General features: G+C 61.0%; 46 protein-coding genes and 1 pseudogene. 29 read left to right on the forward strand and 18 right to left on the reverse strand.

From position 1 onward, the window contains the following. From ACK4TM_RS05110 to ACK4TM_RS05130, 5 genes and pseudogenes are all read left to right on the forward strand, one after another. Nucleotides 1-99 (forward strand): annotated as a pseudogene (locus ACK4TM_RS05110) (carbohydrate ABC transporter permease); the annotation flags it as partial. A gap of 3 nt (nucleotides 100-102) precedes the next feature. Then, a complete protein-coding gene (locus ACK4TM_RS05115; RefSeq protein ID WP_409697735.1) occupies nucleotides 103-1,182 on the forward strand; it encodes an ABC transporter ATP-binding protein in 1,080 nt (359 codons plus the stop codon). Beyond that, entirely contained in the window at nucleotides 1,182-3,554 is a 2,373-nt protein-coding gene (locus tag ACK4TM_RS05120; protein WP_409697738.1) for a beta-mannosidase, read from the forward strand. Before ACK4TM_RS05115 ends, ACK4TM_RS05120 begins: the two co-directional genes overlap by 1 nt. A gap of 18 nt (nucleotides 3,555-3,572) precedes the next feature. Continuing rightward, nucleotides 3,573-4,319 carry a sugar phosphate isomerase/epimerase family protein gene (locus tag ACK4TM_RS05125; protein ID WP_409697741.1) on the forward strand — a complete coding sequence of 249 codons (747 nt, stop codon included), beginning with the start codon at nucleotides 3,573-3,575 and terminating at the stop codon, nucleotides 4,317-4,319. A gap of 10 nt (nucleotides 4,320-4,329) precedes the next feature. Beyond that, nucleotides 4,330-5,448, forward strand: coding sequence for a Gfo/Idh/MocA family protein (locus ACK4TM_RS05130; protein WP_409697744.1), 1,119 nt, complete (start codon nucleotides 4,330-4,332; stop codon nucleotides 5,446-5,448). Here the strand turns inward: ACK4TM_RS05130 and ACK4TM_RS05135 are convergent. The 3 genes from ACK4TM_RS05135 to ACK4TM_RS05145 all read right to left on the reverse strand — a co-directional run bounded on the left by ACK4TM_RS05135 (nucleotide 5,445) and on the right by ACK4TM_RS05145 (nucleotide 7,532). Then, the gene (locus ACK4TM_RS05135; RefSeq protein ID WP_409697746.1) at nucleotides 5,445-5,648 is read right to left on the reverse strand and encodes a hypothetical protein; all 204 of its coding nucleotides are present in this window, start codon (nucleotides 5,646-5,648) and stop codon (nucleotides 5,445-5,447) included. The two genes, ACK4TM_RS05130 and ACK4TM_RS05135, sit on opposite strands and share 4 nt — an antisense overlap. A 52-nt stretch (nucleotides 5,649-5,700) precedes the next feature. Next, a complete protein-coding gene (gene rlmN, locus ACK4TM_RS05140) occupies nucleotides 5,701-6,876 on the reverse strand; it encodes a 23S rRNA (adenine(2503)-C(2))-methyltransferase RlmN (protein ID WP_409697749.1) in 1,176 nt (391 codons plus the stop codon). 125 nt (nucleotides 6,877-7,001) lie between these two features. Further along, the gene (locus ACK4TM_RS05145; protein ID WP_409697752.1) at nucleotides 7,002-7,532 is read right to left on the reverse strand and encodes an invasion associated locus B family protein; all 531 of its coding nucleotides are present in this window, start codon (nucleotides 7,530-7,532) and stop codon (nucleotides 7,002-7,004) included. Between the two features lie 197 nt (nucleotides 7,533-7,729). On the opposite strand from ACK4TM_RS05145, the gene ACK4TM_RS05150 reads away from it, so the two are divergent. The 9 genes from ACK4TM_RS05150 (at nucleotide 7,730) to ACK4TM_RS05190 (ending at nucleotide 16,899) form a co-directional block, all read left to right on the forward strand. Then, nucleotides 7,730-8,719 (forward strand): asparaginase, encoded by a 990-nt coding sequence (locus tag ACK4TM_RS05150; protein WP_409697755.1) that lies wholly within the window; start codon nucleotides 7,730-7,732, stop codon nucleotides 8,717-8,719. Between the two features lie 21 nt (nucleotides 8,720-8,740). Next, entirely contained in the window at nucleotides 8,741-9,529 is a 789-nt protein-coding gene (locus tag ACK4TM_RS05155; protein WP_409697757.1) for an exodeoxyribonuclease III, read from the forward strand. 14 nt (nucleotides 9,530-9,543) lie between these two features. Continuing rightward, nucleotides 9,544-10,551, forward strand: a complete 1,008-nt coding sequence (locus ACK4TM_RS05160) for an alcohol dehydrogenase catalytic domain-containing protein (RefSeq protein WP_409697760.1) — start codon at nucleotides 9,544-9,546, stop codon at nucleotides 10,549-10,551. A gap of 89 nt (nucleotides 10,552-10,640) precedes the next feature. Next, nucleotides 10,641-11,099: a ribosome silencing factor gene (gene rsfS, locus ACK4TM_RS05165; RefSeq protein WP_409697868.1), complete on the forward strand. Its 459-nt coding sequence runs from the start codon at nucleotides 10,641-10,643 to the stop codon at nucleotides 11,097-11,099. Beyond that, the gene (gene rlmH / locus ACK4TM_RS05170; protein ID WP_409697763.1) at nucleotides 11,099-11,569 is read left to right on the forward strand and encodes a 23S rRNA (pseudouridine(1915)-N(3))-methyltransferase RlmH; all 471 of its coding nucleotides are present in this window, start codon (nucleotides 11,099-11,101) and stop codon (nucleotides 11,567-11,569) included. The genes rsfS and rlmH overlap by 1 nt, the downstream gene beginning before the upstream one ends. Before the next feature lie 101 nt (nucleotides 11,570-11,670). Next, complete coding sequence (gpmI, locus tag ACK4TM_RS05175) at nucleotides 11,671-13,185, forward strand: 2,3-bisphosphoglycerate-independent phosphoglycerate mutase (protein ID WP_409697766.1); 1,515 nt, start codon at nucleotides 11,671-11,673, stop codon at nucleotides 13,183-13,185. After that, on the forward strand, nucleotides 13,182-14,249 hold the full coding sequence (locus ACK4TM_RS05180; protein ID WP_409697769.1) for a murein hydrolase activator EnvC family protein: 1,068 nt from the start codon (nucleotides 13,182-13,184) through the stop codon (nucleotides 14,247-14,249). The genes gpmI and ACK4TM_RS05180 overlap by 4 nt, the downstream gene beginning before the upstream one ends. A 14-nt stretch (nucleotides 14,250-14,263) precedes the next feature. Then, nucleotides 14,264-15,607 (forward strand): S41 family peptidase, encoded by a 1,344-nt coding sequence (locus ACK4TM_RS05185; protein ID WP_409697772.1) that lies wholly within the window; start codon nucleotides 14,264-14,266, stop codon nucleotides 15,605-15,607. A 74-nt stretch (nucleotides 15,608-15,681) separates the two neighbouring features. Beyond that, nucleotides 15,682-16,899 carry a PLP-dependent aminotransferase family protein gene (locus tag ACK4TM_RS05190; protein ID WP_409697776.1) on the forward strand — a complete coding sequence of 406 codons (1,218 nt, stop codon included), beginning with the start codon at nucleotides 15,682-15,684 and terminating at the stop codon, nucleotides 16,897-16,899. On the opposite strand, the gene ACK4TM_RS05195 is transcribed toward ACK4TM_RS05190, so the two are convergent. Further along, a complete protein-coding gene (locus tag ACK4TM_RS05195; protein ID WP_409697778.1) occupies nucleotides 16,884-18,530 on the reverse strand; it encodes an electron transfer flavoprotein-ubiquinone oxidoreductase in 1,647 nt (548 codons plus the stop codon). The two genes, ACK4TM_RS05190 and ACK4TM_RS05195, sit on opposite strands and share 16 nt — an antisense overlap. 201 nt (nucleotides 18,531-18,731) lie before the next feature. On the opposite strand from ACK4TM_RS05195, the gene greA reads away from it, so the two are divergent. From greA to zapE, 9 genes are read left to right on the forward strand one after another with little or no spacing between them, the layout of a single operon-like run. Beyond that, the gene (greA, locus tag ACK4TM_RS05200; protein ID WP_409697781.1) at nucleotides 18,732-19,202 is read left to right on the forward strand and encodes a transcription elongation factor GreA; all 471 of its coding nucleotides are present in this window, start codon (nucleotides 18,732-18,734) and stop codon (nucleotides 19,200-19,202) included. A 14-nt stretch (nucleotides 19,203-19,216) separates the two neighbouring features. Continuing rightward, nucleotides 19,217-20,122, forward strand: coding sequence for a hypothetical protein (locus ACK4TM_RS05205; protein WP_409697784.1), 906 nt, complete (start codon nucleotides 19,217-19,219; stop codon nucleotides 20,120-20,122). Between the two features lie 4 nt (nucleotides 20,123-20,126). Continuing rightward, nucleotides 20,127-21,062, forward strand: a complete 936-nt coding sequence (locus ACK4TM_RS05210) for an AEC family transporter (protein WP_409697787.1) — start codon at nucleotides 20,127-20,129, stop codon at nucleotides 21,060-21,062. Nucleotides 21,063-21,071: 9 nt separating this feature from the next. Continuing rightward, the gene (fghA, locus tag ACK4TM_RS05215) at nucleotides 21,072-21,902 is read left to right on the forward strand and encodes an S-formylglutathione hydrolase (protein WP_409697790.1); all 831 of its coding nucleotides are present in this window, start codon (nucleotides 21,072-21,074) and stop codon (nucleotides 21,900-21,902) included. Beyond that, complete coding sequence (locus ACK4TM_RS05220) at nucleotides 21,899-22,345, forward strand: YaiI/YqxD family protein (RefSeq protein ID WP_409697793.1); 447 nt, start codon at nucleotides 21,899-21,901, stop codon at nucleotides 22,343-22,345. The genes fghA and ACK4TM_RS05220 overlap by 4 nt, the downstream gene beginning before the upstream one ends. Continuing rightward, complete coding sequence (locus ACK4TM_RS05225; RefSeq protein ID WP_409697796.1) at nucleotides 22,342-23,295, forward strand: DMT family transporter; 954 nt, start codon at nucleotides 22,342-22,344, stop codon at nucleotides 23,293-23,295. The genes ACK4TM_RS05220 and ACK4TM_RS05225 overlap by 4 nt, the downstream gene beginning before the upstream one ends. Before the next feature lie 14 nt (nucleotides 23,296-23,309). Next, the gene (locus ACK4TM_RS05230) at nucleotides 23,310-23,933 is read left to right on the forward strand and encodes an HAD family hydrolase (RefSeq protein ID WP_409697799.1); all 624 of its coding nucleotides are present in this window, start codon (nucleotides 23,310-23,312) and stop codon (nucleotides 23,931-23,933) included. Continuing rightward, the gene (locus tag ACK4TM_RS05235; RefSeq protein ID WP_409697801.1) at nucleotides 23,930-24,841 is read left to right on the forward strand and encodes an ornithine cyclodeaminase family protein; all 912 of its coding nucleotides are present in this window, start codon (nucleotides 23,930-23,932) and stop codon (nucleotides 24,839-24,841) included. Before ACK4TM_RS05230 ends, ACK4TM_RS05235 begins: the two co-directional genes overlap by 4 nt. Continuing rightward, nucleotides 24,841-25,893, forward strand: a complete 1,053-nt coding sequence (zapE, locus tag ACK4TM_RS05240; protein WP_409697804.1) for a cell division protein ZapE — start codon at nucleotides 24,841-24,843, stop codon at nucleotides 25,891-25,893. Before ACK4TM_RS05235 ends, zapE begins: the two co-directional genes overlap by 1 nt. 25 nt (nucleotides 25,894-25,918) lie before the next feature. Here zapE and ACK4TM_RS05245 read toward each other — a convergent pair whose 3' ends face one another. Genes ACK4TM_RS05245 through ACK4TM_RS05255 form a run of 3 tightly spaced genes read right to left on the reverse strand, consistent with a single transcriptional unit; the run spans nucleotide 25,919 to nucleotide 27,863 of the window. Next, a complete protein-coding gene (locus tag ACK4TM_RS05245; protein WP_409697807.1) occupies nucleotides 25,919-26,227 on the reverse strand; it encodes a P-II family nitrogen regulator in 309 nt (102 codons plus the stop codon). 1 nt (nucleotide 26,228) lies between these two features. After that, nucleotides 26,229-27,206, reverse strand: a complete 978-nt coding sequence (locus tag ACK4TM_RS05250; RefSeq protein WP_409697810.1) for a sodium-dependent bicarbonate transport family permease — start codon at nucleotides 27,204-27,206, stop codon at nucleotides 26,229-26,231. A gap of 9 nt (nucleotides 27,207-27,215) precedes the next feature. After that, the gene (locus ACK4TM_RS05255; protein ID WP_409697813.1) at nucleotides 27,216-27,863 is read right to left on the reverse strand and encodes a carbonic anhydrase; all 648 of its coding nucleotides are present in this window, start codon (nucleotides 27,861-27,863) and stop codon (nucleotides 27,216-27,218) included. Nucleotides 27,864-27,999: 136 nt separating this feature from the next. On the opposite strand from ACK4TM_RS05255, the gene ACK4TM_RS05260 reads away from it, so the two are divergent. From ACK4TM_RS05260 to ACK4TM_RS05270, 3 genes are all read left to right on the forward strand, one after another. Then, nucleotides 28,000-28,386: a hypothetical protein gene (locus tag ACK4TM_RS05260; protein ID WP_409697816.1), complete on the forward strand. Its 387-nt coding sequence runs from the start codon at nucleotides 28,000-28,002 to the stop codon at nucleotides 28,384-28,386. 75 nt (nucleotides 28,387-28,461) lie between these two features. Next, nucleotides 28,462-29,841: a leucyl aminopeptidase family protein gene (locus tag ACK4TM_RS05265; RefSeq protein WP_409697819.1), complete on the forward strand. Its 1,380-nt coding sequence runs from the start codon at nucleotides 28,462-28,464 to the stop codon at nucleotides 29,839-29,841. After that, complete coding sequence (locus tag ACK4TM_RS05270) at nucleotides 29,838-30,653, forward strand: C40 family peptidase (protein WP_409697823.1); 816 nt, start codon at nucleotides 29,838-29,840, stop codon at nucleotides 30,651-30,653. Before ACK4TM_RS05265 ends, ACK4TM_RS05270 begins: the two co-directional genes overlap by 4 nt. On the opposite strand, the gene ACK4TM_RS05275 is transcribed toward ACK4TM_RS05270, so the two are convergent. From ACK4TM_RS05275 to ACK4TM_RS05290, 4 genes are all read right to left on the reverse strand, one after another. Then, nucleotides 30,650-31,102, reverse strand: a complete 453-nt coding sequence (locus ACK4TM_RS05275) for a hypothetical protein (protein WP_409697826.1) — start codon at nucleotides 31,100-31,102, stop codon at nucleotides 30,650-30,652. The genes ACK4TM_RS05270 and ACK4TM_RS05275 overlap by 4 nt on opposite strands. After that, nucleotides 31,099-31,254 carry a hemin uptake protein HemP gene (hemP, locus tag ACK4TM_RS05280; protein WP_409697829.1) on the reverse strand — a complete coding sequence of 52 codons (156 nt, stop codon included), beginning with the start codon at nucleotides 31,252-31,254 and terminating at the stop codon, nucleotides 31,099-31,101. Before hemP ends, ACK4TM_RS05275 begins: the two co-directional genes overlap by 4 nt. Nucleotides 31,255-31,374: 120 nt before the next feature. Beyond that, entirely contained in the window at nucleotides 31,375-31,710 is a 336-nt protein-coding gene (locus tag ACK4TM_RS05285; RefSeq protein ID WP_409697832.1) for a DUF2794 domain-containing protein, read from the reverse strand. Between the two features lie 38 nt (nucleotides 31,711-31,748). Beyond that, on the reverse strand, nucleotides 31,749-32,012 hold the full coding sequence (locus tag ACK4TM_RS05290; RefSeq protein ID WP_409697835.1) for an I78 family peptidase inhibitor: 264 nt from the start codon (nucleotides 32,010-32,012) through the stop codon (nucleotides 31,749-31,751). Between the two features lie 99 nt (nucleotides 32,013-32,111). Here ACK4TM_RS05290 and ACK4TM_RS05295 point away from each other — a divergent pair, with 99 nt between their 5' ends. Both ACK4TM_RS05295 and ACK4TM_RS05300 read left to right on the forward strand, forming a co-directional pair. Beyond that, on the forward strand, nucleotides 32,112-33,224 hold the full coding sequence (locus ACK4TM_RS05295; protein WP_409697838.1) for an S-(hydroxymethyl)glutathione dehydrogenase/class III alcohol dehydrogenase: 1,113 nt from the start codon (nucleotides 32,112-32,114) through the stop codon (nucleotides 33,222-33,224). Nucleotides 33,225-33,251: 27 nt separating this feature from the next. After that, on the forward strand, nucleotides 33,252-33,989 hold the full coding sequence (locus tag ACK4TM_RS05300; protein WP_409697841.1) for an NYN domain-containing protein: 738 nt from the start codon (nucleotides 33,252-33,254) through the stop codon (nucleotides 33,987-33,989). Here the strand turns inward: ACK4TM_RS05300 and ACK4TM_RS05305 are convergent. Both ACK4TM_RS05305 and ACK4TM_RS05310 read right to left on the reverse strand, forming a co-directional pair. Then, nucleotides 33,986-34,609 carry a TetR/AcrR family transcriptional regulator gene (locus tag ACK4TM_RS05305; RefSeq protein WP_409697844.1) on the reverse strand — a complete coding sequence of 208 codons (624 nt, stop codon included), beginning with the start codon at nucleotides 34,607-34,609 and terminating at the stop codon, nucleotides 33,986-33,988. The genes ACK4TM_RS05300 and ACK4TM_RS05305 overlap by 4 nt on opposite strands. 93 nt (nucleotides 34,610-34,702) lie before the next feature. Beyond that, nucleotides 34,703-34,882 (reverse strand): hypothetical protein, encoded by a 180-nt coding sequence (locus ACK4TM_RS05310; RefSeq protein ID WP_409697847.1) that lies wholly within the window; start codon nucleotides 34,880-34,882, stop codon nucleotides 34,703-34,705. A 146-nt stretch (nucleotides 34,883-35,028) separates the two neighbouring features. On the opposite strand from ACK4TM_RS05310, the gene mbfA reads away from it, so the two are divergent. Continuing rightward, entirely contained in the window at nucleotides 35,029-36,006 is a 978-nt protein-coding gene (mbfA, locus tag ACK4TM_RS05315) for an iron exporter MbfA (protein WP_409697850.1), read from the forward strand. Here mbfA and ACK4TM_RS05320 read toward each other — a convergent pair. The 5 genes from ACK4TM_RS05320 to ACK4TM_RS05340 all read right to left on the reverse strand — a co-directional run. Further along, complete coding sequence (locus ACK4TM_RS05320) at nucleotides 36,003-36,581, reverse strand: GNAT family N-acetyltransferase (RefSeq protein WP_409697853.1); 579 nt, start codon at nucleotides 36,579-36,581, stop codon at nucleotides 36,003-36,005. The two genes, mbfA and ACK4TM_RS05320, sit on opposite strands and share 4 nt — an antisense overlap. Continuing rightward, nucleotides 36,578-38,668 (reverse strand): molybdopterin-binding protein, encoded by a 2,091-nt coding sequence (locus ACK4TM_RS05325; protein WP_409697856.1) that lies wholly within the window; start codon nucleotides 38,666-38,668, stop codon nucleotides 36,578-36,580. The genes ACK4TM_RS05320 and ACK4TM_RS05325 overlap by 4 nt, the downstream gene beginning before the upstream one ends. Continuing rightward, on the reverse strand, nucleotides 38,668-39,159 hold the full coding sequence (gene mobB / locus ACK4TM_RS05330; protein WP_409697859.1) for a molybdopterin-guanine dinucleotide biosynthesis protein B: 492 nt from the start codon (nucleotides 39,157-39,159) through the stop codon (nucleotides 38,668-38,670). Before mobB ends, ACK4TM_RS05325 begins: the two co-directional genes overlap by 1 nt. Then, nucleotides 39,156-39,737 (reverse strand): molybdenum cofactor guanylyltransferase MobA, encoded by a 582-nt coding sequence (mobA, locus tag ACK4TM_RS05335; RefSeq protein ID WP_409697862.1) that lies wholly within the window; start codon nucleotides 39,735-39,737, stop codon nucleotides 39,156-39,158. Before mobA ends, mobB begins: the two co-directional genes overlap by 4 nt. A 73-nt stretch (nucleotides 39,738-39,810) precedes the next feature. Continuing rightward, nucleotides 39,811-40,636, reverse strand: an 826-nt coding sequence (locus ACK4TM_RS05340; protein ID WP_409697865.1) for a formate dehydrogenase accessory sulfurtransferase FdhD, incomplete at its 5' end; no start/stop codon positions are given.

Raw genomic sequence — 40,636 nt, forward strand, 5'->3', positions numbered from 1 at the left:
GCGGCGACCCTGCTTACCGGGCTGGTGCCACTCATCATCTACTTTGCCTCTGGCAAACTTTTTGTCCGCGGCATCGCCGCCGGCGCAGTCAAAGGCTGATCCATGACCTATTCTGTTCAAATCAAACAACTCGACCTTGCTTTCGGGGCGGTCAAAGTCCTGCAAAACCTTGACCTTGATGTGCATGAAGGCGAATTTCTGGTCCTTCTCGGCTCGTCCGGCTGCGGCAAATCCACCTTGCTGAACTGTATCGCGGGGCTGCTGGAGGTCACCGATGGCCAGATCTTCATCAAGGGCCGCAATGTGACATGGGCCGAACCGTCGGAACGCGGGATCGGGATGGTGTTTCAATCCTACGCGCTTTATCCGCAGATGACGGTGCGGGGGAACCTGTCGTTCGGGTTGAAAAACGCCCGCCTTCCCAAGGCGGAGATCGAAAAGCGGGTGAACCGCGCCGCCGATATCCTGCAGATCCAGCCATTGTTGGACCGCAAACCGGGGGCCTTGTCGGGTGGTCAGCGCCAGCGTGTCGCGATTGGCCGGGCGCTGGTGCGCGATGTCGATGTGTTCTTGTTCGATGAACCGCTGTCCAACCTTGACGCCAAGCTGCGTGTCGACCTGCGGGTCGAGCTAAAGCGTCTGCACAACCAGTTGCAGAACACGATGATCTACGTCACCCACGACCAGATCGAGGCGATGACCCTGGCCGACCGGATCGCCGTCATGAAAGGCGGCAAGATCATGCAACTGGGCAGCCCGGACGAGATTTATAACCGTCCGCGCAACCTTTATGTTGCGGATTTCATCGGCAGCCCGTCGATGAATTTCCTTGAAGGACGATTTGAATCGGGCCAGTTCAAGGTCGATGACATGGTCATGCCGATGGTGGGCTATGACTTCCTGACCGCTACGGTCGCTGATTGCGACGCGGTGATCGGGATCAGGCCGGAACATGTCGTGACCGGCGAGCTGGCACAGAACGCGCCGTTGCAATTCACCGCCGATGTCGACTTGGTCGAACCGATGGGGTCCGACACATTGGTCTATGCCAAGCTGAACGGCCATGCTTTCCGCATCCGCATGGATGGGCAGGCGCGCGTCAATCCGGGCGATCTGCTGCCCATCGGGATTGATCCGTCGCGCGCATCCATCTTCGACAAAAAGACCGAGGATCGTTTGTAATGTCCATCGATCTTGCCGGTGCATGGTCGCTGTCCGATGACAGCGGCACCTATCGCTGCACCATGCAGATGCCCACGGACGGGATCAGCGCGTTGTACGCGGCAGGGCTGATTGCTGATCCCTATTGGGGGCGCAACGAATATGATCTGCGCTGGATTTGTGAGCGTGACTGGCATGCTGTGCGTGAATTTGATCTGGATAGCGCGGATGTCGATCTGGTCCTGTCGGAACTGGATTGCGTCGCGACGGTGCGTGTGAATGATCAGCTGGTGTTGGAGGCTGAAAACGCATTCCGCACCTATCGTGTGGCTTTGGCGGGGGTGGCGCAGGTCGGGCGCAACAGGATCAGCGTGACCTTTCATTCCCCTGTCGTGGCAGGTGCGGCAAAACAGGCTGCTTTGCCGTTCGAGGTCCCGCACCACCCCGACAATTGTCCGATCCCCAATGGCAACATGCTGCGCAAACCTGCCTGTGACTTCGGTTGGGACTGGAACATTGCACTGGCCCCGTTCGGGATTTACGGCACGATGCAGGTGGAGCAAGCGCAAGCTGCGCGGGTCGATAGCATCATGGTGGCGCAGGACCATCAGGACGGCGCGGTGTCGCTGGATGTGACGGTCATAACCAGCCGCCACAACGGCGATGTCACCGCCATGATCGCCGGGCAAAGCGTGACTGCGCCCAGCACCGACAGTATTGCCCGCCTGCGTGTCACGATCCAGAACCCTGATCTGTGGTGGCCCGCAGGGCAGGGGGATCAGCCGCTTTATGACCTGACGATCACGGCTGGCTCGGCGACGGCGCAGCGCCGGATCGGTCTGCGTCAGATGGAGCTGGTGACAACGCCGGACGATGCGGGCCTTGGGTTCAAGTTCCGCGTCAACGGGCGGGATATCTTTTGCAAAGGCGCGAACTGGATTCCCGCCGATGCGCTGCCGGGCCAGATCAGCGACGCCAAAACCCGCGACCTGCTGCAATCCGCCGTGGACGCCAATATGAACATGATCCGCGTCTGGGGCGGGGGCCGGTACGAGCGGGACAGTTTCTATGATGCCTGCGACGAGCTGGGGCTGCTGGTCTGGCAGGATTTCATGTTTGCCTGCAATCTCTACCCCTCGACCCCCGCATTTCTGGCAGAGGTCACTGCGGAAGTGGCCGAAAACGTCACCCGCATCCAGCATCACGCCTGTCTGGCGCTGTGGTGTGGCGATAATGAATTGATCGGCGCGCTGAACTGGTACGAGGTTAGCCGCAAGGACCGTGACCGTTATCTGGTGAATTACGACCGGCTGAACCGTGCGATAGAAACCGCGCTGAAAGCCACCGACCCGGACGCGATCTGGTGGCCGTCGTCGCCCTCGCCGGGGCCGATGAATTTCGGCGATGCCTGGCATGATGACGGATCGGGCGACATGCATTTCTGGTCGGTCTGGCACGAAGGGCGCGACTTTGACCACTACCGCGATATCGCCCCACGTTTCTGTTCGGAATTCGGATTTCAAAGCTATCCGTCGATGAATGCGATCAACCGCTTTGCTGGGCCGCAGGACCAGAACATCGCCGCGCCGGTGCTGGAAAGCCATCAAAAGAACGCAGGCGGCAATGCGCGGATTGCGGAAACCATGTTTCGATATTTCCGCTGGCCCAAACATTTCGATGATTTCGTCTATCTGTCGCAGATCCAGCAAGGCTTGGCGATCAAGACCGCTGTCACCCATTGGCGCAGCCTGAAACCGCATTGCATGGGCACGCTGATCTGGCAGTTGAACGATACCTGGCCGGTCTGTTCCTGGGCCTCGCTGGATCATGGCGGCGACTGGAAATTGCTGCATCATATGGCGCGGGATTTCTATGCGCCGGTGCTGGTAACAGCGGTGCCTGTTGGTGACCGGCTCGTGCTGCGCGGCATCAACGATATGCCGATGCCGCAGGTCGTGCAGGTCACCGCACAGGCGCTGCGCGCTGATGGCAGTCTGCGCGATATCGGGATGGCGGGTGTGACGCTGCATGCGGATGCGGTGGATATGCTGGACATCCCGCTGGCCGATCTTGCCCCTGATGAAATGATCGCCTTTCGCTGGAAGAGCGCGCAAGGCGCGACGGGTGCCGATATTCACGCGCCGAAACCGTTCAAAAGCTATGATCTGCAACCCGCTGGTCTGTCGATCCAGGTTGACGGGCTGTCGGTCACCGTGACGGCGCAAACCCTTGCCCTGTTCGTCGCGGTGGAGGCGGATGTCCCGGGCCGCTGGTCTGCCAACGCCTTTCACCTGTTGCCGGGCGACGCGCGGAACCTGACCTTTACCCCCGCCGATCCCGGCCAAAGCCCCAATTTCACGCTGCGCGATCTGCACAGCGCGACCTATGCCTGACCAAGAAAAGGAAACGACATGCCACGTATCGCCTATCAACTTTATTGCTCGCGCAACTTCCCGCCTTTGGATGACACTTTGCGCAAATTGTCCGAACTGGGCTACCGGGACGTCGAAGGTTTCGGCGGATTGCTGGCCGATGCGGATGGACTGAAATCCGCATTGGAGGCCAACGACCTGGCGATGCCGAGCTGCCATTTCGCCCTTGATATGCTGGAAAAGGATGCCGCTGGCGCCATTGCCACCGCCAAGGCGTTAGGCATCGGCAAGATGATCATCCCGTTTCTGATGCCAGAGCACCGCCCGTCCGACAGCGCGGGCTGGGCGGCCTTCGGCAAGCGCCTGACGGAGGCGGGCAAGCCTGTGCAGGACGCGGGGCTGGTCTTTGGCTGGCACAACCATGCGTTTGAATTTGACGCGACCCCCGAAGGCGACATGCCGCTGGACCTGATTGCAGATGCGTCCCCCGATCTGATGCTGGAACTTGATCTGGGCTGGGTCCGCGTGGCGGGCCATGATCCGCTGGCATGGATCAAGAAATACGCAGGCCGCCTGACGGCTGTGCATGTCAAGGATATCGCCCCCGACGGCACCGCCGTGGAAGAGGACGGCTGGGCCGATGTCGGTCACGGGATTCAGGACTGGGCGGCGATCCACAGCGCGCTGCAGCAGGCCAGCGTCGATCACTATGTCGTCGAACACGACAACCCCAGCGACGACATGCGCTTTGCCCGCCGCAGCCTAGCCGCTGTGCAATCTTTCTAAGGACCGAAACATGACACAACTTGGCGTCGGCATCATCGGATGCGGCAATATTTCCACGGCATATCTTAAACTGGCCCCTTTGTTCAAAGCATTGCGGCTGGTGGCTGTGGCCGACATCAACATGGACGCGGCGCGCGCGCGGGCGGCTGAATTCGCCGTGCGTGCCGAAACGGTGGAGGATCTGCTGCGCGCGCCCGACATCGACGTGGTGGTCAACCTGACCATCCCGGCGGTGCATTTCGCGGTGACAAAGCAGATATTGGAAGCGGGCAAACACGCCTATTCCGAAAAACCGCTGGTCCTGACGCTGGCCGAGGGTGAGGAATTGCGCAATCTCGCGGCGGCAAAGAACCTGCGCATCGGGTCTGCGCCCGACACCTTTCTGGGCGGTGCACACCAACAGGCGCGCGCGGCGATTGACGCGGGCGATGTGGGGCGGATCATCGGCGGCACCTGCCACGTGATGTCGCGCGGGATGGAATCCTGGCATCCCAACCCTGATTTCTTTTTCCAACCCGGCGCTGGCCCGGTGCTGGATATCGGCCCCTATTACGTCACCAACCTGATCCAGTTGATCGGGCCGGTGAAATCGGTCGCCGCCCTTGCCACCGCGACCTATGCGGACAGGATCATCGGCAGTGGCGCGCGACTGGGTGAAACGGTGCCGGTCGCAACACCGACCAATATCCATGCTTTGCTGGAATTCGCCAATGGTGCGACGGTGACATTGGGCGCAAGCTGGGACATCTGCGCGCATCGGCATGCGAATATGGAACTATACGGCGAAACCGGTTCGTTGTTCATCCCCGATCCCAATTTTTTCGGCGGCACGGTCGAGATTGGCGGGCTGGACAAGACGATCACGGCTTTGCCGGAATGGGATCATCCCTTTGGTCTGGCCAATCAGGACGAGCGGGCAAATTACCGCTGCGCGGGTTTGGCAGACATGGCCGCTGCCATCGCCGAAGGCCGCGAACATCGGTGTAACATCGATCTGGCGGTCCATGCGGTCGATGTGATGACCGCGATCCTGCATGCGGGCGAACAGCGGCGGTTCATCGATCTGACCACCACCTGCGAAAGACCCGCGTCGCTGTCACCGGATGAGGCGCGCGCGCTGCTAGTCTAGACCGTCTGCACGATCCCGTCGCTGTCATAGGCTGGCGGCGGGATCGTGGTTTTTCGATGTCGCGCCTTTTGCGCGCGGCGTTGAAAGTCGCTGCGCAGGGCGTCGCAGACGATGCGGTGGATTTCTGCATCATTGCGGCCACCCAGATGCTGCAGGGCGTCCATGATTTCGGGTGGCAGGCCAAGAGTGATGTGTTTCATGCGCCCATTTCACCATACAATGATGAAGAACAGGTTAGCCGGAAACGAAAAACTACAGCCCGGCTTCCTGAGCGATCTGCGCCTTTGATTTGCGCGCGCGTTCCGTCGCGGATTTCAACTGCCCGCAGGCGGCCATGATATCCTCGCCCCGCGGCGTGCGGATCGGCGAGGCATAGCCTGCCTTGTAGATGATATCGGCAAAGGCGCGGATGCGGTTGTTCGACGACCGTTTATAGGGCGCGCCGGGCCATTCGTTGAACGGGATCAGGTTGATCTTGGCCGGAATCCCTTCGATCAGCTTGATCAGGCGGCGTGCGTCCGCGTCGCTGTCATTCACCCCGTCCAGCATCACATATTCAAAGGTAATCCGTTCCGAATTGCTGACCTTGGGATAGCTGCGCAGCACGTCGAGCAATTCTGCCAGAGGCCAGCGTTTGTTGATCGGGACCAGTTTGTCGCGCACCTCATCCGTGGTGGCGTGGAAGGAAATCGCCAGTTGGCAACCGATCTCCTGCGCGGTGCGCGCGATCTCCGGCACAACGCCCGAGGTCGACAGGGTGATCCGGCGGCGCGACAACTGGATACCATCAGGGTCCATCGCGATCTTCATCGCGTCGCGGACGTTTTCGAAATTGTACAAAGGCTCGCCCATGCCCATCAGCACGATATTGGACAAAAGCCGGGTTTCATCCTTGGGCGCACCTTGCACGGGCCATTCGCCCAGATCATCGCGCGCGACCATGACCTGACCGACAATTTCCGATGCGGTCAGGTTGCGGACCAGTTTCTGCGTGCCGGTATGGCAGAACGAACAGGTCAGCGTGCAACCGACCTGGCTAGAAATGCACAGCGTGCCACGGTCGGTTTCGGGGATATAGACCACCTCGACCTCATGACCGCCTGCGATGCGAACCAGATATTTGCGGGTGCCGTCGCCGCTGACCTGACGGGTCACAACCTCTGGCACGGCCACGACGAAGTTTTCGGCCAGCATGGCGCGGTAATCCTTGGCCAGATTGGTCATCAATGCGAAATCGCGCACGCCCCAATGATAGATCCATTGCCAGATCTGGCCGACGCGCATTTTCGCCTGCTTTTCGGGCGTGCCCGCGGCGATCAGCGCATCGCGCATCTGGTCACGGGTCATGCCGACAAGGTTCGGCAACCCGTCCGGCACCTTGCGCGGGATGGTCAGCACGTCTTGCGTGATCGGGGCTTGCACGTCCATGTTGGGTCTTTCTGGCCAGAGTCTTTGTGCCATATAAGCAAAGAGGCCGGTTTCCACAAGAAAACCAGCCCCGTTGTCAGCGTATAAATATCCCGCCCGGAGCGGAGAGCCTTTTCACAAGGGGATCACCCCGCGCAGCGGCTCGCAGCTTCATCCACCGCGGCGGTAAAGCCGATCAGGCTGAATTTATCGCTGGTCTGTGTCCCGCGCGAGGATCGTCCGACGGCAGTGGCATCCGCCCCGCGTTTCATTGCAGCGATGATGCTGGCATCATCCTGCGGCGACGCGGGCCAGGCAAAGTTGCCTTCGGTGAACAATTCATAATTTGTCCCGCCGATTGTCAGTGCCACGGTCGATCCGGGCGCGAATGGATAACCGCCCGCAAACATCACTTGCCCGGCGATATTTTCGGTGGGGCGGTAGAAGATCAGCATCTGGATATCACCACGGTTCACATCGGCGGGGGCACCATCACGGGTGTTGATCGTCTCGACAGGGGCGGACACAGCCCAGCATTCGCGTGGGCTCGCCTCGACATATACGGCCCAGTCGGAATTCGCCGCGACGCGGTTTTCGCTTTGGTTCTGGGCGGATGCGGCCCCGGCAAATATCATTGCGGACAAAAATCCACAGGTCGTCATCGTCTTAAAGATCATCTTACAGCCTCCAAGCTGTCCTTGCCTCTGGACGTTCCGGCATGTCGTGGGCGCATCTTGTGGCACCCTTTGGACTGGCAGGAACAGTTACTACGCGATAAGCGTAACGCTATCAAGAAAATGCATCTGGGGGAAACCCCTGAAAATGCGGCTCGGCAGAGTATCGCAGTGACGGAAACAACCCGGAAAGGCACGAAATGGCAAAACCCGTTGATCTGGTCGAAGTTTGGCGCGGCGACATGTGCGAGAGCCTGCATCAGGGCCATGCGGTTGTCTGCGATCACAATGGCGCGATTGTTCAGGCCTGGGGTGATCCGGGCGCGGTGATCTATCCGCGGTCGTCGTGCAAGATGTTGCAGGCGCTTCCGCTGGTGGAAAGCGGCGCCGCAGCGGGGTTGCGCGCCGAACAGCTTGCGCTTGCCTGTGCTTCGCATGAAGGCGCGCCGCTGCATGTGTCCATGGTGGGTGACTGGCTGGCCGATCTGGGGCTGGGCGATGATGATTTTCGTTGCGGCCCGCAGGCGTCGCGCGACAAGGATCTGTATCTGGCGATGATCCGCGCCCATCAGGAACCTTGCCGCATCCACAACAATTGTTCGGGTAAACATGCGGGTTTTCTGACGCTGACGAAACATCTGCAGGCCGGGCCGGATTACACCGAGATCGACCATCCCGTGCAGATTGCCTGCAAGGAAGCGTTCGAGGATGTCACGCAGGAAACCAGCCCCGGTTTCGGCATCGATGGCTGCACCGCGCCGAACCACGCTTGCACGGTGCATGGTCTGGCGCGCGCGATGGCGTTTTTTGCCTCGGCGCAGGATCGCGGCGACACCCGTAGTGTGGCGGCGCAAAAGCTGACCAGCGCGATGATGGCGTTTCCCGAACTGGTGGCAGGCAAGGGCCGCGCCTGCACCGATCTGATGCGCGCGATGGACGGCAAAGTTGCCGTGAAAACCGGCGCCGAAGGCGTGTTCATCGCGATCATCCCGGAAAAACGGCTGGGCGTGGCGCTGAAGATCACCGATGGTGCCACCCGCGCCAGCGAATGTGCGATGGCGGCGATCCTTGTCAAACTTGGCGTGCTGCATGCGGATCATCCCGCTGCGAAGGCCCGCATGACCCCGCCAGTGCTGAACTGGGATGGCCGGGTTACCGGCCATATCACGCCCACTGCCGCCCTTCTGTGAACCAACAAAAGAAAGCCTGACATGCCCTTTACCCTTGCCACCTGGAACATCAATTCTGTCCGCCTGCGTGAAGAGCTGGTGCTGCAACTCCTTCGTGATGAACAGCCCGATATTCTGTGCCTGCAGGAATGCAAAAGTCCGGTGGATCTGATCCCCGTCGCGCAGTTTCAGGCGATGGGCTATACCCACATGGTCGCGCGCGGGCAAAAGGGGTATAACGGCGTCGCCATCATTTCGAAAATCCCGCTGACGGAAGCGGGGGCAGAGGATTACGCGGGTCTGGGTCATGCCCGCCATGTCGCGGCGAAGCTGAAAAATGGCGTCACGATCCACAACCATTATGTGCCCGCGGGCGGCGATGTCGCGGATCGAGATATCAACGCGAAATTCGGCAACAAGCTGGATTACCTGACCGATATGCGCGACGCCTATCATGCGATGCGGCCGGACAAGGCGATCCTTGTCGGCGACCTGAACATCGCCCCGCGTGAAGATGATGTCTGGAACCACAAGGCGCTGCTGAAGGTCGTCAGCCATACGCCGATCGAGGTCGACCATTTCGGGCAGGTGATGGATGCAGGCGCTTGGGTCGATGTGACAAGGCAGGACATTCCGACAGGCAATCTTTACAGTTGGTGGTCTTACCGTTCACCAGATTGGGATGCGGCGGATAAGGGCCGCAGGCTTGATCACATATGGGCGACACCCGACATCAGTGGGGCAGCCCACGGTTCGCGTGTGTTGCGCCATGTGCGTGGCTGGGAAAAACCCAGCGACCACGCCCCTGTATTCGCGAGCTTTGATTTATGACGATACCCACCCATATGCGTGCCCTTGTCCAATTGCACGACGGCTATGCCGGCACCCAGACCGGCCCCGATATCGATGATTTGACCCCTTTTGTCGCCCTCCGCGACATAGCTGTGCCGACCCCCGGTAAGGGTCAGGCCCTGATCAAGGTCCAACTGGCCGCTGTGAACCCGTCTGACATCCATTTCATCAAGGGCGAATATGGCCAGCCGCGCAAAAGTGGAATTCCCGCGGGGTTCGAGGCTGTGGGCGAAGTCGTCGCCGGGGATACCCCGCTTGTCGGGCAGCGCGTCAGTTTCTTTGCCAGCGCGTCCGGCACCTGGGCTCAATATGCGATGACCGATGTCAGCGGTCTGGTGCCATGCCGCGCAGATCTGTCGCCGGTGGATGCCGCGGGGCAATTGGTGAACCCGCTGACTGCGATTGCGATGTTCGATATTGTGCAGCAAAGCGGGGCCGACAGTTTTGTGCTGAACGCTGCGGGATCGCAGCTGGGCAAGTTTCTGATCGGCCTGGGTCGCGACCACAAGATAGCACCGATTGCCGTCGCGCGGCGCGCCGAACAGGCCGAGGCTTTGCGCGCGCTTGGCGCGGCAGAGGTCATTTTGACGAGCGGGAACAACCCGCTGGATCAGGCGCGTGCCGCGTTCAAAAATTACGCGCCACGCATCCTGCTGGATGCTGTGGCCGATCAGTTCACCGCTGATATGTTTTTCGCCATGCCGGACGGCGCGCGTTGGATCAATTACGGGAAGCTGTCGACCGAGGCCCCAAAGCTGTCGCAGATGGGCCAGATGATCTTTCAGAACAAGCGGATCGAAGGGTTCTGGCTGACCCGCTGGATGAAAGACACCGATCCTGCGCGTATCCCGCAGGCATTTGCGACGATACAGGAACGTTTCGTGACGGGTGACTGGATCACCGATGTGGCGGGCATCGTGCCTTTGACCAAGGCGATAACCACGCTGCCGCAGGTGCTGGGCCAGCGCGATGGCAAGGCATTTATCGACCCGACCGCGTGATCGTCCATTGCAATCCGCGCGCCGATCCGGCACTGGAACTCTTTCGCGTGCAATTTGTTGAAAAATGACCACGCACTTGCTATTTTAGTATCACGCCCCGCACCGAGGCTTTGTCGGTGCCCTTTCAGGAGGACAATGCACTGTCTCTTACCATATCGGCTGAAACGTCAGCCAACACCGGAGCCCATGCCATGCAGGCTCTGAAAACAGCCAATAGCGAATCTATTCTGGCGTCCGTTCTGCAATCCCTAGATGATGACAAAGGCGAAGACATCGTGCAGATCAATCTGCGCGGCAAGTCGGAAATGGGTGACTATATGGTCATCGCATCCGGTCGGTCGACCCGACAGGTCAGCGCCATGGCGGAAAAGCTGCAGGACAGGCTCAAGCAGGAATTCGGCCTGATCTCCAAGACCGAAGGCAAGGACACGGGCGATTGGGTGCTGGTCGATACCGGCGATGTCATCGTCCATATCTTCCGCCCCGAAGTGCGCGAGTTCTATCAGCTTGAGAAAATGTGGCAGCCCGGAAAAGTTTCCGCCGGCTGATGCGTGTCCAGATTTGCGCTGTGGGCCGGCTACGGCAGGGCCCGGAGCGCGACCTGTACGATGATTATCTTACCCGGTTCGACCGCACGGGGCGGGCGCTGGCGCTTGGTCCCGCGCAGATGATCGAGGTCGAGGATAAAAAAGGCGGCGGCATGGCTGCCGAGGCCGTATTGCTGCGCCGCGCGGTGCCGGATGGTGCCTTGATCTGCACATTGGATGAACGCGGGCGGGTGATGTCATCGCCGCAATTCGCCGATCTGCTGGCGGCGTGGCGTGATCAGGGCCGACAGGATGTTGCTTTTGTCATCGGTGGCGCGGATGGGATTGACCCGGCCTTGCGCGCGGATGCTGATGCGTCGCTCAGTTTCGGGGCGATGGTCTGGCCGCATATGCTGGTGCGGGTGATGCTGGCTGAACAGCTGTATCGGGCAGCCTCGATCCTTGGCGGTGGGCCGTATCACAGAGTTTGATGCGCTCCGCGCGGGGAGTATTTTCGGAAATAAGAAGCCGGGGGTTGCTTGGCCTTGGCCCGGTTCCGCGCTAAAAGGCGGCCAGAGCCATAGGAGGTCCCATGTCCGCACCCAAGCCTGTTGTCTTATGTATTCTTGATGGCTGGGGTCTGCGTGATGATCCGGCGGGAAATGCCCCCAAATTGGCCGCGACACCCAATTTCGACGCGATCATGCAAGGCCCGCATGCAAAGCTTTTGACCCATGGCAATGATGCGGGTCTGCCCACCGGTCAGATGGGCAATTCCGAGGTCGGCCATACCAATATCGGTGCGGGCCGCGTGGTAGCGATGGACCTTGGGCAGATCGATCTGGCTATCGAGGACGGGTCGTTTTTCGACAATGCCGCCTTGGCGCGGTTTATCGCGACGCTGCGCGCCTCTGGCGGGGTGGCCCATCTGATGGGCGTCGTATCGGATGGTGGTGTGCACGGGCACTTGGCCCATATCGTTGCTGCGGCGCAGGCTATGGTGGAGGCTGGCGTGCCGGTGATGGTCCATGCGATTACCGACGGGCGCGATGTGGCCCCATCCTCTGCTGCGCATTTCATGGCCGATCTGATGGCGAAGCTGCCGCCAGCAGCGCGGATTGTCACGGTGATCGGACGGTATTACGCGATGGACCGCGACAATCGCTGGGACCGCGTGGAAACCGCCTATCGCGCGATGGCGCAGGGGAAGGGTGTGCCTGCCAGTGATCCTTTGGCCGCTGTGGCTTCGGCGCGGGCTTTGGGGCAGACCGATGAATTCATTCCCGCTCATGTGATCGGTGATTATGCGGGTTTTGCACCAGAGGATGGGGTGTTCTGCCTGAATTTCCGGTCCGACCGTGCGCGCGAGATATTGGCGGCAATCGCGGATCCCGGTTTCGACGGTTTCGTCCGCCGCAAGCCAGAGCTGGCCGCCTTGCTGGGGATGGTGTCCTATTCCGACCGCCATGATGACTGGTTTCAGATCGTTTTCCCCAAGCGCGATATCCAGAACACATTGGGGGCATGGGTTGCCAAACACGGGTTGCGCCAGTTCCGTCTGGCCGAGACCGAGAAATATCCGCATGTCACCTTTTTCCTCAATGGCGGGGTCGAGGTCGCCTATCCGGGCGAGGATCGCCATATGCCGCAATCGCCCAAGGTCGCGACCTATGATCTGCAGCCCGAGATGTCCGCCGCACAGGTGACAGAGGCGTTCGTGAACGCCATCGGCGCGGGCTATGACCTGATCGTTGCCAATTACGCCAATCCCGATATGGTGGGTCATACTGGTGACATCGCCGCCGCGATCAAGGCCTGCGAGGCGGTGGACCGTGGCCTTGGCGCGGTGCTGGCCGCGTTGCAAGCGGCAGGTGGCGTGATGATCGTCACGGCAGATCATGGCAATTGCGAAATGATGATCGACCCTGCCACGGGCGGGCCGCATACGGCGCATACGCTGAACCCTGTGCCCGTGGCGCTGGTGGGTGGGCCGGACGGCATCAGGCTGCGCGATGGCCGGCTGGCGGATCTGGCACCGACGGTGCTGGATCTGATGGGGCTGGATCTGCCGCCCGAAATGACTGGCCGTACGTTGATTGCGCGATGAGGCTGTTCTTCGTTCTGATCTTTCTGGCCTTGCCCGTTGCCGCCCAGCAAGGGCCTGATGACGCCGCCGCCCAGCTTTTGGCGGCCAATGCGCAGCTTGCGGCGGCAGAAGGCGCCTCTGATCAGGTGGCTGCCTTGACCGAAACGGTGAAAGCCTATGAGACCGGCCTTGTCGCCATGCGCCAGAGCCTGCGCCAGATCACCGCGCGCGAGGCAGAGCTGACTGAGGCACTGGCCGCACGCCAGGCAGAGATCGCAGACTTGCTGATGGTTCTGTCCAGCATCGGGCATAGTCCGCAACCGGTTCTGCTGGCCAATCCCGAAGGGCCGGTCGGCGCTGTACGCGCCGGTATGATGATCGCCGATCTGACGCCCGGCCTGCAGCAAGAGGCGATCAGCCTGCAGCAGGAACTGGCCGCGGTCCGGACCAGCCGTGAACAGCGGATCGCTGCCAATGATCTGCTGCGCAATGGTCTGGATCATGCCCAGACGGCGCGGGCCACCCTTGGGCGCGCCATTTCCGAACGTCAGGATGTGCCGCGCCGTTTTGTCGAAGACCCCGCACAGACGGCAGAGCGCGTGGCCGCAGCAGAAACGCTTGCAGAGCTCGCCAATCAACTGGCAGGCACCGGCGCGCCCGAGGATGCCACGCTGGAGGCCGCCGCGAACCTGCCTCTGCCTGTCGATGGGTTCATTTCCACCGGCGGTGTGCGACGGCCCGGCATCACGATTGCCGCAGCACCCCGCGCGCTGGTCACATCGCCTGTGCGGGCGACGATCCTGTATCAGGGACCGTTGCTGGATTACGGCAATGTCATCATTCTGGAACCGGCGGAGGAGGTGCTTTTCGTTCTGGCCGGGATGGCCGAAACCTTTGGCACCGTGGGTGAGATCATCGAGGCGGGTGCGCCACTTGGTCTCATGGGGGGGGATGTCGGCGTTGATGACGCTAATTTGATTGCCAATACGGGGATTGGCGCGGGTCACGACGCGCAACCCCTTTATCTTGAAGTCAGAGGCGGGCAAGGTCCGGTAAATCCGGACGCGTGGTTTGCGCTGGAGTAGGATTGGGAAATGCGATGAAAAAGCTGATGATGGCCGTGACAGGCGGTGCCGTGCTGGGTTTGATGGTGACGAGCCAGGTGGCGGGTCCTCTTCTGGCGCAGGACCAGCGATCCGATGCCAGCGTTTATGAACAGCTTGACCTGTTCGGCGATATCTTTGAACGCATCCGTGCCGGTTACGTCGAAGAGGTCGATGACCGCGCCCTGATCGAGGCGGCGATCAACGGGATGCTGACATCGCTTGATCCGCATTCAAGCTATCTGTCGGCCGAAGCCGCCGCAGCGATGCGCGTGCAGACGTCAGGCGAATTCGGCGGATTGGGTATCGAGGTCACGCAGGAAGACGGCTGGGTCAAGGTCGTTTCACCCATGGATGGCACGCCTGCGGATGCGGCGGGCATCATGACCGGCGATTACATCACGGCTGTCGATGGCGAAAGCGTGATGGGTCTGACGCTGGATGATGCGGTCGGTCTGATGCGCGGGCCGGTCGGGTCCGAGATCGTGATCACCGTGGTCCGCGAAGATGAAGTGGAGCCGTTCGACGTGTCCATCATCCGCGACACGATCCGTCTGACGGCCGTGCGCACGCGCACCGAAGGGAACGCGGTGGTGCTGCGGGTATCGACCTTCAATGAACAGACCTTCCCCAATCTGCGCGACGGCATGGCTGAACAGATCGAGGCGGCGGGCGGGTTGGATAATATCGACGGCATCGTGCTGGATATGCGCAACAACCCCGGCGGTCTGCTCAATCAGGCGATCATGGTCTCTGATGCGTTTCTGGACGCGGGCGAGATTACGTCGACCCGTGGCCGCGACCCTGCCGATGGGGAACGGTTCAACGCGACCCCCGGTGATCTGGCCGAGGGCAAGCCGATTGTCGTGTTGATCAATGGCGGCTCTGCGTCGGCGTCCGAGATTGTCGCAGGCGCATTGCAGGATCATCGACGGGGCATCGTGATCGGGACCAATTCGTTCGGCAAAGGCTCGGTTCAGACGGTGGTGCCGTTGCGTGGGGACGGGGCGATGCGCCTGACGACCTCTCGCTATTACACGCCATCGGGACGGTCGATCCAAGCCTTGGGGATTTCGCCGGATATCATCGTCGAACAGCCACGCCGCCAGCCGGTCGAGGAGGAAGAGGACGATACCCCGCCTTTGGCACGGTCGGAGGCTGATCTGCGTGGAGCTTTGAACAGCGGCTTGTCGGAGGATGAAACCCGCCAGATCGAAGAAGATCGCGCGCGCGCCGAGGCTGCAGCACAACTGCGTGAGGATGATTACCAGCTCGCCTACGCGATCGATATCCTCAAGGGTCTGAACGCGCTGGGCCCGACACGCATCCCCGGTAACTGATTTATGTCAGCATCGTTGACATAGACTGAAATCCCCGCAATCTTCCCCCAGACCAGATGGGGGAGGATTGCATCATGCAGTGGGACCAGGTGTTCGCGACGCGGATCGCGCGGATGAAAGCATCCGAAATCCGTGAATTGCTGAAATTGCTGGATCAGCCTGATATCATTTCCTTTGCGGGCGGTATTCCTGACCCCAAGCTGTTCCCGACACAGGCTTTTCAGCGGGCCTATGCCGATATCTTTACCTCGGACGATCACAAGGACGCGCTGCAATATTCGGTCAGCGAAGGTTACGCGCCGCTGCGCCGCTGGCTGGTGGATCATATGATAGGGCTGGGCGTGCCCTGCGGGATCGACAATATCCTGATCACGTCCGGGTCACAGCAGGGCCTTGATTATCTGGGTAAATTGTTCCTGTCGCCCGGCGATACAGCGCTTGTGGGCTGGCCTACCTATCTGGGTGCCCTGGGGGCGTTCAACGCTTATGAACCGCATTACGACCGCCTGCAGACGCATGGCAATCGTGCGCCCGCCGATTATGCCGAAACGGCGGCGGCCAAGGGTGGCGCGGTGAAATTCGCCTATATGTCGGTGGATTTTGCCAATCCGACCGGCGAAACCATTGACCGTGCAGGGCGCGACAACGTGCTGGCGCTGGCCGATGCGCTGGATATCGCGGTGATCGAAGACGCGGCCTATCAGGCGCTACGGTATGACGGCGACGCGATTCCGCCGATCCTGGCGCTGGAAATCGCGGCCAAGGGCGATATTGATGCCTGCCGGACGATTTATTGCGGCAGTTTTTCCAAGACGCTGGCACCCGGTCTGCGGGTTGGTTGGGTTGTCGCGGCGAAACCTGTGATTAGCCAATTGGTGTTGATGAAACAGGCCGCCGACCTGCATTCATCCACCATTAACCAGATCGCCATCGCGCGGGTGGCAGAAACTGTCTTTGACAGCCATGTCGCGACCCTGCGCCAGACCTATCGCGCGCGGCGCGATCATATGCTGGCGCGGCTGGCCGAGCATATGCCTGCCGGTGTGACCTGGACCAGACCCGAAGGCGGGATGTTCGTCTGGCTGACCCTGCCTGCCCATATCGACGGGGCGGAACTGCTGGCGAAATCGCTGCAAAGCGCGCGTGTCGCCTTTGTTCCGGGCCGTGCATTTCACGCGGACGGATCGGGCGGCAACACGATCCGGCTGAGCTTTTCACTGGCGGATGAGGCGACAATTGACGCCGGCATCAGCCGTCTGGGTGCCTTGTTGCGGACTTACATATTGGGGTAATTCGGTCCGTCACCGCCCTGCGGGACAGTCCAGACAATGTTCTCGCTGGGATCCTTGATATCGCAGGTCTTGCAATGCACGCAGTTCTGGAAATTGATCTGGAACTTTGTGTCTTCGCCGGTGCCGACAAATTCATAGACGCCCGCCGGGCAATAGCGCGCTGACGGCCCCGCGTATGTCGGCAGATTGACCTGCACCGGAATATCGGGGTCTTTCAGGCGCAGATGCGACGGCTGGCTTTCTTCGTGGTTGGTAAAGCTGAAGGCGACGTTGGTCAGCCGGTCGAACGACAATTTGCCATCGGGTTTGGGGTAATCGATTACCTTGTGCTTGTCGGCAGGTTCAGTCGCCAAAGCATCGGATTTGCCATGTTTGAGCGTGCCAAGGATACCGATCCCCAGCGTGTTCATCCACATATCGGCACCGCCGATCCCCAGTGAAGCGAGCAACCCGTATTTCGACCACAAGGGTTTGACATTGCGGACTTTTTTCAGATCTCGGCCAATCTCACCCTTGCGCACGGCGGCGTTGTAATCGGCGAGTTCATCGCCGCTGCGGCCAGCCTTGATCGCCTCGCACGCCGCGTCTGCCGCCGCGATGCCGGACAGCATCGCGTTATGGTTGCCTTTGATGCGTGGCACGTTGACCATGCCCGCGGCACAGCCCAGCAGCGCGCCACCCGGAAAGGCCAGTTGCGGCATTGACTGAAATCCGCCTTCACTGATCGCGCGCGCGCCGTAAGCCACGCGTTTGCCGCCTTTGAGCAGCTCCGCCACCATCGGGTGATGTTTGAAGCGCTGGAATTCCATATAGGGAAAGACATGCGGGTTCTTGTAATTCAGGTGGACCACAAACCCGACATAGACCTGATTGTTATCAAGGTGATAGATGAAGGACCCGCCACCCGCATTGCTGTCCAGGGGCCAGCCCATCGTATGGGTCACGGTGCCGATCCGGTGCTTTTCTGGAACAATCTCCCAGATTTCCTTCATGCCGAGGCCGTATTTCTGCACGTCGGATTTCGCATCCAGCGCATATTTCGCAATCACCTGCTTGGACAGCGATCCGCGCACGCCCTCACCCAGGAACACGTATTTGCCGTGCAATTCCATGCCGGGTTCATAGTTGGGGCCTTGCGTGCCATCGGGGTTCTTGCCGAATTCACCGGCGACGACGCCTTTGACCTCACCATTCTCGCCATAGACGACTTCGGAACAGGACATGCCGGGGAAAATCTCGACCCCCAGTTCTTCGGCCTGTTCGGCCATCCAGCGGCATACGTTGCCCATCGACACAATGTAATTGCCGTGATTGTTCATCAGAGGCGGCATGGCGAAATTCGGGATGCGGATCTGGCCCGCTTCACCCAGCATGTAGAAATTGTCTTCCTTGACCGGCACGTTCACAGGCGCGCCCTTTTCTTTCCAATCGGGGATCAGCTTGTTCAGACCGATAGGGTCCAGCACTGCGCCCGACAGGATATGCGCGCCGACCTCTGACCCTTTTTCAAGGACAACCACGCTCAGATCCGCGTCAAGCTGTTTGAGGCGGATCGCAGCGGACAGACCGGCAGGGCCGGCCCCCACGATCACCACGTCATATTCCATCGCTTCGCGTTCAATCCCGGTCATCGGCATATCCTTTAAACATCGGGGCAGGGTCCCCCTTTTATTCGCTTGCATCAAGAGTTACCTGATAGGAGGGTCAGCAGCAATCAGGACACGGCGTCAAAATGCAGGCCGCGACACGAGATCGCGGTGGGCCTTGACTTTGCCTTGCCCTGATAGGCTATGAACGTCGGACGAATAATTTTGGCCCGGAGGGCTTGCTAGATGGAAAAGATCCCACTGACCCGTGCGGGTTTCGACAAACTGGATGCGGAACTCAAGCATCTCAAAAGCGTGGAACGCCCGGCGATTATCCGTGCGATTTCCGAAGCGCGCGAGCATGGCGACCTGTCGGAAAACGCCGAATACCATTCCGCCAAGGAAAAGCAGTCCTTTATCGAAGGCCGCGTGAAGGAACTCGAAGGTGTGATTTCATTGGCCGAGGTGATTGATCCGTCCAAACTGTCCGGTTCGATAAAATTTGGCGCGACGGTTCTGTTGGTCGATGAAGATACCGACGAGGAAAAGACCTATCAGATCGTCGGCGAATACGAGGCGGATATCGAAAAGGGCAAGCTGAATATGAAATCGCCCCTGTCGCGCGCCTTGATCGGCAAGGACGAAGGCGACAGCGTCGAGGTGGCGACACCCGGCGGTGGGCGCAGCTATGAAATTTTGAAGATCACCTATAAATAGAAAGCGCTGAAGCTATGGCGCAAAGGCCGATCAACGACCAGCCACAAGGGCCGACCCAGACGGAAACAGCCGCTATGGTGCTGTCTGTTCTCTGGGTTATTGTCGTTGCCGTCCTGTTCTGGCTTTTGCCGTCCGGTGACGCGGTGGGCGGGTTGCGCCATGTCGTGATGGTGCTGGTCATGTTCGTGCCTGTGGGCATGGGCGCGATCATACTGGTCGCCGCGCGAAGCGCGCGCGCGCTGGAGGTGGAAATTTATCGTCTGCAGCGTGCTGTGGATGGTTTGCGCCAGCCCCCGCCCACGCCGCAGACACAAGCGGTGGCGCGTCCCGCCGCGCCGCAACAACCCGCTGCCGCACGCCCGGTCCCTGCTTCTGCGCCCAAGGCACGCGCTTTGCCGGTCGAACAGCCTGCGCTGGCGCTTGGTCCTTCGCCCGAGGATGACAGCCCGCCGCTGGACAGCCCCGATCTGATCCGTGCGCTGAATTTCCCTGATAACGAAGACGACACCGAAGGTTTCGCCGCCCTGCGCCGTGCCTTGCGTGACCGGACAGCGCGGCATCTGGTGCAGGCCAGTCAGGACGTGCTGACGCTTTTGTCGCAGGACGGCATTTATATGGATGACCTGCGTCCCGAGGCCCCGGACGCCGATCTGTGGCGGCGTTTTGCCAAGGGCGAACGGGGGCACACGATGGCGCCTGTTGGTGCTGTGCGCGAACAAGAAGCATTGGCGATTGTTTCGGCCCGGATGCGTGAGGACGCAGTGTTCCGCGACGCTGGGCATCATTTCCTGCGCCGCTTCGATCTGGTCCTTGTTGGCTTCGAGCCGGAGGCAAGCGACACAGACCTGCGCGCGCTGGCTGAAACCCGCACGGCGCGCGCCTTCATGTTGCTTGGGCGCGCCAGCCGGATCTTTGACTAGCGGCATGTGGGAAATATTCCTCAAAACCCTGCCCTTTTTCATGCTGATCGCGCTTGGCTACGGGTCCGGCCGGACCAAGTTCTTTTCGGCCGAAGCGACCGCCTATCTGACCAAATTCGTCTTTTACTTTGCGCTGTCCGCGATGTTGTTCCGGTTTTCGGCCAATCTGTCGCTGGATGCGATCCTCGATTGGCAATTCGTCTTTGCCTATCTGGCGGGCACGACTGTCATCTACATCCTTGCCACACTGGTCGCCCTGCGCCGCAACCGCCCGATGACCGAAGCCGCGGTCGAGGCGCAATGCGCCGTGATCGGCAATGTCGGGTTTCTGGGTATACCGATGCTGGTGCTTTTGCTGGGTGAAGCCGCCATCGGCCCGATCATGCTGGTGCTGGCGGTTGATCTGATCGTTTTCGGCAGCCTGATCGTGATCCTGATCACTGGATCGCGCGACGGGCGGATGTCGCCGCTGATCCTGCTGACCGTGGTGAAAGGGTTGATCAAGAACCCGATGATCGTGTCGATCACGCTGGGGCTGCTGGTGTCGGGTCTCGGGCTGACTGTGCCCGTGCCCATCAATGATTTCATGATCCTGCTGGGCGCTGCGGCGACGCCGGGGGCATTGTTTGCCATCGGCGCGTCACTGGCGAATAAATCCGCTGAACGTGTCGGCGTTGCTGGTTGGCTGACCTTCTGCAAACTGATCCTGCATCCGGCGGCGGTGGCCATCGCGGCGCTTATGGTGTTTACAGTGGACCCTTACGCTGCCGGTGTCATGATCGCCGCCGCGGCCCTGCCGGTTGCGGGCAATGTGTTCATTCTGGCGCAGCATTACGGGGTCGCACCGGCGCGCGTTTCCGCTTCGATCCTGCTGTCAACGGCGGGCAGCGTGGTGACATTATCATTGGTCATCGGCTGGGTGACCGGATTTATGGGATAGGACAGACAGATGAAGACAATCGCAGAAAACCGCTGCTTTGGCGGCACACAAGGGGTCTATAGCCACGCGTCTGACGCTTGCGGAGTCGAGATGACATTTGGCCTGTTCCTGCCGGAAGAGGCCGTAGATGGCCCGGTCCCGGTGCTGTGGTTCCTGTCGGGCCTGACCTGCACGCATGAAAACGCGATGATCAAGGCGGGCATGCAGGGCTGGGCCGCCGAACAGGGCATCGCCGTCGTACTCCCTGACACATCGCCCCGCGGGGAAGGTGTCGCCGATGACGATGCCTTCGATCTGGGGCAGGGGGCAGGGTTCTATGTCAACGCCACGCAAGACCCTTGGGCCAAACATTTCCAGATGTGGGATTATGTCAGCCGCGAACTGCCTGACCTGATCGGGGCAAATTTCGCGCTGGATATGGACCGCCAAGCCATCACCGGCCATTCGATGGGTGGGCATGGCGCGCTGACCCTCGCGATGGGCCTGCCGGGGCGGTTCCGGTCCGTGTCGGCCTTTGCGCCGATCTGCCATCCGACGCAGAGCGATTGGGGCCGCAAACAGTTCACCGCCTATCTGGGGACGGATGAAGCGACATGGGCACCACATGACGCGACGTTGCTGATGCAGAACAAGGGGTTCGACGGCCCGGTCCTGATCGACACCGGCACGGCGGATCAGTTTGGCGATCTGCTGGGCACCGAGCATCTGGCCGCTGCGATGGCTGCGCGCCGGCAGGACGGGGTGTTGCGCCTGCAAAAGGGCTATGATCATTCCTATTTCTTCATCGCGACCTTCATGGAAGACCACGTCGATTTCCATGCACAGGCGCTTTACAGATGATCTACGTCGATGCTGACGCGTGTCCTGTCAAAGCCGAGGTGGAACGCGTCGGCACCCGTCACGGGTTGAAGATGTTCGTGGTCTCGAACGGTGGCATCCGGCCCTCGCCCAATCCTTTGGTCGAAACCGTGGTGGTGCCGGACGGCCCAGATATCGCCGATATCTGGATCGCGGACCGCGCGACCAAGGGCGATGTGGTGATCACCGGCGATATCCCCCTGGCCGCGCGCTGCATCGAAAACGGCGCGCTGGTGCTGAAACACAATGGCGAGCCGCTGACGCAGGCCAATATCGGCAATGTGCTGGCGACTCGCGATCTGATGGCTGACATGCGCGCTGCCGACCCGTTCCGGCAAGGCGGCGGCAAACCGTTCGGCAAGGCCGACCGCGCACGGTTTCTCGACGCGTTGGAACGCATGGTGCGCGCGGCGGCAAAGGCATGAAGGCGTTGACGCCTACAGCCCTTGGTGCTGTTTGCGCCGTGCTGGCGGTGGTGTTCTTTTCCGCCAATGATGTTGCAATCAAATGGCTCAGCGATGGCTATGCGCTGCATCAGGTCGTGCTGATCCGGTCCTTTATCGGGCTGGCGATCATTCTGGCGATCATCGCGCCGATGACGGACGGCTTTGCCATCGCCCGCACCAAGCGACTGAAAATGCACCTGTTGCGCGGGTCCTTCGTGGTTTTCGCCAATCTGACTTTCTTTCTGGGTCTCGCCGCCATGCCATTGGCCGAGGCTGTGGCGATCTTTTTCATCAGCCCCTTGGTCATCACCGGCTTTTCGGTGTTATTTCTGGGCGAAACCGTCGGCCCGCGCAGATGGTTAGCCATCGGGCTTGGCTTTGTCGGTGTCCTGATCATGGTGCGTCCGGGAACACAGGCATTTCAACTGGCGTCACTTCTGCCGCTGGTTTCCGCCTTTTGTTACGCAGGTATGCATATCCTGACCCGGCGGATTGGCGGGACGGAATCAGCGGCGACCATGGCCTTTTACATCCAGATCATGTTCATCATCGTCTGCGCCGCGATGGGGCTGACCGTCGGCTGGGGCCAGTTCGGCGACCAGACTGACCCGTCCTTGGCGTTCCTGTTGCGTGCATGGGAATGGCCCTTGCTGTCGGATCTGCCGGTATTTCTGTTGATCGGCGCTGGCACCGCCTTTGCCGGTTACCTGATCAGCCAGGCCTACCGCGTGGCAGAGGCGTCATTTGTTGCCCCTTTTGAATACCTCGCCCTGCCGATGGCGGTGGTCTGGGGCATGGTGGTTTTTGATGAATATCCCGGACTTAGCGATTATCTGGGGATGGCGTTGATCCTGTCGGCAGGATTGTTCATGGTCTGGCGCGAAGGGCAAAGGCCTGCGGCCAAAATCCGCCGTCCGCTGCGGCGATAGAAAAAGGAAGAATGATGTCAGAGGTCAAAGCCGTCGTTTTCGACATCGGCAATGTGCTGATTGAATGGCAACCGGAACGGTTCTTCGACAGCGTGATCGGCGCGGAACGGCGCACAGCGATGTTTTCCGCCATCGACCTTCATGGCATCAATGACGCCGTGGATCGCGGCGGCAATTTCCGTGACACGATCTATGCCGCCGCTGACGCCAACCCTGACTGGCATGCCGAAGTGCTGATGTGGCACGACCGCTGGATCGAGATGGCCGCGCCCGCCATCGACCATTCCGTGCGCCTGTTGCGCGCCTTGCGCAAAAACGGCGTACCGGTCTTCGCCCTGACCAACTTCGGCATCCAGACGTTCGAGATTGCCGAACCGGTCTATCCTTTCCTTGGGGAGTTCGACCGCCGCTATATCTCTGGCCATATGGGGATGATCAAACCTGATGCGCAAATCTACCAGATGGTTGAGGATGATTGCGGCGTTGATCCAACCGCGCTGCTGTTCACCGATGACCGGATCGACAATATCAATGCCGCCAATGCCCGCGGCTGGCAGACCCATCTGTTCGAGGCGCCCCAAGGCTGGGCCGACAGGCTCGTCGCGGCAGGGCTGCTGACACAGGAGCAGGCGCAATGAGTGTGATGATCCCTTTTGCCGAAGCTGACGCTATGTTGGACTGGCTTGATCTGACCGATGCTTTGGCGGCGGGTCATGCGGGGCCAAAGGCCGATGTTGCCGATGTGTTTCTGTATGAAGGGGACAACACCCTGTTGAACCGCTCTGCATGGATCGCGGGGCTGGGGCTGGCGGTGAAATGCGCCACGATCTTTCCGGGCAACAAGGCGGTGGGCAAGCCGGCGGTCAATGGTGCGGTCAATCTGTTTTCACCCACGGATGGCCTGCTGGAGGCAATCGTCGATTTTCATCTGGTCACAAAATGGAAAACTGCCGGTGACAGCCTGCTGGCCGCGCGCAGGCTGGCGCGCCCTGACAGTCGTAATATTCTGATCGTGGGCGCAGGCACCGTGGGGCAATCGTTGCGGCAGGCCTATGCTGCGGCGTTCCCGGATGCGCGGTTCACATTGTGGAATCGGTCCGCTGAAGGGGCGGAACAATTCAAGGCGTATTACCCTGATGTCAACATTGCCGAAGATCTGGAACAGGCTGTGCGTGCTGCGGATATCGTCACCTCGGCCACCATGTCCACCGCACCGCTGATCAAGGGCGACTGGTTGCAACCCGGCACCCATGTCGATCTGATCGGTGCCTATCGCCCCGACATGCGCGAGGTGGATGATGCCGCTTTGCAGAAATCCCGTATTTTCGTCGATAGCCGCGAGACGACAACGCACCATATCGGCGAACTGAAGATTCCGATCAGCACCGGTGCAATCAGCGCGGATGACGTGATCGCGGATTATTATGCGCTGAACGATTTCACCCGCGACAGCGCCGATGACATCACCCTGTTCAAGAATGGCGGCGGCGCGCATCTGGACCTGATGACCTGCCGCTATATTCTGGACGTCTGGCAAGGCAAGTGATGACGCTACAAGACCAATATGCAGCGGCAGTTGCCGCTGGCAAACTGACGGCCGATCCGGTGCAACAGGCAGCCTTGCCCGAACTGGAACGGATCAGGGCGGCGCTGGCGGTGCCGGTCAAGACCGGCTTTTTCCGCAAGGCACCGCCACCGGTGAAAGGGCTTTACCTTTGGGGCGGTGTCGGGCGCGGTAAATCCATGTTGATGGATATGCTTTATGCGGCTGTCGATGCGCCCAAGGAACGCTGGCATTTCCACGCTTTCATGCAATGGGTCCATGCCGAGATCGCGATTGCCCGCAAGCAAGGTGTCGATGACGCCATCGCCCCTGTCGCAGCAAAGCTGGCAGACCGCGTGCGATTTCTGGCCTTTGACGAAATGCAGATCAGCGATATCACCGATGCGATGATCGTGGGGCGGCTGTTTACCGCCCTGATCGGGGCCGGTGTCGTTGTGGTCACGACATCGAACCGCCCGCCGGCTGACCTATATAAGAACGGCCTGAACCGGCAGCATTTCCTGCCCTTCATCGCCTTGCTGCAGGACCGGCTGGTTGTGCATGAACTGGCCAGCGAGATCGACTACCGGCAGGACCGGCTGTCCGGCAGCCCCAGCTATTTCACCCCGATCAATGCAGAATCCCGTGCGGCGATAGATGACATATGGCAGGGGTTCAGCCATGGGCAGTCCGAAGCCTTGGTGCTGCATGTCAAAGGCCGCGAGGTGGTGCTGCCTCGGTTTCACAACGGCGTGGCGCGGGCGAAATTCTATGACCTTTGCGGCAAACCGCTGGGGGCTGCCGATTATCTGGCACTGGCCGAAGCGGTCCGCGTGCTGATCTTGGAAGATATCCCCGCCCTGTCGCGCAGCAATTTCAACGAGGCAAAACGCTTTGTCACGCTGATCGACGCGCTTTACGAGGCCAAAGTCCGCCTGATCTGTTCGGCGGCGGCCAGCCCCGAGATGATCTATCTTGAAGGCGAAGGCACGTTCGAGTTTGAACGCACGGCCAGCCGGTTACGTGAAATGCAATCAGACGGATGGGGGCGTTAGGAAGGATCGCCTGCGCTTGCGCGGATCAGAACCTTTCCGCCCGCAGCACCTGTGCATCGGTGACGCTGACCACGCCGATGTGTTTTTTCACCACCGCAAAGATACCGTCAAGCAGCGGGTCCAGCCGTTCCGGCCTGATCAGGCAGACGACGCTGACCATACCCGCACGGCCCACCTGACCGTCGCGGGTCCATTGGCCCGACCGACCAGAACCGCCCAGAACGGGCAGCACGGTGTATCCCGTCACACCTGCGCTGGTCAGCGCATCGGTCAGGCGGCGTTCCAACGGGGCCTCAATCACGATCTCGACGCGTTTGGCGATATGGGTCTGCATCTCAGCCTCCTGTGACGGTCTGGGCGATGGCCAGATAGATCGGTATCCCCAAGGTCAGGTTGAACGGAAAGGTCACGCCCAGCGACAATGTCAGATAAATCGCCGGGTTCGCCTCTGGCAAGGCGACGCGCATCGCGGCGGGCACGGCGATATAGCTGGCAGAGGCTGACAGCACCATCATCAGCACAATACCGCCCAGCGAAAGCCCGATCAGCAGCCCGACACCCAGCCCGATGATGGCGCTGACAAGCGGCATCGCGATGGCAAAACCAACAGCGCCGAAGCTCAGCACGCCCTTGGACTGCCGCAATCCGCGCCCCGCGATCAGGCCCATATCCAGCAGGAACAGGCACAACACCCCTTTGAACGGAGCCACGATGAAGGCGCTGATTTCTGCCATGCCCTGTTCGCCGGTCAAGGCGCCGATGAAGAACGCGCCGACCAGCAGCACGATGGACCCGTTCAGCAGCAATTCACGGATCAGGTCGGGTTCCATCCGCGCGCCGCCACCACCGCGCGCGACAAGCCAGAGCGCGGACAGGATCGCAGGCGCTTCCATCACGGCGGCGACGGCGACCATATAGCCTTCGGACGGGATCATCCGGCCTTGCAGCACCGATGTTGCCGCTACGAAGGTCACGATACTGATCGACCCGTAATGCGCCGCGACGGCTGCCGCATCGACCCGCGACAGCCCCGTCATCACCCGCAGCAAGCCAAAGGCCAGCAAGGGCAGGGCAAAGGACAACACCAGCCCCGCGATCAGGGCCAGAACCAGCGTCTGGTCGATACCATGCGCGCTGACCGCGACGCCGCCCTTGAAACCGATGGCGAACAGCAGATAGATCGACATGCCCTTGGCCACGGCCTCGGGGATGGTCAGATCGGACCGCGCGAGTGCGGCCAGCAACCCCAGCGCAAAGCTGAGAATGATGGGCGAGATCAGGTTCGATCCGGCGAGGGACAGGATTTCACTCATCTCTGGCCTTTACACACTGACGAATAAATTCGTCGCCGGATCATAATGTTCAAGGCTGCCGTCACCGATATTCTTCCATAATCCATGCAGGCTGATGCTGCCATCTTCTACCGCGCTGCGCACGAAGGGAAAGGTCATCAGGTTGCGAATGGAAATCAGGATCGCCGCCTTTTCCAGCGCGGTCTTGCGGGTGGCGTCATCGCCTTCGGGCAGGGTTTCATAGCCGGGGCGGATGATGTCGAGCCAGCGACCGATAAAGCTTGTCTGTTCTTCAAGCTCGGGTGCATGGCCGGCGCACATGTTGTAGCACCCTTCGATGCCGCCGCAGCCGGAATGACCCAGCACGATCAGATGTTCCACCTTCAGCGCGCGCACCGCATATTCCACCGCTGCCGAGGTCCCGTGGTGCCGCCCGTCGGGTTCATATTCCGGGATCAGATTGGCGATATTGCGATGGATGAACAATTCCCCCACATCTGCCCCAAAGATGGATGAGACATGCAATCGGCTGTCACAGCAGGATACCACCATGATCCGGGGCCTTTGCCCGTTGGTGGCAAGATCGTCGTAGATCGTCCTGTTTTCTTCAAAAACAGTGGATTTCCACGTTCTGTAGCGGTCAATCAGATAGGCCGGAAGCGGGCGGGCATTGTGCATTCGTCAGTCCTTGCGCTGTTGGCACGGGATACGTCGCATTTTTGGAAATTTCGAGCGATTTCTTGCAACGGCATCAACCTTCCTAGAACCTTGCCGGTTTATGAGGTGGGGCATGGATTATTCACGACCCCTTAATATGCCGCACCGCCCTGCCGATTGTGACGTGATCATCCTGCGATGTCACGACAAACTGCTGGTTGACCGCCCTGTGCTGATGCGTGCCTTTGAAGACAGGACACCGGCCGCGGCGGAAGATATGCTTTGCCGCATCCTGGAAAGCATCGCCCATTGGCTGGATGTTCTGCAGGACGGCGCGGAGGACCCCGACCGCGCAGTCAAGGCTGCGCGCCGGATCGTATCGGTCGCGGGGCCTATCGGGCTGACGGGTCTGGCTTTGGCGGCGGACGATGTGGGCCAATGTCTGCAATCGGGGGACCGGGTCGCGCTGGCGGCGACGACCGGGCGGCTGGAACGCGCCTTTGATCTTGCCGTGGCAGAACTTTGGGATTTCCGCGGCCTTTAGCGCGGCCAACTGCCCCTTGCGGCGGTGATCTGGCCGGTTAGTCTGGCCGCGGAATTGATTTGTCAGGATAAAAGAATGTCGCTCGCCTTTGCCGGTCCCAACCCCGCCGCCGTCCCGGTGCATATTGTCGCAAAAGATCAGGCAGAGGCTGCTGTCGCGGAACTGCCCCTGATCGGTCAGCAATGGGCGCGGACGCAGGGTTTCACCGGCGCATTGGGGCAGGTGCTGGTGCTGCCCGATGCGCAAGGCGGTATCGCGCAGGTCTTGGTGGGCTATGGCACCGCGCAGACCCGGGCGCGCGGGCGGTTTCACCTGGGGGCAGTTGCGCGGCAATTGCCCAAGGGGGCTTATCGCATCGCATCCGGCCTGACCGATGCTGACCTTGAAGAGGCGAGCCTTGCGTGGCTGCTGGCCGCCTACAGCTTTGATCGCTATCGCAAACCCGGCGATTCCATTGCTGCCTTGGTCGCCCCCGATGGCATTGACGCCGCGCGCATCCAGATCATCGCACAGGCAGAGGCGCTGACCCGCGATCTGATCAATACGCCCGCGTCGGATATGGGCCCGGACGAGCTGGAACAGGCCGCACGCGATCTGGCAAAGGCGCAGAATGCGACGATCAGTGTGACAATGGGCGATGATCTGACGGATGCCAATTTCCCGCTGATCCATGCGGTGGGCCGCGCCAGCCCGCGCGCGCCGCGCCTGATCGACATGCGCTGGGGTGACAGCGGGCCGCGATTGACGCTTGTCGGCAAGGGGGTCTGTTTCGATACAGGCGGGCTGAACATCAAACCCGGTGCGTCGATGGGTCTGATGAAAAAGGATATGGGCGGTGCTGCCACCGTGCTCGGGCTGGCGCAGATGATCATGGCGCTGGGTCTGCCCCTGCGCCTGCGGGTGCTGATCCCGGCAGTGGAAAACAGCATCGCGGGCAATGCGTTTCGTCCGCAGGATATCCTGCCTTCGCGCAAGGGGCTGACGGTCGAGATCAACAATACCGATGCCGAAGGGCGGCTGGTGCTGGCCGATGCTTTGGCGCTGGCGGATGAGGAAGATCCTGATCTTGTCATCTCTATGGCGACGCTGACCGGGGCTGCGCGGGTCGCGATGGGGCCGGATCTGGCACCGTTTTTCACCGACCACGATGATCACGCAGCGGCGATTTCCGACGCAGCGCAGCAGGTCGCCGACCCGGTCTGGCGCTTGCCCTTTCACGAACCATACGAGGCGATGATCGAACCGGGCATCGCCGATCTGGACAATGCGCCCGGCGGTGGGATGGCGGGCTGTATCACTGCGGCGCTGTTCCTGCGCCGTTTCGTGCAAAGCCCCTATGTCCATTTCGATATCTACGGCTGGCAGCCATCCGCGGCACCGTCGCGCCCCAAAGGTGGCGTCGGCATGGGCGCGCGGGCCGTGCTGGCCGCCTTGCCACGGCTGTTGAAACTGTGACCGACCGCCGCCTGACCCCGGCCAATGGCCGTGTCGCTGCCATGCATCTGGCGGGGCAGGTGACGGCAGAGCGGTATCTGGACGGGTTGTCCATGATGCTGACCCGCCCGGTCAGTGATCTGTGTGCAGCCCCTTCGGGGCCGCGTGACCGCCAATTGCTGCTGGGCGCGGTCGTCACAACGTTCGAGGATCGCGCCGGCTGGTCCTTTGTGCAGGCGGCGGATGGTTACGTCGGTTATGTCGCGTCAGACCGGCTGGGGCCGGTCAGGGAGGCGACCCATATGGTCGGCACCGCCGCGACCCATGCCTATCTGGCAGAGGATTTCAAATCTGCCGATGTCATATGTCTGCCCTTTGGCGCAAGGGTAACGGTGCTGGACGAAAGGGCGAAGTTTTTTGAAACGACGCTGGGGTTTATCTCCAAAAAGCATCTGCGCCCGTTGGACCGGCCTTTCACCGACCCTGCGACTGTCGCGCAATTGCATTTCGGCGTGCCCTATCTGTGGGGCGGCAATTCCACGCGCGGCATCGATTGTTCCGGGTTGGTGGCGGCATCCTTGCAGGCTTGCGGCATCGCTAGCCCTGCCGACAGCGACCTGCAATGCACGGGCCTTGGCACGGATTTCAGCGGGACTGCGCGGCGTGGCGATCTGATCTTCTGGCAGGGCCATGTCGCGATGATGGTGGATGAGGCGACGCTGATCCACGCCAATGCGCATCACATGGCCACCGCCTATGAACAGCTGGAGGCAGCGACCCTGCGCATTGCCGCGCAGGGGGGTGGCCCTGTTACCGCCCGCCGACGGGTTTAGTGCAATACCGGCGGGATGCGCGACGTCAGCATCTGCGCAATCCGCAGGCCAAAGGCGCTGGCCGCCGCCGTCAGATGCATCGCCGTTTCCGGGCGCACAAGGACCATGGCCATCCAAAGCGCGTCTTCCCGCTCGCCGGTGGCGGCGGTGGCGACGAAATGCGCGAAATAGGCCTCATCTGCCCCCAGACAGGGGCAGCTTACAGCGTGCCGCATCAGCTTGCGCCGCTGGTGCTGTGACAACAGGGCGATCAGTGTTTCAAACGCCTCGATCGCGGTGCTGGCGCGGCGCGGACCAAGCGCGTTGTCCAGATCGCGCCGCACTGCGGCGCGCCCGTCGGGGCCGTCGCACCAAAGGCGCAGATAAATCACGCAGCAGGCGTTCAGATCCTCCAACTGGCGCAACCATGCGGTCGGCTCGCCTGCGATCTGGCGGTCATGCATCGTCATTTCGTCAGGATCAGCTTGCCCGCGCGGGTGATGCGCAGGGTGTAAATCTGATCATTCAGGACGATATGCGCCTGGTCGCCGCCACCGGTCAGGCGCTCTGCATCATGGGCGGGCAAGGATTGCTGTGGTTTTGGGTGCGTCTGGATGTTCATCTGCCAAGGACCTTTCATGCGGGCGATCGGGCTTGCCTGCACGGGGCGGGCTGGCTGGACGTAAGGCAATCATCAGGTTTCCGGCAGAAATTGTCAATCCGACTTTTTTAGTCAGGTATATTATTTATCGACCAGCCGGATCAACTTACGTTCCAGCACCTGCAACACGGTTTTCAGGTCGTTGCCACGTTTGAGCACCTGCCCATCCATGCCGATCACGGCATATTGCCCCTGACGCAGGCGCAGGCGGGGGTGTTTCTCGATCCGGTAAAGTGGATTTTCAGCCGTGCGCCGGAAGATCGAAAAAACCGCCGAGTCGCGCAGCGTTGAAATGCCATAATCGCGCCATTCGCCGGCGGCGACCATGCGCCCGTAAAGCCCGAGGATCAGGCCGAGTTCGTTGCGGTGAAAGGCGACCTGTGGCGGCGCGTGAAACGGCGGGGGTTGCATGGTCATGTGCAAGGTTCGCGCGATCAGGCGCGAAAATCAACCCGTCAGCCGCAGCGGATATCGCTGATCTTTTCGTCTGCGCTGATATAGAAATTGATCCGTTCTTCCCGGAAATCCATGGTGACCATGTCGTCAGGGCGGATGACGCGGACCATATCCATGATCAACACCCGTTCCAGCGCCGTCGCCGGTTGCCCGATCAGGTTAATATGACGGGCCACACCGCAGGTGTCCGGCATGGTCGGTGCCGGCTCGGCATCGGGCACAGCGCAGGCGGCAAGCAGCAGGAAGGGGATAAAATGTCGCATGCCTTTATTTGCGTTAATGCGCGTGCCTTTGGCAAGAGCAAGGTTGAAATCCCTGCGCATTTCGTCGATCAAAGATGCAAATGCACAGGAGACATCGGGATGCGCACACGGGCAGCAGTGGCAATGGCAGCGGGCAAGCCGCTGGAAGTGATGGAAGTCAATCTTGACGGGCCCCGCGCCGGTGAGGTGCTGGTCGAAATCAAGGCGACGGGCCTGTGCCACACCGATGAATTCACCCGGTCCGGCGATGATCCCGAAGGCGCGTTTCCAGCGATTCTGGGCCATGAGGGCGCGGGAATCGTGCTTGAGGTGGGCGAAGGCGTCACGTCGTTGCAGCCCGGTGATCACGTGATCCCACTCTACGCGCCTGAATGTCGTGAATGCGAATATTGCCTGAACCCGAAAACCAACCTGTGCCAGAAAATCCGCACCACCCAAGGTGCAGGTGTCATGCCTGATGGGACCAGTCGGTTTTCCATGCTCGATGGCACCCCGATCCTGCATTACATGGGCTGTTCGACATTCGCCAACCATACCGTGTTGCCCGAGATCGCACTAGCCAAGGTTCGCAAGGATGCGCCGTTTGACAAGATCTGCTATATCGGTTGCGGTGTCACCACCGGCATCGGCGCTGTCATCAACACCGCCAAGGTGGAAATCGGCAGCCGCGCGATCGTGTTCGGTCTGGGCGGTATCGGTCTGAACGTCATTCAGGGCCTGCGCTTGGCGGGGGCGGATCAGATCGTCGGCGTCGATCTGAACGACAGCAAATATGATATGGCGACGCGTTTTGGCATGACCGATTTCGTGAACCCGAAAAAGGTCAGCGGCGATCTGGTCGCGCATCTGGTCGAACTAACCAAGGGCGGGGCGGATTACACCTTTGATGCCACCGGCAATGTGGGGGTGATGCGCACGGCACTGGAATGCGCGCATAAGGGCTGGGGCGAAAGCATCATCATCGGCGTGGCCCCGGCGGGCGCCGAAATTTCGACCCGCCCATTCCAGCTGGTGACGGGGCGTAGCTGGCGGGGCACTGCATTCGGCGGCGCGCGCGGACGCACCGATGTGCCCAAGATCGTGGATTGGTACATGCAGGGCAAGATCGAGATCGACCCGATGATCACCCACAAGCTCAAGCTTGAAGATATAAACAAGGGTTTCGAGCTGATGCATGCGGGCGAAAGCATCCGCGCTGTCGTCGAATTTTAAGCCGTCAGCGGCACTGAAAGGATTAACATGGCCAAGGATCGCATGTTGTTGGCCGTGTTGATCGACGCGGACAATATCCCTGCCAAATACGCGGGTCCCATCCTGCGCGAAGTCACCACCTTTGGCGAACCGGCCCTGCGCCGGGTCTATGGCGATTGGTCCAGCCCTGCGCTGGGCGGTTGGAAAAAGGAAGTCGTGGAACTGGGGCTGGTCGCCAATCAGGAAACCGCCAATACCCGCGGCAAGAATGCCAGCGACATCGGTCTGGTGATCGACGCGATGGATATCCTGCACACCGGGCGGTTTGACGGGTTTGTGCTGGTCAGCTCGGACAGCGATTTCACGGCGCTTGCCAACCGTCTGCGTGAAAACGGGGTGGTGGTGATCGGCATTGGCGAAGGCAAGGCACCGGTCAGCCTGCGTAATGTCTGCAACCGATTCATCCTGATCGAAAACCTGATCGATCAGGACAGGGATCAGCCTGCAATCGGTGAACCGGCCAAGCCGGTGGCCCCCACCGCAACCGCCACGCGCCAACCACCATCAGCGGCGATTCCGTTGGTGATCAAGGCGATGGAAAGCATCGACCCCGAAGGCGAATGGTATTCCTTGGGCCAGATCGGGCAATATATCACCCGCGCCGCGCCCGATTTCGACCCGCGCACCTATGGCAGCGCGAAACTGAGCGATCTGCTGGTGAAATCAGGCCGGTTCGAGGTCAAGAAAGGTCAGGGCAACCATCTGGAGGCCCGCCGCCTCGACTAGGGCTTGACGCCGTAGCGGGCTATGAACATCTCGACCGCGCCGTCGATGGTGCGGTCTTTTTCGGCGCGGGTGAATGTCCCCGACATGCAGAACACCATGCGCGAAAACAGATCCGCCTTGCAAAGTTCGTGAAACTGGTCGGCGGCCAGGGCCACATCGTTGATCTGCAATTCGCCCCTTTCTATCGCCAGACGAAAGAAATCCGTCATCCTTTCGCGGATCAGCATCGGGCCGCATGCGTAGAATTCGCGCGCAAGTTCGGGAAAGCGTTCGCTTTCACCGACGCAGATCCGAAACACCCGCGTGCCGAATTCCGAGGTGATGAATTCGACCATTTCGCTTGCGATGCTGCGTAAAACCTGCCGCGCGGGGGCGGTGATATCGATAGTCTCGATGGCGTGATCGGCCTGCCGTTGGCAGGCGATCTTGGCGACCTGCATGAACAGGAACCTCTTGTCAGGGAAATAGCTGTAAAGCGTCGCCTTGGACACGCCTGCGGCACGTGCGATATCATCGACTGACGCGCCTTCAAATCCGTCGGACATGAAAACCTGCCGCGCACCTTCCAGAACCTGATCGAATTTGCGTCCTTTTTTCGGCTCTGCCGCACCGTCTGGCATGATCTTCTCCCCTTGGGTGATATCATAAACTGATCAGTTCACTTCGGGCAAGGCGATAACGCCAGCAATCCGGCAGAGTTCACGTGCCCCTTCTTATCTGGCGGGGGCGGTGCAGGTTTCAACCACCTGTTCCGTAACGCCCGTGCAAGTTTGCGTCACGTCAGGCGCAGGCTGTGGCGGATAGGTCAGCAGAGGCAGGTTGAAGGTAAAAGCCATCACAGGTCCGGAAAGAGCGAGTGTCAGGGCGGTACAAGCGGTGAAAAGGCGTATCATAGTGGTCATCCATCGTTGATTATGAAAATAAACTATACAGTTTAGTTTAGTGCACAAGTGAAAAGTGAACATATCGGTTCAGTTTTTCCACTTGCCATGAATGCGAAGAGGATTAGTTTAGAATCATTCTAAATTGAGGTGTCAGAATGATTCCCGGATTTGCCAGTCGTCGTCGATTCCATGACTTGTCAGAACAGGAAATACTGGCGCTTGCGATCTCGTCCGAGGAGGATGATGCGCGCATATACCGGACTTATGCGGAACGGCTGCGCGCGGATTATCCCGCCTCTGCTGCAGTTTTCGATGGCATGGCGGCGGAAGAAAACCAGCACCGTCGCCGGTTGATCGATCTGCATGGCGCGCGGTTCGGTGATGTGATTCCGCTAATCCGGCGCGAACATGTCGCCGGGTTCTACGCCCGTCGCCCTGTCTGGCTGGTCGAAAACCTTGGGCTAGACCGGATCAGGGACGAGGCGGCGCAGATGGAATGCGACGCGCAGCGGTTCTATGAACTGGCCGCAGGTCATGCGTCCGATGCGAGCACACGCAAATTGCTGGGCGATCTGGCGGCGGCAGAGGCAGGACATTCCGACATGGCTGCGTCACTGACCACGGCGCATCTAGACGATGATACCAGATCGACCGAACAATCCGCCGCCTATCGCCAGTTCATCCTGACGTGGGTGCAGCCGGGGCTGGCGGGGTTGATGGACGGTTCTGTTTCGACGCTCGCGCCGATTTTCGCGGTGGCCTTCGCCACGCAGGACACCTGGACCACGTTTCTGGTGGGGCTGGCCGCCTCTGTCGGCGCGGGCATTTCGATGGGCTTTACCGAGGCGGCGTCCGACGATGGTAAAATCTCGGGCCGCGGGTCGCCTTATAAACGCGGGCTGGCTGCGGGCGTGATGACCACCATCGGCGGTCTGGGTCACGCGCTGCCCTATCTGATCGCCGATTTCTGGACCGCGACGATTGTGGCGTTGATCGTTGTCATGGTCGAGCTTTGGGTCATCGCATGGATTCAGAACAAATTCATGCAGACGCCCTGGGGACGGGCGATCTTTCAGGTGGTGCTGGGCGGTGCCTTGGTCTTTGCCGCAGGTGTGCTGATCGGGTCGGGTTAGACGTCGCGCACCATCGTGGTGCAGGCACTGAAGCCGAAGACATGCCGCCACAGCCCCATTTTCTGCGTATGCAGTTCGACAAAGCCCTGATGCAGGTAAAGCGCCCTTGCTCGCGGATTGGTGTCAATCACATCCAGCCGGACCTGCCGGTAGCCGCGCGCCCTGGCCTCGGCCCTGATCGCATCCAGCAGCGCGGTGCCGACACCGCAACCGCGCGCCTCGGGTGCGACAAAGATCCCGTCGATCAGAAACCGTTCATTGTCCAGATCACGGATCAGCGCCGCCATCAGCGCGGTACGGGCCGCCGCCCCGACCCAGCCGTAAATCCGCCGCATGTCGGTGAAACTGCCTCCCACCAGCGCGCCGTCCCGCGTCTTGAACCCGACCACGCCCAACAATGCGCCGGTGTCGTCATGCGCGCAGATCCCATGATCGGATCGTAGCACCTGCGTGATGAACACAAGCGCGCGGTATTTCGGCCCCATGACGAAACCCAGCTTTTCGCCGAAGGCTTCCCAGTAAAGGGCCGCGACCTCGGCCCGGTTCGCCTCGGGGATGCCGGTGGTGATCTTCATTGCGCGAAACTGACAAAGGGGATGTAGGTGACCGGATCGCCGGGGCTGATCTGCATCGCGTCATCGCCCAGCGACACGAGCCCTTCCGCCCAATGCAGGCCAGATACCCGTCCCGACCCTTCGGAGGCGAATATTTCCGCCTTGCCGTCCCTGATCCTTGCGCGCAGATATTCGCGCCTGCCTGCCTTTTTGGTTTTGCTGAAAGCAGCGGGCAGTTGATAGCTTTGCGGCTCTGCCCCTTCACCGCCCGCCAGAAGCGACAGCGCCGGGCGTGCGAAGATCAGCGCACAGATCATCGCCGCGACCGGATTGCCGGGTAGGCCCAGCACCGGCTTGCCGCCCCATAACCCCATTACGAGGGGCCGCCCCGGTTTCATCGCCACCCGCCACAGCGCCAGCGACCCGGTATCCGCCAGCAGGGCAGATATATGATCCTCATCCCCCGCCGATGCGCCGCCGGATGTCAGCATCACATCGCATTGTCCCGCCCCCAGATCCAGCAAGGCGCGCAAGGCGGCGCGATTGTCCGGCGCGCGCCCCAGATCGACCACGCAGTGACCCCATTGCTGCACAAGGGCGGTCAGCATCGGGCGGTTGGCATCGTAAATCTCGCCCGCTGCGGCGCTGCTGCCAGGGTCGCGCAATTCATCGCCGGTGGACAGCACGCCGACACGCAACGGGCGGCGGACCTGCAATTGCCCGATCCCGGCGGCAGCAAACATGGCAAGGTCTGCGGCGGTGACCTTGCGCCCTTGCTGTGCAATGATCTGGCCCAGCGTCATATCTTCGCCCGCGGCGCGCGCATTGGCACCGCGTTTGAGCGGGCCTTGGAATGTGATCATGCTGTCAGACGCCTGCACGTCTTCCTGCATGATGACGGTATCGACACCGTCCGGCAGGTTCGCGCCGGTCAGGATGCGGATCGCCTCGCCCTGCGGCACGGCCCCGCCGAATGGCTGACCCGCCGCGGCGCGCCCCTTGACCAAGGGCAGATTCTGCAGTCCCGGCTTTGCTGGACCGGCAAAGCCATAGCCATCCACTGCGGCGTTCGCAGCGGGCGGGTGGGCGCGTAGGGCGGTCACATCATCCGCCAGATAGCGCCCCAACGCTGCGCCCAGCGGCTGCGTTTCCGCCTCAGCGACACAGCGCAGTTGGGCGCGCAGATGCGCCAGCGCGTCAGCGACAGGCGTCCACTGCACGCCTTGCGGCAAGGCAAAGCAATCATTGCGCAGGGGCGGTGCGCTGGCCGCCGCTTCCAGCGCTACGACATGATGCGCCCCGAGTATCGCGCCTTCAGTGTTGGGCGGAACATCGAGCATCTGGCGCAGGGCGTCTGCGGAGATTGCCGACAGCGCGCGCGACAGCACACGCACCTGATGCGCGTCCTTGATAGTTCCGCGCGGGCAGGTCGCCGCGATGGTCCGGGCGATCAGCGAAGGCCAGACTTCAACCAACGCGACAGGCGGCGTCAGCGGCTCGAACGGCCAGACGGCCAGATCAGCGCCAAAGTGCTGCCGCAAGCGCGCCAGCATCGGCAGGCCCATGATGACCTGCGATCCGACAGCGCCCGCGCCGGAAAGTTGCCACACGGGAAAGGCACCTTTGGCATTTTCTTCTGCAGCACGTCTTTCTGTCATGCCGTGGCCGTGTCGTGCCAAGCCCTTGCGCGGCAGATCCTCGATATCGCGGTTGGGCAATCCATTGCCCCAGAACGGCCCGGTGCCGGGGAACATCGCGTTGATCTGCCCGGCCAAGTCAAACCGGTTATTTGCGTCCGGGCTGTCCTGCACCCGTGCGGCGAACCAATCCCAGATCGCGAATGGATCATCCGATCCGGTCAGCACCTGCCCGAAGCCCGCAGGATAGCCAAAGGCGAAATCGAACCCCGCCAGCACGCGCCGCCCCGCCTGACGTTCCGCTGTCAGGAATGCTGTGATCCAGCTTTCCGCCACCTGCCGGTTGCGGTGATAGACCGGGTCTTCGGCCATGCCCGCCCTTGCCACCCCGGTCCAGATCGCATCCTTTTTGGGGGTGGCACCCCGGTCGTTGCCGCCTGACCAGTCCACGATCAGGATCGTGTCGAACATCACAATCCGACCTCTGACAGGATGAAATCCGCGATGGTACGCGTGTCGTCAAGGTCGAAGACCGGCTGGTCGATCGTCAGCGGCGTGTCACTGGCCACAGCGCGGATCGTCGGGTCATCCGTCGCGATCAGCGGGTTGCCGGTGCTGGCGCGAAATGCCTCAACCTTGGGATGGGCGTCGCGCTTGTATCCTTCGACCAGCACCAGATCGACCGGGGCGAGTTGGCGCAGCAGATCGGCCAACGGCGGTTCATCCGTCCCGCGCAGTTCAGTCATCAACGCCCAGCGGTCGCGCGAGGACAAAAGCACCTGCTGCGCGCCCGCCTGCCGGTGGCGATGAGAATCCTTACCCGGCTGGTCCACGTCGAAACTGTGATGCGCGTGTTTCAGGGTCGACACGGAAAATCCGCGTCCGGCAATTTCGGTCACCAGCCGTTCCATCAGCCCGGTCTTGCCCGCGTTCTTGTATCCGACGATGCCATAAACCCTCATAGCATCGCCTGCGCGCGGGCCAGATCACCGGGGGTGTTCACGTTGAAAAAGGCCGCATCATCGGGAAATATCGCCGTGCCCGCGCCGTGCTGATCGGTCCAGAGCACGACCTTGCGCAGCCCGTCCTGCAGGGCCCTGCGCAGATCATCGCGCAAGGCCACGGGCCAGAGGCCAAAGGTCGGTTGCCGCCCTCCCGGGCTCGCCGCCAGAGCGAGGCCCAGATCGCCGCCTGACAGTTGCAATCGCGGGACCAGATCGCAGGGCAGGAAGGGCGTATCGGCGGCAGCGGTGACGATATGGCTGGCCCCTTGATCCGCGGCCCAGTCCAGGCCTGCCAGCACCCCCGACAATGGCCCTGCAAAGCCCGCGATACTATCTGCGATCACGGCCATGCCCAGATCCGAGAACCGTGCCGGATCGCCATTGGCGTTCAGCGCAAGACCCCCCACCTGCGGCGCGAAACGAGCGATGACATGGCCCAGGATCGTGCTATCGCCCAGGGCCAGCAGCCCCTTGTCGCCGCCGCCCATGCGGGTGGCAAGACCACCGGCGAGGATCACGCCCAGAGGCGCGTTCAACGTGACACCTGCGTCTGTGGCGGATGCAGGAGCCTCCGGCGGGAGTATTTGGAGAAATAAGAAACGAAAAGTCTCATGCTTTGGCCTTTCGGCCTGCGCGGCCGGGTTCATCGGGGATCAGGGCAGGGTCGGCGTCGCGGATCAGTCTTTCATCGCCTGCAAGGCAGACAAAGCGCTGACCCTTGAGCCGCCCGATCAGAGTCAGCCCGACCTGATTTGCGATCTCCACCCCCCAGGCGGTAAAGCCCGACCGCGAGGCGAGGCTGGGGATACCCATCAACGCCGTCTTGATCACCATTTCCGAGGTCAGCCTGCCAGTGGTGTAAAGCAGCTTGTCGCCGGCAGGAACATTGTGATGCAGCATCCAGCCCGCGATCTTGTCGACCGCGTTATGGCGACCGACGTCTTCCATGTAGACCAGCGGTTGCGCGCCCTGACACAGCACGGTGCCGTGGATCGCGCCCGCCTCCAGATAAAGCGAAGGGGTGCGGTTGATCGTGGCGGCCAGTGCATAGAGGTCGGATGTGCGTAACGGGTGATCGGGCAGGCTGACACCTGCCAGCCCTTCCATCATATCGCCGAAGACGGTGCCGATGGCGCAGCCGCTGGTGCGGGTCTTCTTGCGCAGCTTGTCTTCATAGGTGGTTTTCGATGCGGTGCGGACGACCACCGTTTCCAGTTCTTCATCATAGTCGATGCCGGTGATCCGGTCATCGTCACGCAGCATCCCCTGATTGCGCAGGAAACCCAACGCCAGATATTGTGGATAATCGCCGATCGTCATCGCGGTGACGATTTCCTGTGCATTCAGATAAATCGTCAGGGGGCGTTCCTCGACAACCCGCAGGTCCGTTTTGCGGCCATGCTGGTCGGTGCCGGTGACCGCGCGCGTCAGCCTT

The organism is Yoonia sp., assembly GCF_046292185.1.
Lineage (GTDB): Bacteria > Pseudomonadota > Alphaproteobacteria > Rhodobacterales > Rhodobacteraceae > Yoonia.

What these genes read in the sequence shown, in the direction of transcription:
- ACK4TM_RS05115 (WP_409697735.1), top strand. Translation starts at nt 103, where the DNA reads ATGACCTATTCTGTTCAAATCAAACAACTCGACCTTGCTTTCGGGGCG.
- ACK4TM_RS05120 (WP_409697738.1), top strand. Translation starts at nt 1,182, where the DNA reads ATGTCCATCGATCTTGCCGGTGCATGGTCGCTGTCCGATGACAGCGGC.
- ACK4TM_RS05125 (WP_409697741.1), top strand. Translation starts at nt 3,573, where the DNA reads ATGCCACGTATCGCCTATCAACTTTATTGCTCGCGCAACTTCCCGCCT.
- ACK4TM_RS05130 (WP_409697744.1), top strand. Translation starts at nt 4,330, where the DNA reads ATGACACAACTTGGCGTCGGCATCATCGGATGCGGCAATATTTCCACG.
- ACK4TM_RS05135 (WP_409697746.1), bottom strand. Translation starts at nt 5,648, where the DNA reads ATGAAACACATCACTCTTGGCCTGCCACCCGAAATCATGGACGCCCTG.
- rlmN (WP_409697749.1), bottom strand. Translation starts at nt 6,876, where the DNA reads ATGGACGTGCAAGCCCCGATCACGCAAGACGTGCTGACCATCCCGCGC.
- ACK4TM_RS05145 (WP_409697752.1), bottom strand. Translation starts at nt 7,532, where the DNA reads ATGATCTTTAAGACGATGACGACCTGTGGATTTTTGTCCGCAATGATA.
- ACK4TM_RS05150 (WP_409697755.1), top strand. Translation starts at nt 7,730, where the DNA reads ATGGCAAAACCCGTTGATCTGGTCGAAGTTTGGCGCGGCGACATGTGC.
- ACK4TM_RS05155 (WP_409697757.1), top strand. Translation starts at nt 8,741, where the DNA reads ATGCCCTTTACCCTTGCCACCTGGAACATCAATTCTGTCCGCCTGCGT.
- ACK4TM_RS05160 (WP_409697760.1), top strand. Translation starts at nt 9,544, where the DNA reads ATGCGTGCCCTTGTCCAATTGCACGACGGCTATGCCGGCACCCAGACC.
- rlmH (WP_409697763.1), top strand. Translation starts at nt 11,099, where the DNA reads ATGCGTGTCCAGATTTGCGCTGTGGGCCGGCTACGGCAGGGCCCGGAG.
- gpmI (WP_409697766.1), top strand. Translation starts at nt 11,671, where the DNA reads ATGTCCGCACCCAAGCCTGTTGTCTTATGTATTCTTGATGGCTGGGGT.
- ACK4TM_RS05180 (WP_409697769.1), top strand. Translation starts at nt 13,182, where the DNA reads ATGAGGCTGTTCTTCGTTCTGATCTTTCTGGCCTTGCCCGTTGCCGCC.
- ACK4TM_RS05185 (WP_409697772.1), top strand. Translation starts at nt 14,264, where the DNA reads ATGAAAAAGCTGATGATGGCCGTGACAGGCGGTGCCGTGCTGGGTTTG.
- ACK4TM_RS05190 (WP_409697776.1), top strand. Translation starts at nt 15,682, where the DNA reads ATGCAGTGGGACCAGGTGTTCGCGACGCGGATCGCGCGGATGAAAGCA.
- ACK4TM_RS05195 (WP_409697778.1), bottom strand. Translation starts at nt 18,530, where the DNA reads ATGACCGGGATTGAACGCGAAGCGATGGAATATGACGTGGTGATCGTG.
- greA (WP_409697781.1), top strand. Translation starts at nt 18,732, where the DNA reads ATGGAAAAGATCCCACTGACCCGTGCGGGTTTCGACAAACTGGATGCG.
- ACK4TM_RS05205 (WP_409697784.1), top strand. Translation starts at nt 19,217, where the DNA reads ATGGCGCAAAGGCCGATCAACGACCAGCCACAAGGGCCGACCCAGACG.
- ACK4TM_RS05210 (WP_409697787.1), top strand. Translation starts at nt 20,127, where the DNA reads ATGTGGGAAATATTCCTCAAAACCCTGCCCTTTTTCATGCTGATCGCG.
- fghA (WP_409697790.1), top strand. Translation starts at nt 21,072, where the DNA reads ATGAAGACAATCGCAGAAAACCGCTGCTTTGGCGGCACACAAGGGGTC.
- ACK4TM_RS05220 (WP_409697793.1), top strand. Translation starts at nt 21,899, where the DNA reads ATGATCTACGTCGATGCTGACGCGTGTCCTGTCAAAGCCGAGGTGGAA.
- ACK4TM_RS05225 (WP_409697796.1), top strand. Translation starts at nt 22,342, where the DNA reads ATGAAGGCGTTGACGCCTACAGCCCTTGGTGCTGTTTGCGCCGTGCTG.
- ACK4TM_RS05230 (WP_409697799.1), top strand. Translation starts at nt 23,310, where the DNA reads ATGTCAGAGGTCAAAGCCGTCGTTTTCGACATCGGCAATGTGCTGATT.
- ACK4TM_RS05235 (WP_409697801.1), top strand. Translation starts at nt 23,930, where the DNA reads ATGAGTGTGATGATCCCTTTTGCCGAAGCTGACGCTATGTTGGACTGG.
- zapE (WP_409697804.1), top strand. Translation starts at nt 24,841, where the DNA reads ATGACGCTACAAGACCAATATGCAGCGGCAGTTGCCGCTGGCAAACTG.
- ACK4TM_RS05245 (WP_409697807.1), bottom strand. Translation starts at nt 26,227, where the DNA reads ATGCAGACCCATATCGCCAAACGCGTCGAGATCGTGATTGAGGCCCCG.
- ACK4TM_RS05250 (WP_409697810.1), bottom strand. Translation starts at nt 27,206, where the DNA reads ATGAGTGAAATCCTGTCCCTCGCCGGATCGAACCTGATCTCGCCCATC.
- ACK4TM_RS05255 (WP_409697813.1), bottom strand. Translation starts at nt 27,863, where the DNA reads ATGCACAATGCCCGCCCGCTTCCGGCCTATCTGATTGACCGCTACAGA.
- ACK4TM_RS05260 (WP_409697816.1), top strand. Translation starts at nt 28,000, where the DNA reads ATGCCGCACCGCCCTGCCGATTGTGACGTGATCATCCTGCGATGTCAC.
- ACK4TM_RS05265 (WP_409697819.1), top strand. Translation starts at nt 28,462, where the DNA reads ATGTCGCTCGCCTTTGCCGGTCCCAACCCCGCCGCCGTCCCGGTGCAT.
- ACK4TM_RS05275 (WP_409697826.1), bottom strand. Translation starts at nt 31,102, where the DNA reads ATGACGATGCATGACCGCCAGATCGCAGGCGAGCCGACCGCATGGTTG.
- hemP (WP_409697829.1), bottom strand. Translation starts at nt 31,254, where the DNA reads ATGAACATCCAGACGCACCCAAAACCACAGCAATCCTTGCCCGCCCAT.
- ACK4TM_RS05285 (WP_409697832.1), bottom strand. Translation starts at nt 31,710, where the DNA reads ATGACCATGCAACCCCCGCCGTTTCACGCGCCGCCACAGGTCGCCTTT.
- ACK4TM_RS05290 (WP_409697835.1), bottom strand. Translation starts at nt 32,012, where the DNA reads ATGCGACATTTTATCCCCTTCCTGCTGCTTGCCGCCTGCGCTGTGCCC.
- ACK4TM_RS05295 (WP_409697838.1), top strand. Translation starts at nt 32,112, where the DNA reads ATGCGCACACGGGCAGCAGTGGCAATGGCAGCGGGCAAGCCGCTGGAA.
- ACK4TM_RS05300 (WP_409697841.1), top strand. Translation starts at nt 33,252, where the DNA reads ATGGCCAAGGATCGCATGTTGTTGGCCGTGTTGATCGACGCGGACAAT.
- ACK4TM_RS05305 (WP_409697844.1), bottom strand. Translation starts at nt 34,609, where the DNA reads ATGCCAGACGGTGCGGCAGAGCCGAAAAAAGGACGCAAATTCGATCAG.
- ACK4TM_RS05310 (WP_409697847.1), bottom strand. Translation starts at nt 34,882, where the DNA reads ATGATACGCCTTTTCACCGCTTGTACCGCCCTGACACTCGCTCTTTCC.
- mbfA (WP_409697850.1), top strand. Translation starts at nt 35,029, where the DNA reads ATGATTCCCGGATTTGCCAGTCGTCGTCGATTCCATGACTTGTCAGAA.
- ACK4TM_RS05320 (WP_409697853.1), bottom strand. Translation starts at nt 36,581, where the DNA reads ATGAAGATCACCACCGGCATCCCCGAGGCGAACCGGGCCGAGGTCGCG.
- ACK4TM_RS05325 (WP_409697856.1), bottom strand. Translation starts at nt 38,668, where the DNA reads ATGTTCGACACGATCCTGATCGTGGACTGGTCAGGCGGCAACGACCGG.
- mobB (WP_409697859.1), bottom strand. Translation starts at nt 39,159, where the DNA reads ATGAGGGTTTATGGCATCGTCGGATACAAGAACGCGGGCAAGACCGGG.